The 52,043-nt window shown below is 38.4% G+C and carries 43 protein-coding genes and 2 tRNA genes (1 of these 45 only partly in view); 24 read left to right on the top strand and 21 right to left on the bottom strand.

Features of this window, described 5'->3' with window-relative positions; translation table 11 throughout:
- Window positions 1-375 precede the first annotated feature (375 nt).
- The gene (locus tag RM545_RS11305; RefSeq protein WP_311495384.1) at window positions 376-1,470 is read right to left on the bottom strand and encodes a helix-turn-helix domain-containing protein; all 1,095 of its coding nucleotides are present in this window, start codon (window positions 1,468-1,470) and stop codon (window positions 376-378) included.
- A 541-nt stretch (window positions 1,471-2,011) separates the two neighbouring features.
- Between RM545_RS11305 and RM545_RS11300 the strand changes: the two genes are divergently transcribed.
- Genes RM545_RS11300 through RM545_RS11290 form a run of 3 tightly spaced genes read left to right on the top strand, consistent with a single transcriptional unit; the run spans window position 2,012 to window position 4,215 of the window.
- Window positions 2,012-2,674: a multiubiquitin domain-containing protein gene (locus RM545_RS11300; RefSeq protein WP_311495383.1), complete on the top strand. Its 663-nt coding sequence runs from the start codon at window positions 2,012-2,014 to the stop codon at window positions 2,672-2,674.
- On the top strand, window positions 2,649-3,812 hold the full coding sequence (locus tag RM545_RS11295) for a ThiF family adenylyltransferase (RefSeq protein ID WP_311495382.1): 1,164 nt from the start codon (window positions 2,649-2,651) through the stop codon (window positions 3,810-3,812). The genes RM545_RS11300 and RM545_RS11295 overlap by 26 nt, the downstream gene beginning before the upstream one ends.
- 13 nt (window positions 3,813-3,825) lie before the next feature.
- Window positions 3,826-4,215 (top strand): ubiquitination-like system serine protease family protein, encoded by a 390-nt coding sequence (locus RM545_RS11290; protein WP_311495381.1) that lies wholly within the window; start codon window positions 3,826-3,828, stop codon window positions 4,213-4,215.
- Between the two features lie 417 nt (window positions 4,216-4,632).
- On the opposite strand, the gene RM545_RS11285 is transcribed toward RM545_RS11290, so the two are convergent.
- Window positions 4,633-4,706: transfer RNA gene (locus tag RM545_RS11285), tRNA-Ile, on the bottom strand.
- 140 nt (window positions 4,707-4,846) lie between these two features.
- Entirely contained in the window at window positions 4,847-5,281 is a 435-nt protein-coding gene (gene mce, locus RM545_RS11280; RefSeq protein WP_311495380.1) for a methylmalonyl-CoA epimerase, read from the bottom strand.
- 117 nt (window positions 5,282-5,398) lie between these two features.
- On the opposite strand from mce, the gene rbfA reads away from it, so the two are divergent.
- Window positions 5,399-5,794 (top strand): 30S ribosome-binding factor RbfA, encoded by a 396-nt coding sequence (rbfA, locus tag RM545_RS11275; RefSeq protein WP_311495379.1) that lies wholly within the window; start codon window positions 5,399-5,401, stop codon window positions 5,792-5,794.
- Window position 5,795: 1 nt separating this feature from the next.
- Complete coding sequence (locus RM545_RS11270) at window positions 5,796-6,998, top strand: ABC transporter permease (protein WP_311495378.1); 1,203 nt, start codon at window positions 5,796-5,798, stop codon at window positions 6,996-6,998.
- Window positions 6,999-7,243: 245 nt separating this feature from the next.
- Here the strand turns inward: RM545_RS11270 and dusB are convergent, their stop codons facing one another.
- The 3 genes from dusB to RM545_RS11255 all read right to left on the bottom strand — a co-directional run bounded on the left by dusB (window position 7,244) and on the right by RM545_RS11255 (window position 12,851).
- Window positions 7,244-8,236, bottom strand: a complete 993-nt coding sequence (dusB, locus tag RM545_RS11265; protein WP_311495387.1) for a tRNA dihydrouridine synthase DusB — start codon at window positions 8,234-8,236, stop codon at window positions 7,244-7,246.
- Window positions 8,237-8,570: 334 nt separating this feature from the next.
- The gene (locus tag RM545_RS11260) at window positions 8,571-10,973 is read right to left on the bottom strand and encodes a TonB-dependent receptor domain-containing protein (RefSeq protein WP_311495377.1); all 2,403 of its coding nucleotides are present in this window, start codon (window positions 10,971-10,973) and stop codon (window positions 8,571-8,573) included.
- A gap of 114 nt (window positions 10,974-11,087) precedes the next feature.
- Window positions 11,088-12,851 (bottom strand): glycoside hydrolase family 3 protein, encoded by a 1,764-nt coding sequence (locus tag RM545_RS11255; RefSeq protein WP_311495376.1) that lies wholly within the window; start codon window positions 12,849-12,851, stop codon window positions 11,088-11,090.
- A gap of 151 nt (window positions 12,852-13,002) precedes the next feature.
- On the opposite strand from RM545_RS11255, the gene nagB reads away from it, so the two are divergent.
- Entirely contained in the window at window positions 13,003-14,937 is a 1,935-nt protein-coding gene (gene nagB, locus RM545_RS11250; RefSeq protein WP_311495375.1) for a glucosamine-6-phosphate deaminase, read from the top strand.
- A 141-nt stretch (window positions 14,938-15,078) separates the two neighbouring features.
- Window positions 15,079-16,035, top strand: coding sequence for an N-acetylmuramoyl-L-alanine amidase (locus RM545_RS11245; protein WP_311495374.1), 957 nt, complete (start codon window positions 15,079-15,081; stop codon window positions 16,033-16,035).
- Between the two features lie 11 nt (window positions 16,036-16,046).
- On the opposite strand, the gene RM545_RS11240 is transcribed toward RM545_RS11245, so the two are convergent.
- From RM545_RS11240 to gluP, 4 genes are all read right to left on the bottom strand, one after another.
- A complete protein-coding gene (locus RM545_RS11240) occupies window positions 16,047-17,267 on the bottom strand; it encodes a C40 family peptidase (RefSeq protein ID WP_311495373.1) in 1,221 nt (406 codons plus the stop codon).
- A gap of 78 nt (window positions 17,268-17,345) precedes the next feature.
- Window positions 17,346-18,953 (bottom strand): glycoside hydrolase family 10-like protein, encoded by a 1,608-nt coding sequence (locus tag RM545_RS11235; RefSeq protein WP_311495372.1) that lies wholly within the window; start codon window positions 18,951-18,953, stop codon window positions 17,346-17,348.
- Between the two features lie 8 nt (window positions 18,954-18,961).
- Window positions 18,962-19,780, bottom strand: coding sequence for an N-acetylmuramic acid 6-phosphate etherase (gene murQ, locus RM545_RS11230; protein ID WP_311495371.1), 819 nt, complete (start codon window positions 19,778-19,780; stop codon window positions 18,962-18,964).
- 81 nt (window positions 19,781-19,861) lie between these two features.
- Window positions 19,862-21,130, bottom strand: a complete 1,269-nt coding sequence (gene gluP / locus RM545_RS11225; protein ID WP_311495370.1) for a glucose/galactose MFS transporter — start codon at window positions 21,128-21,130, stop codon at window positions 19,862-19,864.
- A 329-nt stretch (window positions 21,131-21,459) separates the two neighbouring features.
- Here gluP and lepA point away from each other — a divergent pair, with 329 nt between their 5' ends.
- Complete coding sequence (lepA, locus tag RM545_RS11220; protein WP_311495369.1) at window positions 21,460-23,256, top strand: translation elongation factor 4; 1,797 nt, start codon at window positions 21,460-21,462, stop codon at window positions 23,254-23,256.
- 208 nt (window positions 23,257-23,464) lie between these two features.
- On the opposite strand, the gene RM545_RS11215 is transcribed toward lepA, so the two are convergent.
- A complete protein-coding gene (locus tag RM545_RS11215; protein WP_311485295.1) occupies window positions 23,465-23,821 on the bottom strand; it encodes a four helix bundle protein in 357 nt (118 codons plus the stop codon).
- Between the two features lie 149 nt (window positions 23,822-23,970).
- Between RM545_RS11215 and RM545_RS11210 the strand changes: the two genes are divergently transcribed.
- A complete protein-coding gene (locus tag RM545_RS11210; RefSeq protein WP_311495368.1) occupies window positions 23,971-24,726 on the top strand; it encodes a YebC/PmpR family DNA-binding transcriptional regulator in 756 nt (251 codons plus the stop codon).
- Between the two features lie 155 nt (window positions 24,727-24,881).
- Here the strand turns inward: RM545_RS11210 and RM545_RS11205 are convergent, their stop codons facing one another.
- Window positions 24,882-26,762, bottom strand: coding sequence for a cation:proton antiporter (locus RM545_RS11205; RefSeq protein WP_311495367.1), 1,881 nt, complete (start codon window positions 26,760-26,762; stop codon window positions 24,882-24,884).
- Between the two features lie 200 nt (window positions 26,763-26,962).
- Between RM545_RS11205 and RM545_RS11200 the strand changes: the two genes are divergently transcribed.
- The 6 genes from RM545_RS11200 (at window position 26,963) to RM545_RS11175 (ending at window position 35,466) form a co-directional block, all read left to right on the top strand.
- Window positions 26,963-28,744 (top strand): cation:proton antiporter, encoded by a 1,782-nt coding sequence (locus RM545_RS11200; protein ID WP_311495366.1) that lies wholly within the window; start codon window positions 26,963-26,965, stop codon window positions 28,742-28,744.
- A gap of 34 nt (window positions 28,745-28,778) precedes the next feature.
- On the top strand, window positions 28,779-29,645 hold the full coding sequence (locus tag RM545_RS11195) for an MBL fold metallo-hydrolase (protein ID WP_311495365.1): 867 nt from the start codon (window positions 28,779-28,781) through the stop codon (window positions 29,643-29,645).
- 9 nt (window positions 29,646-29,654) lie between these two features.
- Window positions 29,655-31,349: a S8 family peptidase gene (locus RM545_RS11190; protein WP_311495364.1), complete on the top strand. Its 1,695-nt coding sequence runs from the start codon at window positions 29,655-29,657 to the stop codon at window positions 31,347-31,349.
- Window positions 31,350-31,400: 51 nt separating this feature from the next.
- The gene (locus RM545_RS11185; protein WP_311495363.1) at window positions 31,401-33,287 is read left to right on the top strand and encodes a M1 family metallopeptidase; all 1,887 of its coding nucleotides are present in this window, start codon (window positions 31,401-31,403) and stop codon (window positions 33,285-33,287) included.
- Window positions 33,288-33,466: 179 nt separating this feature from the next.
- Window positions 33,467-33,847, top strand: a complete 381-nt coding sequence (gene rnpA, locus RM545_RS11180; protein WP_311495362.1) for a ribonuclease P protein component — start codon at window positions 33,467-33,469, stop codon at window positions 33,845-33,847.
- Window positions 33,835-35,466 (top strand): S41 family peptidase, encoded by a 1,632-nt coding sequence (locus RM545_RS11175; protein ID WP_311495361.1) that lies wholly within the window; start codon window positions 33,835-33,837, stop codon window positions 35,464-35,466. Before rnpA ends, RM545_RS11175 begins: the two co-directional genes overlap by 13 nt.
- On the opposite strand, the gene RM545_RS11170 is transcribed toward RM545_RS11175, so the two are convergent.
- The 5 genes from RM545_RS11170 to RM545_RS11150 form a co-directional block, all read right to left on the bottom strand.
- A complete protein-coding gene (locus RM545_RS11170; protein WP_311495360.1) occupies window positions 35,463-35,909 on the bottom strand; it encodes a GNAT family N-acetyltransferase in 447 nt (148 codons plus the stop codon). The two genes, RM545_RS11175 and RM545_RS11170, sit on opposite strands and share 4 nt — an antisense overlap.
- Before the next feature lie 12 nt (window positions 35,910-35,921).
- The gene (locus tag RM545_RS11165) at window positions 35,922-36,830 is read right to left on the bottom strand and encodes a cation diffusion facilitator family transporter (protein WP_311495359.1); all 909 of its coding nucleotides are present in this window, start codon (window positions 36,828-36,830) and stop codon (window positions 35,922-35,924) included.
- Window positions 36,831-37,265, bottom strand: coding sequence for a ribose 5-phosphate isomerase B (rpiB, locus tag RM545_RS11160; RefSeq protein ID WP_311495358.1), 435 nt, complete (start codon window positions 37,263-37,265; stop codon window positions 36,831-36,833).
- Between the two features lie 515 nt (window positions 37,266-37,780).
- Window positions 37,781-38,023, bottom strand: a complete 243-nt coding sequence (locus RM545_RS11155; RefSeq protein ID WP_311495357.1) for a putative signal transducing protein — start codon at window positions 38,021-38,023, stop codon at window positions 37,781-37,783.
- Between the two features lie 32 nt (window positions 38,024-38,055).
- Entirely contained in the window at window positions 38,056-38,226 is a 171-nt protein-coding gene (locus RM545_RS11150; protein ID WP_311495356.1) for a hypothetical protein, read from the bottom strand.
- Between the two features lie 229 nt (window positions 38,227-38,455).
- On the opposite strand from RM545_RS11150, the gene rnr reads away from it, so the two are divergent.
- From rnr to RM545_RS11135, 3 genes are read left to right on the top strand one after another with little or no spacing between them, the layout of a single operon-like run.
- A complete protein-coding gene (gene rnr / locus RM545_RS11145) occupies window positions 38,456-40,657 on the top strand; it encodes a ribonuclease R (RefSeq protein WP_311495355.1) in 2,202 nt (733 codons plus the stop codon).
- 6 nt (window positions 40,658-40,663) lie between these two features.
- Window positions 40,664-41,332, top strand: a complete 669-nt coding sequence (locus RM545_RS11140; protein ID WP_311495354.1) for a head GIN domain-containing protein — start codon at window positions 40,664-40,666, stop codon at window positions 41,330-41,332.
- A gap of 29 nt (window positions 41,333-41,361) precedes the next feature.
- The gene (locus tag RM545_RS11135; RefSeq protein ID WP_311495353.1) at window positions 41,362-42,087 is read left to right on the top strand and encodes a LysE family translocator; all 726 of its coding nucleotides are present in this window, start codon (window positions 41,362-41,364) and stop codon (window positions 42,085-42,087) included.
- Window positions 42,088-42,139: 52 nt separating this feature from the next.
- Here RM545_RS11135 and RM545_RS11130 read toward each other — a convergent pair.
- A tRNA-Cys gene (locus RM545_RS11130) sits at window positions 42,140-42,213 on the bottom strand.
- Between the two features lie 49 nt (window positions 42,214-42,262).
- Window positions 42,263-42,619 carry a dihydroneopterin aldolase gene (folB, locus tag RM545_RS11125; protein WP_311495352.1) on the bottom strand — a complete coding sequence of 119 codons (357 nt, stop codon included), beginning with the start codon at window positions 42,617-42,619 and terminating at the stop codon, window positions 42,263-42,265.
- Between the two features lie 157 nt (window positions 42,620-42,776).
- Between folB and RM545_RS11120 the strand changes: the two genes are divergently transcribed.
- The 4 genes from RM545_RS11120 (at window position 42,777) to RM545_RS11105 (ending at window position 45,602) form a co-directional block, all read left to right on the top strand.
- Window positions 42,777-44,459 carry a glutamine--tRNA ligase/YqeY domain fusion protein gene (locus tag RM545_RS11120; protein ID WP_311495351.1) on the top strand — a complete coding sequence of 561 codons (1,683 nt, stop codon included), beginning with the start codon at window positions 42,777-42,779 and terminating at the stop codon, window positions 44,457-44,459.
- Between the two features lie 131 nt (window positions 44,460-44,590).
- Window positions 44,591-45,007: a YtxH domain-containing protein gene (locus RM545_RS11115; RefSeq protein ID WP_311495350.1), complete on the top strand. Its 417-nt coding sequence runs from the start codon at window positions 44,591-44,593 to the stop codon at window positions 45,005-45,007.
- A gap of 7 nt (window positions 45,008-45,014) precedes the next feature.
- Window positions 45,015-45,359 (top strand): hypothetical protein, encoded by a 345-nt coding sequence (locus RM545_RS11110; protein WP_311495349.1) that lies wholly within the window; start codon window positions 45,015-45,017, stop codon window positions 45,357-45,359.
- 6 nt (window positions 45,360-45,365) lie between these two features.
- A complete protein-coding gene (locus RM545_RS11105; RefSeq protein WP_311495348.1) occupies window positions 45,366-45,602 on the top strand; it encodes a DUF6327 family protein in 237 nt (78 codons plus the stop codon).
- Between the two features lie 98 nt (window positions 45,603-45,700).
- On the opposite strand, the gene RM545_RS11100 is transcribed toward RM545_RS11105, so the two are convergent.
- Window positions 45,701-46,693 (bottom strand): SPFH domain-containing protein, encoded by a 993-nt coding sequence (locus tag RM545_RS11100; protein ID WP_311495347.1) that lies wholly within the window; start codon window positions 46,691-46,693, stop codon window positions 45,701-45,703.
- A 156-nt stretch (window positions 46,694-46,849) separates the two neighbouring features.
- Window positions 46,850-48,367 carry a glutamate--tRNA ligase gene (gene gltX / locus RM545_RS11095; protein WP_311495346.1) on the bottom strand — a complete coding sequence of 506 codons (1,518 nt, stop codon included), beginning with the start codon at window positions 48,365-48,367 and terminating at the stop codon, window positions 46,850-46,852.
- Window positions 48,368-48,520: 153 nt separating this feature from the next.
- Here gltX and RM545_RS11090 point away from each other — a divergent pair, with 153 nt between their 5' ends.
- Both RM545_RS11090 and ybeY read left to right on the top strand, forming a co-directional pair.
- A complete protein-coding gene (locus RM545_RS11090; RefSeq protein ID WP_311495345.1) occupies window positions 48,521-51,775 on the top strand; it encodes a DUF4175 family protein in 3,255 nt (1,084 codons plus the stop codon).
- Window positions 51,768-52,043, top strand: the 5' portion of a protein-coding gene (ybeY, locus tag RM545_RS11085) for an rRNA maturation RNase YbeY (RefSeq protein WP_311495386.1). 144 nt of this gene lie beyond the right edge of the window; 276 of the gene's 420 nt are visible here — the first part of the coding sequence; the start codon lies at window positions 51,768-51,770; its stop codon lies off the right edge, out of view. The genes RM545_RS11090 and ybeY overlap by 8 nt, the downstream gene beginning before the upstream one ends.

Raw genomic sequence — 52,043 nt, 5'->3', positions numbered from 1 at the left:
TCGATCCGAGATATCCAGAGAATAAGGTTGGTTGAGCTATTCTGTACTTTATCCTCCAGGAAATAATTTATTCCTGATCTCCATTTAGCCAGTGCTTTTCCAGCATTTAGAATAAATTTTTCCATGGCAATAGGTTCAACCTATTAAATATAACCAAAAGAAAAATAAAGAAAAGGTCAATCGAGATCCTACTGCTGAAAGAAGCATTCAGTTTCTCGAAAGTTACTAGAGTAACATAGGTAATAACCTAAAATTTCATCGAAATTTTGGAGAGAGAATAAGATCTGAGCCAATGAGAAGAAATCTACAAGTCTAAATTTTACTGAAACTTGAGACTTTAATGCCGCATGCAACAAAGTCAAGAATCGGATTAACCTATAGCTCTAGTCTATTCATAGCGGTAATCGAACTTCTTTTGCGATAATACTCATTATACTCAAAACAAACTCTACCTCTAACTATCCCAGGATGAATTTTGTTATTTTTCGCAAAGTCAAGTATTACTTCATCAGAAAATTCCTCATTCAAATTAATAAAATCATTCCAGAGCTTCTGTTCAATTAGTCGATTTCTAGCATAATTATCTGCTTCAAATTCTACTAATTCGGTATTCGAACTATTAACAAAGAATTCTTCTGTATTAAATTCAGGCTTCATTGGATTGGTTAAATGTTCAAATACATGACCCAATTCATGGAAAAGTGTAAATGCAAAATTATCAAGTCTTTTATATTTCATTGAAAGTACAATTGCTGGATTTTCTTGAGACATAAAAGATTTACCATCAACTGGGGTTTTAGAAGGACGATCTAGTATAAAAAATTTAATCCCATATTTCTTTAAAATATCTTGAGATTTATTTACAACATCATTTCCCTTATAAAAGATTTCTTTCAAATTCTCTAGAAGTTCTTTTTCTGAAGATCTATTAAACTTAGAGACCTCTAAAATTGATGCTTTGTATTTAGCCAGTAGAGACCAGGCGATGACGTGATTTTTATTTTCTGCGAATTTGGATGATTTTCTAAAATAAGTTGGATTAAATTTATCTATTCTCTGTTGTAGCTCCTGAACATTCTCCACATCATAAATTTGATAGATTTTTTGAATATCTTCCGAGGTGCTAATTCCAATATTTTGTTTCTTGAAATATGATAGAGGAACAATACTTGAATCTTCTATTAAGCTCCAGTCTTTAATTGATTTCCTTTTTTTTATAGTATCCTCATCTTTTTCGGCAATATAAAGATCATACTCCATTTGTCGCGTCAACCAATCATTAGCATTTCCAAATCCTGCTGAGTCTAAAGCAATAGCAATTTTAATATTAATATTCCTATTTCCTTTTAAAATATTATTTAATAAAGAATGAGCAATATCTAATTTAGCAGAAACATCTCTCTGACTTAAATTTCTTTCAGAGATAATCTCTTTCAAATTCACTCCAGGATGATTAATATGCTTAGGCATAAATAGTTATATAAATTTATTATCATGCAAATATAAGCTATACATCATTAATAAACAATAAATTGTTAATAACTTTAAAATTTTTGTACATAAAAAAATATACTGAACACATACACTTATTCTATTTATTATACATTTGTATCGTTCACCTAAAGTTATTTTTTTAAACCATTTAAAATTGATTTTTAGTTTACATTTTTGTTACCAATAATAATTTACCTTATATTTGCTTAACTAATTTTTTAAAAAGAGAATGAAGACTTAGAAAAATAAAAAATCCAACCCATTGTTGGCGCAATAGATTGGATTAGATTATAAAGGAATAATGTTTTAGTAGACACATAATTTTCGCGGCTAGTCACCTTAACGAAAACCCATTCCTATAATTTTATATGTTCTGCAAATGTAATAACATCATCGTTATTAGCCAAGTTGTTTAACATATTGTACTGCCTGAGTAGTTAACTCGAACTGCTTTAAAGCATAGAGTAGGTAGAACCCTCTCCTCAAATGGGATAATACAATGTTAAATATAAATAAAATGAATTCATTCAAATTAAATAATAAAAAGTTCGACTCCAACGAATCAAAATTAACTGGACGTGATTTATTGAATCTTGCAAATCTAAAACCAGCTGAAGATTATGAACTTCTTTATAAGATAAATGAGAAAGGTTTTACACCTATTCAACTGGAAGAAGTTATCGATCTCAATACGGCCGGCATAGAAGCATTTAGAGCCATACCATATAAACCTCTTATCATAAAAGTGGATGATAAGGATGTGGAAGTTGAAGAATCTTTTATGACGCCTTTAGAAATCATGACAGCTGCTGGAATAAATTCTGATAAATATTCCCTAATGGAGATAAGAAATGGAAATGTAGAGGTAACTTATAAAGATGATGTTGAACATAAAATTGCCATAACAAAAAACTCTCGGTTCACTACCAATAAGATTGATGTAAAAATCGAATTTGTAATAGTAGAAGGTGATCCGAAAAAATGGTCAAAGGAAACTATTTCCTTTGAAGAAGTAGTTGTTTTAGAATATGGAAGTATTTCGACAAATCCCAATGTAATTTACACCGTTAATTATTTTAATGGCGTACCAAGCAAACCAGAAGGTAGTATGGTCAAAGGAGATGTGATTTCTGTCAAAAATAAAATGATTTTCAATGTCGGCTGTACAGATAAATCTTAATACGGATATAAATCAACTTCGTAACTCTGGTTATGAAGTAGAAATGAGAGGAAATTTTCTATTAATTCATAGTGTTCCCTTTCTAAATTCAGATAGAGACTTGGAATTAGGCACGTTGGTTTCCAACGTGTCTTCCCCAAGGGTAACAGATCATGTAGCTTACTTTATTGGAGGACCACCATGCAATACCGATGGTTCAGTCATGAAACAGCTAATTAATACCAGTAGAACTCACAATTTAGGACTTGGCATAGTGACCAATCATATGTTTTCCCATAAACCAAAACCTATGTATCCAACATACTATGCTAAAATGACTACATACATTAATATTGTATCAGCTCCAGCCCAGCATTTTTTCCCAGAAGCAAATGCAAAAACTGGAAAGGTCATTGAATCCAAGGAAGCAAATAGTGTTTTAAAATATAGTGATACCAACTCTTCAAGGGCAGAAATTGATGCTATAAATTCGAAATTATCGGGCTTAAAAATTGGAATCATTGGGCTTGGAGGCACGGGCTCCTATATTCTTGACAAAGTAGCTAAAACTATGGTAGGTGAAATTTATCTTTTTGATGGAGATAAATTTCAACAACATAATGCTTTCAGGTCTCCTGGAGCGGTTTCCAAAGAAAGAATAGATCAAAATTCTTTTAAGGTGGATTACTTACAAGAAATATATTCTCAACTTCACAAAAATATCATATCTCACTCCAAGTACTTGGATGAAACTAATATTGGTATATTAAAAGATCTTGACTTTGTCTTTATTGCCATAGATAGAGGAGATGCAAAGAGAATTATTTTTAAAAAGCTAGAAGAACTGGAAATTCCGTTTATTGATTGTGGTATTAGTATAAGAAGGAAAGGTGATGAATTAAGGGGTTCCACAAGGACAACGCTAAGCACCAAAGACAACCGAAATCATGTTTGGGGGGAGAGAGTAAGCTTTGCAAATCCTGAAGATGACGAATATTCATCCAATATTCAGATTTCGGAACTTAATTCCCTTAATGCAGATTTTGCAATTATAAAGTGGAAAAAGTACTATGGTTATTATTCAGATTTAAGTTTCGAATTAGACAGTAGTTTCTCAATTGATGTAAATAAAATTATCAACAATGACTCTACAAACTAAATTCGTACACTACATGCCTAAAATCATAGAAGAAGGTATATTATATATTTCTCCTGAATTTAGGGCTGTTATTCACAAATGTGCCTGCGGATGTGGTGAGAAAGTCCACACTCCCTTATCTCCTAAAAGTTGGAAAATGGTATATGATGGGAAACAAATTAGTTTAGACCCATCCATAGGCAATTGGAGTTTTGATTGCCGCTCCCATTACTGGATAATCAACAGTGAAGTTCACTGGGCTGAAAACTGGTCACATACCCAGGTTATGAAGAAGCGTAAAATGGATCGAGAAGAAGTAAAGGAATATTTTGCAAGCCTTCCTTATCAATGTAATTCTGACTCCACACTACCCAATAATGGAAGGAAAACATTTTGGAGAAAAATTGTTGATTTTTTTAAATAAGTAATAAAGTAATGGGGTTGGTGTCGCACTATTTGATGTCACCCTCATTATTTTTTATCAATTATTTTTTTTTAATACTTCATTTTAGATCTGGGAGATCATTAATGTTTTTAAAAGTACCTTCCATTCAAATTTATTGTACTCAGGAAACCTTACAAATAGGAGAGAAGAAATAAAAAATGAAGTAAAAATAAGAGGAACTCCTCTGAAGCACAGCATAAACGCTCTATTCTTAACTTTATCACATAAAAAAGCCTCTCAATTTCTAAAAGGTTTTTACAACTATGGTGGTCTGCCGAGACAATATATAATTCATTGTAAACATTGTTCTTACCCTCAAAATTTGTTGTACCTATGTTGTACCCGCCTAAAAACAACAAGGCCTCCGATTTCTCGGAGGCCTTGTCTTTACTAGCGTGGTCCCACCTGGACTCGAACCAGGGACCACCTGATTATGAGTCAGGTGCTCTAACCAGCTGAGCTATAGGACCGGCTCATTTGGTGTTATGAGGGCGCAAATTTAGATAATTCTATTTTACGCAGCAAACATTTCTTTTTTATTTTTTATAATATACTAAACCCCAACACCGTTTCATCCCCCGCTTCCGTCGCCCCCAACTTTACAATCCCCTTATAGCCCCTTCTTTTCTGCGAAATTCTGGGAGGGGATTATCTCCTGGCACAATTCCACTAAAACCCCATTAGAACTTTTTGGGTGCAAAAAAGCGATCAGTTTATTGTCGGCGCCCTTTTTTGGAGCATCGTTTAAAAGCACAAAACCTTCAGATTTAAGCCGCTCAATTTCTGCTTCAATATTATCTACCGCAAAAGCCATGTGGTGAATCCCTTCGCCCCGCTTTGCTATAAATTTAGCCACAGGGCTTTCAGGAGTAGTTGCCGCCAGCAGTTCAATTTTACTGTCCCCAATCTTAAAAAAAGAAGTAGCCACACCCTCACTTTCCACATTTTCGGTCTTATAATGTGCTGCACCCAAAAGGGCTTTATAGGTTTTATTTGCCTCTTCCAGGTTCTTAACGGCTATGCCTATATGTTCTATTTTCTTCATTTTTATCTCTTTACCTTTGTACCAATAGTTTTTGTAAAAGTTACCAACCTTCCAGGTTATTTCACGATTTTAGGAAGATAAAAATACTATAATCTTTAAATATGTTATTTTTGCACTATGGAAGAAACTAACAGACAAAAGAAAATAGGGGGCGTACTGCAGAAAGATTTGGCCGATATCCTTCAGAATAACTTAAGGGATGCGGGCAAAACCGGCGTTTTGATATCGGTTTCCAAAGTTAAAGTCACTACAGATCTTTCTATAGCAAAGGCATATCTTAGCGTTTTTCCGCCTAAAAATGGTAACGAAATTTTGGAAGAAATTAATGCCGTAAAGCCAAAAATTAAGCACGAAATGGCACAGCGCACTAAAAACCAGCTGCGTAAAATGCCCGATATTAATTATTATATCGATGATTCCCTTGAATACATTGAAGGAATTGAAAAATCCATAAAGGGAACTGAAGACCCTATTTCTAATCCTGATCTACTGGACCGAAGGAAAAAGTCGTGACTTGAAATTTTCACTCTACATCGCCAGGCGATACCTTTTTAGCAAAAGCAGTAATAACGCGATAAATATTATTACCATTATCGCGGGGATTGGCGTTTTTGCAGGTGCTTTTTCCCTTTTTATAGTACTCTCGGGATTTTCGGGACTGCGCAATTTCAGCTTGTCGTATACCAACCAATTCGATCCCGATCTTAAAGTGCTTCCGGCTACGGGAAAAATAATTTCCTTTTCTGAAGGACTCTCGGCCGATATTGGCCAAATTCAGGGGGTCACCAGTTTCAGTAAAGTTATTGAAGAACGGATTTTTCTCGACTACCGTTCAAAAAACCACACCGCTTTTATTAAAGGTGTGGACGAAAATTACCAGCAGGTAAATAATATTGAAGAGGCTATTTTTGACGGCACCTGGCTGGCTTCCAGTGAACCACAGGTCGTGGTGGGCATTGGGATTAGCCGACTTTTAGGATTAAGCACGTTTAATTATAACGAACTGCTGAATATCCTCGTCCCGAAGCCTGGAAAAGGACAAATCACTAATCCTATGAATGCTTTTAATAAAAAGCAGGTGATCGTTAGCGGAATTTATTCGATTAACGAAGAGCTGGATTCCAAATATGTGTTTTCCAACATTAATTTCGCCCGGAATTTGCTGAATCTGGACGATAACCAATATTCTGCTTTGGAATTAAGACTGGCCCCGGGAACAGATCCTGAAGTAGTTTCAGAAAAAATTAAAGCACTGTTTCCGGAAGAGGTGATTATTAAAGACCGGGCGCAGCTAAACGAAGTGCTCTACAAAATGCTGAATACCGAAAATCTCGCGGTCTACCTCATCTTCACATTAGTGCTGATAATTGCCCTTTTTAACGTAGTAGGCTCCATCATTATGGTGATCCTCGACAAAAGGGAGAACATAAAAACCCTTTTTAGCCTTGGCGCCACCCCAAACCAGATAAAAAATATTTTCTTCCTGCAGGGGATGCTCATGTGCGTGGTAGGCGGTACCATTGGGCTTGGAACCTCGGTATTGCTTATTTATTTACAATTGCAGTACGACCTGGTAATGATCACGCCCAGCCTAGCTTATCCTGTAGCGATTACTGCGGAAAACATATTAATTGTGATCCTGACTATCGGAATTTTAGGTTTAATAGCTTCTTATGTAGCTGCAGCCCGAAGCAAAAAGGCTTTAAGAGCGGTTTAATATTTTTTTGCCACAAATTCACGAATTTTTTCTTTAAAAAACATTTTAAAGCCCCTCCCCTTATTTTCAAGGGGAGGTGGCCTTTAGGCCGGAGGGGTATTTCTTAAAATTTTTCTCGTAGGTCTTTATCAGGTTACGTGCTTAACCACCCCCTTTCTTCAGCATAGCTGAATTCATTCCCCTCCTTGGAAAGGAGGGGAGCATAAAAATATGAAACCGTGAATCCGTGGCTAAACTAAAAACAGCTAAGCAAATTCAAATCCGGCAAATTCCTTCTCCACCTCATCAAAAGCAGCAAAAACATCGGCCGCATCATCGCTGGTCACCATTTTCATACGGTATTCCTTAAAGTGCGGAATTCCTTTGAAGTAATTGGTATAATGCCTGCGGGTTTCGAAAACGCCCAGCTTCTCCCCTTTCCAGTCAATAGACATTTGTAAATGCCGTCTTGCCGCCTCCACGCGCTCCTGAAGGTTTGGCGGCGCAAGATGTTCTCCGGTTTCGAAATAATGTTTTACTTCTCTAAAGAACCACGGATAACCAATACTGGCCCGGCCAATCATCGCGCCATCTAATCCGAATTTATCCCGCATTTCCATAGCTCTCTCGGGCGTATCTACGTCTCCGTTTCCAAATACCGGAATATGCATCCGCGGATTGTTCTTTACTTCTGCAATTGGAGCCCAATCGGCTTCACCTTTGTACATCTGCGCCCTTGTGCGCCCGTGGATAGAAATTGCTTTACAACCCACATCCTGAAGTCTTTCGGCTACTTCCAATATTTTAATAGAATCGTGGTCCCAGCCCAGGCGTGTTTTTACCGTCACAGGCAGCTTAGTATGTTTTACCATGGCATCGGTAAGGGAAACCATAAGGTCGATATCCTTTAAAATCCCTGCTCCTGCTCCTTTGGAAACTACTTTTTTTACCGGACAACCAAAATTAATATCAATAATATCGGGTCCCGATTTTTCCACAATTTCGACCGACTGTAGCATAGATTCCAGGTTGGCACCAAAAATCTGGATTCCCACAGGTCGCTCTTTTTCATAAATATCCAGCTTCATCACGCTTTTCGCAGCATCGCGAATAAGCCCTTCAGAAGAAATGAATTCCGTATAAACCACATCTGCACCCTGTTCTTTACAAAGCGCCCTAAAAGGAGGATCGCTCACGTCTTCCATTGGTGCAAGCAACAACGGAAATTCTCCTACATCTATGTCTCCAATCTTAGCCACAATAATTATTTTGATTGCAAAAGTATGAAAAAAGTAAATCCCACCCCAACCCTCCCGAAGGGAGGGAGTTAGATCCTCCATAAAGTTAATCTTTGTTCTTCAGGACAATGTGATATAGCAGGTCGATAATTGGCATTTTCAGGACATGGTCCGTAACCTAAAGCTCCGCCTGTCAGTTTGAGCGGAATCGAAAAGGGTTTTAGATCAATAAATATTGTTGTTAAGCAGAAGCACGTCGATAATTGCCATTCTAAGAGCATGACTCAAACTTCGCATTATCACTACAGAATATACTTTTGAGTATAAAAGTTCCCCCTTCGGGGGCTAGGGGGATTTACAATCTATCCCTTTCGGCGGCTTCAATGCTACGCTCATTATCGCTAAGCCTGAAGTTTCCGAAGTTATATTTAAAGCCAATCCGCACATATTGCGTTTCCTCCTGCGCGAGGTAAGAATTATCCTGGTTAAGATACCTGGAAGTAAGTCTTGTGTTGGTTTTATTCAGAATATCTTCAATATTAAGCGTTAATACGGCCCGGTTGTTCCACAGGCTTTTTCGCAAACCTACAGAAAGCATCGCCATTGGCTCGAGCTGATAAGATCCCGAAAGGAAATCTGAAATATACACCCCGGTAAGGGTTCCGGAGAAAGTACCGTCTTTAGAAAGCGTGAAGCTGTTGTACAACTGTCCAAAAAATCCGTCAACTTCATTGGTTACTTCCTGATTATCACTTTCTATCGCCACAAAAGTATTCTCATCATGAAAAACTGAAGTGTACGCCTGTGCATACCAGAAATTGGTAATGGAGCGACCGTGGAGAATATCTATTCCATAAGAAACGCTGCCGAGAAGGTTTACACTTACCCTTCTCAAATTTTGAGATGCATTGTCCTGGAAAGAAAGAACTTCTGGTGACCTGCCGTAATCCCTGTAGTATAAATCGAAAAAGTACTGGTTCTTCAGCGAATAATTTAAATTGAAATTGTTACTGATGGAAGCACGCAGGTTCGGATTTCCGGCATTAAAATCGTTCTCGTTCAGGAAATACCGGAAAGGATTAAGGCTATTATAATCTGGCCTTGAAATCCTGCGGCTGTAGTCTAGCGTAAAACTATGGTTTTGTGACACCTGGTATTGAAGATAGGCCGTTGGAAATAATTCAAAATATTCCTGCGTGTTCACCTGGTTCATAGAAAGTGAATTCCCTTCAAGATCTGTATATTCCCCGCGAAGACCACCCTTAAAACTCCAGTTCTCCCAATCCCGCTGTATACTTGCATAAACAGCATAAACTTTCTCGTCGTAGATAAATTCATCAGACAAGTTATCGTAAAGAGGCTGCAGTGTTGCTGCATTAAAATAATCTATAGCACTTTCAGAATTAATAGAAGAAAGTTTGAGTCCGCTTTCAAAACTGGCTTCTCCAAGGGCAGAAGAAAAATCTGCCTGTGCGGTAAAAATTTCTATTTCCTGGGCCGCATCGGTATCAAAATTTATATTCTGAATAAAATTTCCGGCTGCATCAAAATAATCTGAATTTACAGATTGAGCGCGATCCTGGTCATAAGCAGTAAAATGTCCTTTGGCAGAAAATTGTGCGCCACTTTCAAAATCGTGCGTGTACTGAAGGTCAAAAGCGATGTTCTTAAGATCTGTTTCCACATTACTGTTGGTCACCAGCGTAGAATCCAGGGATCTTTGCGCATCTCTGAATTCCGAATAAACATCATTTTCCCAGTCGATATTTGGTGAAATAAGCACGTTGGTGGTAAAGCTTAGGGTGTTTTTATCGTCCAGGTAATAATCCAAAATAGCGTTGGCATTGTGCGCCTGTGATCGCGTTACCCTGTCAAAATCTGTATTCCAGCGGGAGAAAATGTCTCCATTATTTCTGAAGTTAATATAACTGTCATCCTGCTTAATTTCCTTACGCGGACTAAAACTGTAATTGGCAAAAAGATTCAGCTTTTCAGTCTTATAATAATGGCTGGTCCCAAACTGGTATTTTGGATAAATGGCCTGCGTGTAATTTCCCTCTACACTGCCTTTGTAGCCCGGCGTAAGCGCTTTTGAGGTATTGATATTAAGAATAGCACCACCTTCAGCCTCGTATTTCGCAGGAGGATTGGTAATAACTTCTATAGATTTTATGTTTGCTGCAGAATAGCTTTCCAGCAACGTCTGTAACTCGTCTGAAGTCAGTTGCACCTCACGGTCATTAATATAAACCGCTACGCTTTCATTTTTTACAAGAAGATCTCCCTGCACCTGGATCACTCCGGGGGTACTTCTCAAAATATCCCAGGTACTCCCGGTGGAAAGCGTGGAATTTTCCACATCAAAAACAAGCCGATCCACCTGTTTTACTATATTCGGTTTCCTGGTGGTGATGGTGATTTCATCCAAATCTGAAGAAGATTCCTCTAACGGAATTGTATTTAATCGGGTATTTCCCTCTACACTAATCCTTTTTTGGTATTCTTCATAGCCAATAAAGGTCACCTTCATCAAATAATCGTTAGATGCCACGTTGTTAATAATGAAATTACCTTTTTCATCTGAAACTGCACCTTTATAAAAAGAGACAGAATCCTGAGCACTTAGCAGTACCACATTCGCGTAAGCTACAGGTGCGCCGGTTGCCATTAATTTACCGCTAACTTCGTTTTGAGCGTAGGAATAGTTAAAAATTATAAACAGCAGAAAAAACAGGGGGGTGGTGGGGTTCTTAAACATTCAAATAAACTTCTAAATATCAAAAAATCACGCAAATATAAACTTTCCTACATAATTGATCAGATAATTTGCAAAAAGCTTAGATTATTTACAAAAATTATAAACCACACAGCTTTAAAATAAGAGAAAAGTCCTGTACAGCCTTAATAGTGCAGCTATATTTCTTACAAACAGACCTTCTCCGGCAGCAAACTTTTTTCCTAAACTTACAGGAAGCCTTCCGGAAGCCACAGATTTTCCTGCTATAAAACCGGCGGTAACTTTTTGCGCCGTTTCAGAATCCTGGTAGGCAACGATCAAGCCGTCGGCATTTTCAATTCCTTCAATTTTGTCTATCACGTACGGATTTTTAAAGAGGCTGAAGATGGTATTCTCTCTATTGCCAAGCTGAAGGATTAGATCTGCAACATCTTCAGAAAAATTAATATTATTCCCCGGCCGCGACTGTGTATCGTGAATTGCCACAAGAAGAAGGTCGAAATTTGCCAATTTTCGCACTACATTCTCAACCTCCTCTTCGCCCGCTTCTTCCGAAAGCTGAAAATTCTCCAGTTCGTAATTTTTCTTCAGATTTTTCTGAAAAACCGATTCTCTTTCCACTCCTATGGAAAGTGATGCTATTTTCCTCTCCTTTTGCTGAAGCGGCAACAGCATATTTTCATTTTTCAGAACCGTAAGAGAAGCTTTTACAAGATCTTCATTCAGTTCTTTTGCTTTAGGAGTATTAAGTTCTTTCAGAATATTAGCTGCTTTCGAAGGCTGATAGTGATCCAGTCCTGCCCATTGCTTAATCGCTAAAATTTTCCTGCAGCGCTCATCAATTTCTTCCTGAGTGATAAGCCCCTCCTTTATTGCAGCGCGGACTTCTTCAATAGCCCTGGGAACATCCTCGCTGTATTCCAGCATATCATTTCCCGCCAAAATTGCGTCTTTATCCACCACCCCGGGAAGATTTCCTAAAGTCACGCCTTTCATGTTCATAGCATCGGTCACGATCAAACCTTTAAAGTTGAGCCGTTCTTTTAAAAGTCCGGTAATAATAGGTTTGGACAAGGTGGAAGCGACTCCAGTAGAGTCCAGCGCGGGGATATTAAGGTGGGCCACCATCATTCCACCCACCCCGGCTCTAATCAATTCCTTAAACGGATATAGCTCCAGTGAATCCAGTCGCGGAAACGGATGATTAATCTGCGGAAGCCCGTAATGCGAATCGGTATCTGTATCTCCATGGCCGGGAAAATGCTTTGCTGTTGCCAGTACACGCCCATCCTGCAGGCCCTTCATATAAGCAATCCCCTTTTTTGCCACGTTGTATTTATCTTCGCCAAAGGAGCGGTAATTGATCACAGGATTTTCTGGATTGTTGTTTACATCTACCACCGGGGCAAAATTTAGGTGCAGCCCTACCTTTTTGATCTGACGGGCAATTTCCCGTCCCATTTTATAGATCATTTCCTCATCCTGGATTGCTCCCAGCGCCATCTGGTATGGATAACTTATGGTGTTGTCCAGCCGCATCCCCAGGCCCCATTCGGCATCAATCGCTCCCAGTAACGGCACATTGGCAGCTCGTTGATATTCATTCATCAATGTTACCTGTGCTTCTGGATTTCCCTGGAAAAATAAGAGTCCGCCTACTTTTTGCTCCTGTACCAGCTCCAGGATTTCATTTTTGTGCGCTTCCCCCCTGTTAGAAAAAGCCGCAACCATAATAAGCTGGGCAATTCTTTCATCTGGAGACAAAGTAGTCATTACAGAATCTACCCATTTACTGTTTCTATTTTTCAGAAAATCGGGATTTCCAGATGTGTGAAGCTGTGACCATAACGGTACGCTAGTCAGGATGATTATTATAAATACTGAGAATTTTCTTTTCATGCTGCTTATTTCTTCGGAAGTCTAAAATAGGTAATTTGATCTATAATTACTTTTTTAAACCAAAAATGACCAGGATTAGATTCTTCTTCTTAATTTTAATCTTAATTTTTGTATTTCACTGAATATTAAGTGCTAAAAACAGCTTTCCCGTATGGCCAGATTAAATTTCCTGGAAGAAACAAGATTCGAAAAACTTCCCGTTCGTGTTTATAAAAATGAAGAAATTGCTTCAAAGAAAGTAGCTCAAAAAATTGCAGACCTTATACGGCGCAAAATGCAAGCTGGAGAAAAAACGGTATTGGGTCTGGCCACGGGAGCAACACCGGTAAGGGTTTATCAGGAATTAATACGACTGCACAAAGAAGAAGAACTGAGTTTTGATAATGTGATCACGTTTAACCTGGACGAATATTACCCAATGCAACCGGAGGCTTCCCAGAGTTATGTGCGGTTTATGGATGAGAATCTTTTTAACCATATAAATATAAGGAGGGAGAATATTCATATTCCCGATGGAACTTTAGAAAAGGAAGATATTGCGCAGTACTGCCTTAACTATGAGAAAAAAATCACCAAAGCTGGTGGTCTGGACCTGCAGCTGCTTGGAATAGGAAGAACGGGACATATTGGGTTTAATGAGCCGGGATCTGCCCCTAATTCCGGGACAAGGCTGGTCACTTTAGATGATCTCACACGCCGGGATGCTTCCCGAGACTTTGGAGGTAAAGAAAACGTTCCTACCAAAGCCATCACGATGGGGATTGGGACTATTTTTAAAGCTCACGAAATTGTCCTGATGGCCTGGAGCAGGAAAAAAGCGCCTATAATTAAAAAAGCTGTGGAAGGTGAAATTTCCGGAGAGGTTCCCGCCACCTACCTTCAGTTAACAGATAATGTAGAATTTGTACTGGACAAAGCTGCCGCTTCAGAACTTACGAGGTTCGATACACCGTGGCTTGTAAAAGACTGCAAATGGACCGATGAGCAGATAAAAAAGGCAATTATCTGGCTCTCCAACAAGATTCAGAAACCTATCCTCAAGCTAACAGACGAGGATTATAACAGCCACGGAATGGCAGAACTGGCTACAGAAAAAGGCCCTGCCTACAATATTAACATCAAAGTTTTCAACCAACTGCAGCACAGCATTACCGGCTGGCCCGGAGGAAAGCCCGATGCAGACGATTCCCAACGGCCGGAGCGGGCAGTTCCCGCCAGAAAAACATCGCTGATTTTCTCCCCACACCCAGATGATGATGTTATCTCTATGGGCGGAACTTTTATTCGACTGGTAGAACAGGGCCACGAAGTGCACGTAGCTTACCAGACTTCGGGAAACACTGCGGTTTGGGATACCGATGTGCTGAGATATGTGGAATTTGCTATAGATTTTGATAAAAGTTTAGGTAAAAATACTTCTGAGCTGGAACAGACTTATGAAGAAATGCGCACTTTTCTTCAGAAAAAGCAACCCAATCAGGTAGATATCGAGAAAATCCAGCAGGTAAAAGCCTTTATTAGAAAGTCTGAAGCCATTGCCGGCGCAAGATATGCCGGGCTGGACGACAAAAATATTCATTTTATGGCTTTGCCTTTTTATGAAAAAGGAAAGTATGTCAAGAACCCGGATACTGAAAAAGACGTAGAATTAACCATGGAACTCCTTCAGAAGATTAAACCGCACCAGCTTTTTGCAGCCGGGGATTTTGCAGATCCTCACGGCACCCATATCATTTGCTTCGAAATTATTAAGGAAGCTATGCAAAGGCTTCAGAAGACCGAAGAATGGACAAAAGATTGCTGGCTCTGGATGTATCGCGGCGCCTGGCAGGAATTTCCAACGCATGAGATAGAAATGGCAGTACCGCTTTCTCCAAACGAAGTTAAAAGGAAGCGACATGCAATATTTCAACACCAGTCACAAAAAGACCGCCCCGTTTTTCCAGGTGACGACGAGAGGGAATTTTGGGTAAGAGCCGAAGAAAGAAACAGGGAAACTGCCGTGAATTACCTCAATCTTGGCCTTGCAAACTACGAAGCCATGGAAGCTTTTGTGCGGTGGAAATTTGATGGAAAAAAGGAGTAGCATTTTTTCCTGCAAGGTTTCTTTTTAACCTTGTAGGTATGAAAAGCAACCAAACTTATAAGGTTTTAAAAACCTTATCTCACTTTCCCGCAAAGGAACATTCTTTTTAATATTTTTACGGGAATAAATCCATTGGTTTCTATGAAGAGTATTAGTATTAAAACTGTTTACCGCCTCACGTTTTTTCTTCCTGTTTTATTGCTACTCAATTCCTGCGCCACGAATCCCTACGCTAAAACCAACAGGGTTTATAAGAAGCAAACAAAAGTCTTTGCAAAGGAATTACGAATTTCTCCTGAAGAGGAAATTGCTAAAAATCCAAATATAAAATACGGCGAATATTGGGTGGGAACCACAAATTTTAATCTTAGAAGGCCAAATTACGTGATCCTGCACCATACCGCCCAGGATTCTGTAGAACAAACTTTAAATACCTTCGTAACTCCCCAGAGGCAGGTGAGCGCCCACTACGTGATTGGCCACAACGGCGAAGTTTACCACATGCTCAACGATTATTACCGCGCGTGGCATGGCGGAGTGGGAAGCTGGGGCACCACCACAGACCTTAATTCTGCCTCCATAGGAATTGAACTCGACAACGACGGCTTTGAGGAATTCAGCGATGCGCAAATCGAAAGTTTAATTGAAGTACTTAAAATGCTAAGGGAAAAATATAAGATTCCGGCGCAAAATGTGATTGGCCATTCTGATATTGCACCTTCCCGGAAAGTTGATCCCAGCGTTTTCTTTCCTTGGGAGAAATTAGCTGAAGAAGGCTTCGGAATTTGGTATAATGAAGAAGTTGTGGACAATCTTCAGTTGGAAAGTGAATTCTACAATTACGACAAGCAATTGCTGATCATGGAAAGGCACTTTCCGGGTCGAAAATTGCCGTTTTTAGACCGTCTCCTTTTTCCGAATATTATTCCTTCAGATTTTAATTATGAAGATGCGCTGAAGATTATTGGCTACGATACTTCCAATTTAAGCTCCGCAATCCAGGCTTTTGAGCTTCATTTTATCCAAAAAGACGTAAACGGAGTCCTTAGCGATTATGATTTAAAGGTTTTATACGATATTTATCGCAAATCCTTCTAAATCGGTCTTTTTCATTCTTCTTTTGAAGAGGAATCGGTGAAAATGTCCTTTTTCCGAAGGTAGGTTAGCCCCTCGCCCTCCTGGTCCAGCAAACGCTTGGTTCTAAGGTAACGATTATAGTCAAAATCGTCGTAATTAGGCGCTTCTTTAGCCACACTGCTCACGTGCACGCTGCCCGACGAGTGAATAAACTCATTATTTCCAATCCACATGCCCACGTGCACTACTCTTTCTGAAGTTGAATCTGTAGCGGGTCTTCCGAAGAACAAAAGGTCGCCGGAGACGAGATTTTCAAAATTTCGTGTGGAATCGATGAGTTTTCCGGTGTGGACCTGCTGGGAAGCATCCCGCGGAATCACCATTCCGTTTAAGAAGAAAATGGTTTTGGTGTAACCGCTGCAATCAACGCCTTTGGCCGATGTGCCTCCCCATAAATAGGGCAATCCCATTAGTTTTTTTGAAGTAGCAATCAGGTCGTCACCTTCAGGATCGAGTTCCTGCAGCCACTCCATATACTTTTTTGCTTCATTTTGCTGAATAAAAGCCGTTCTGCCATCGGGATATTCCACCTCAAAATATCCATTTTTTTCGCCGGAAAATTCCAGAATAGCACCGGCCACCAAATCTGAAACCACTCCTGAAGCTTCGTCTGCTTCCGCAAAAGAATTTCCGAAGGGCTGCAGGTAAATAAGCTTTTCTGAAGATTTCCAGTCCTTAAATTCTTCATCAGAAAAAATCTGCACTCCTCCCCCATCAACCCAGGATAAATAATTATCCGGTGTCTGGATTAAATACCAGTTATCTTCCTTTTTATAAACTTTTACGGGAGTTCCAAGCGTCGCCTGCGTCACCAATTCTGAAGAATGCGCAGCCTCGCCACGCAGGTTTGCAACAGAGATTTTTATTACTCCGTGCTGCATATTCTCCATTTCCTCCTGCGGAAGAATTTTGATGCTATCCCGAAAATTGACATTTTCGGCCTCTAACTTTTCTTTGAGATTATTCACTGCTTCTGGAAGATTAGATTCTCCCATTAAGATATAAACGTCCTCCTTCTTTTCCGCCTGAATATCAAAAAGTGCCACTCGTTTATCTGGTGCAAACTCCTGCCGCACCTCAGCAATGGTTTCTTCAGCTTTATTCTCGTCTTTTTCCTCTTTTTGATCACAGGAAACTGTAATAAATAAGAGAAAAAGTCCGAGTAGTTTTATGTTTTTAATCGATTTCATCATGGTCATGCTTTAAAATTCATCATTTTGATTCCACAGGTACGAAAATTGCCAAATTTGAAGGTGCTCCTAAAAAACTAATTACTGAAGCTCAATTTCCTTAAAATTACTTTCATTTCCTGTACGATCTACGGCTGTTATTCCGATTTTACTGAAATTTTTGGCATTGTGCAATACAAATTTCTTTTCATTCCTACTGAAAATCCTGAAATCCCACCCGGAATTTTCATATTTGAAATACAAAACCCACCTAAAAACATCATCCGGGTCCGTATGTTCCCATTTTAGCTCTAATTTATCTTCAATTTTCGAAATATTCAGCTTGGGCACTTCCGGAGCTTCATCATCCAGCCACGGACTTGCAGGAACGAGTGCTTTTTTCCTGTACGGACCTTCTTTTAAAGCATGCGCCAGTTCCGGATTTTTCATAATCGGGCCAACATTCCAGTGTACCGCTCCCCGACTGTCAAGAATTCCGCGGGTAATCATAATCTGGTTGGTAATTTCATCCGTATCCTTTTCCTTTTCTTCCCCGATAAGCGCATCATTAATACCCGGCCATAAATGCCTGTTTTCAGTATTTTCATCCTTCCACCAACTCAATAAAACCGGGAAACTCTGAGCAACCTGGTTGATCTTCCAATATAACTGAGGTGTAAAATAGTCGATCCAGCCTTCATTTAGCCACAATTTGGCATCTGCATAAAGTTCGCTGTACTGGTCCATTCCTTTTATAGAAGCCGGGTGGCCGGGACGCCAGATCCCAAAAGGACTAATCCCGAATTTCACATGCGGTTTTTCAGCTTTAATTTCAGAATAGATTCGTTTTACAAATTTGTTTACATTGTCCCGTCTCCAGTCGTCCCGCAACAGTTTTCCTCCTTCTGCTTTATATTGATCCCAGCTAATATTATCGGGAAATTGCTGCTTTCCGTTATAAGAAGCATAGGGATAAAAATAATCGTCAAAATGGACGCCATCGATATCATAACGCTGCACGATATCCATCACCACAGCAGAAACATGATCCTGTGTGCCTTGTTTGGCAGGATCCATCCACCAGAACCCGTTTTTAAGCTTCGTCATAAGCTCCGGCCTTGTTTTTACCAGCGACTTTTCAGAAATTTCACCACCAGTGGTATGGTAGGCACGATATGGATTTAGCCATACATGAAGCTCCATCCCACGGTTGTGCGCGGCTTCTGTCCAGAATCTTAAAGGATCATAATAAGGTTGCGGTGCTTTTCCTGTTTCACCGGTAAGAAAGTAGGACCAAGGCTCCAAGTCGCTCTCATACAACGCATCTGCCTGCGGTCTTACCTGCAGGATCACCGCATTAAAATTATGCTCCTCCAGAAAATCCAGGATTTCCAGCGCTTCCTGTTGTTGCTGACTTGTTGACAAATTTCGTTGGCTGGGCCAATTAATATTCGCCACACTGGTCACCCATGCAGCACGAAATTCGGCTATTTTAAGCGGGGCTTCAGATTTTACAGTTTTCTCCTCTACAACCTCCGGAATTGCAGGCGGTGGTGGCGGTGACACTTTTTCTGAAGAAGAAAGTGTATCTTTTATTTCCGGTTTTGTGGTTTCAGGAGTAGGAGAAACAGCGGGTTTTGTGGTTTTACAGGAATTAAATAATAACACGCTACAAAAAAACAATACAAATAAAAATATTCTTTGGGACATGAAATGCTCTAGCTTTTTTTATAAACAGATATTACTTTTCTTACACTTTTGTGCTCTTCCAATAGTTGCGCGGCTTCTTTTTCATCAACCCCAAGCTCGTCCATAATCATTCTTGTACCGCGGCCTACCAGCTTCTTATTGGATAACTGCATGTCTACCATTTTATTTCCTTTAACGCGACCAAGTTTGATCATCACGCTGGTAGAGATCATATTCAGAACCAGTTTTTGCGCCGTTCCCGCTTTCATCCTGGTACTTCCGGTAACAAATTCCGGTCCTGTAATTACCTCTACAGGAAATTCTGAAGCTGCTGCGAGTGGACTTTCGGAGCTGCAGGTAACGCATCCGGTCGCAATTCCGTTCTCACGTGCATCTTTAATTCCCCCAATCACGTAAGGTGTTGTTCCCGAAGCTGCTATTCCCACGAGCACATCTTTTTCTGAAATTTGGTATTGCTGAAGGTCTTTCCACGCCTGTTCTGTATCATCTTCGGCGTTTTCCACTGCTTTCCGCAACGCTCCGTCCCCTCCGGCAATGAGTCCGATTACCGTATTGTGATCCACACCAAAAGTCGGCGGACATTCTGAAGCATCCAGAACACCAAGTCTCCCGCTGGTACCGGCGCCAATGTAAAAGAGCCTTCCGCCCTGCTCCATTTTCTGGACAATCACCTCAACCAATTTTTCAATTTCGGGAATAACTTCTTCAATGGCTTCGGGAACAGTTTTGTCTTCCGCATTAATACTGGTGAGCAACTTCGAAATGCTCATTTTTTCCAAGTCGTTATATTTTGAAGATTTTTCGGTATCGGGTTTATGATGTTCCATGTAAAAGTTTGACGCAAAGGTTAGCTAAAATTTTATTTTCCGAAGAAAGTTTTATTTCTGAAAATGAAAATTTTCAGAGTCTTATGCTTTTCTGATTTTATGTCCGGCAACCGCGTAATATAGTATGAATAAATAAAGAGGCACAACAACCCAGTATGCCAGTTGTTTATCCATCGCCCCTGCAAGAGCCCCGTAAGCCAGGGGAATAATTGCACCTCCGGCAATTCCCATAACCAGTAACGAAGAAACAGTTTTAGTTAATTTTCCTACATCGGCCAGGGTCAACGGCCAAATTGCCGGCCACATTAGCGAATTCGCCAACCCCAGTAATGCAATAAATGCTACTGAAGCAAAGCCCGAAGTAAAAATGGCCCCAACGGCAAATGCCACTCCAAGGATAGCACATACTTTTAAAGCATTTTCCTGCTTTATGTATTTGGGAATAGCAATAATACCTATTATGTACCCCGCAATCATCGCTACCATTGTTCCTGTAGGAAAACCTCTTGCTGTCTCAAAATCAAAACCCTGGAAAATTCCGTAATCAATAATAGTGTCGGCAGCAATTACTTCCACCCCCACATAAATAAAAAGAGTAATCACCCCAAGAACGGCATGAGGGTAATCAAAAATGCTTTTACTCCCTTTAAGAGCAGCATTTTCGTCTTCTTCCTCTTCGGCCTCTACTTCCGGTAAACTGGATTTGTACACCCACAAGCCTAAGAGAAGTAACACTACAATAATTCCAATATAAGGCGGAATTACTCTTAGCGCCATCTCATCTAATGCAGACTCATTAGTAGTCCTTGAAAGTTCTTCAGCTTTGTCCAGTTGCAGGAAAAATCCGATGATAATGGGAGCCGCCGCACCAGCCAGTTTATTGCAAATCCCCATGATGCTTATTCTTTTGGCAGCGCTTTCAGCCGGTCCTACAATAGTGACATAAGGATTGGAGGCCGTTTGCAGAATTGCCAGCCCACTTCCCATTATAAAAAGTCCGGTAAGAAACAAAGGATAATACCGCGTCATCGCGGCAGGAATAAAAAGTAAAGCTCCAAAAGCCATAATAACTAAAGCCACAGACATCCCTTTTTTAAAGCCCAGCCAGCTGAGGGTGCGAGTGGAGACGGGAGCCATCACCACGTAGGCAATATAAAAGGCAAAGGTTACAAAATAAGACTGGAAGGTCGTGAGTTCACAGGCGATCTTGAGATACGGAATTAAGAGGGCGTTAAGCCATGTAACAAATCCGAAGATAAAAAACAGCGCTCCTATAATAATAATTGACCGATTAGAATCTCCCGAAGAACTTCCTATTTTAGATTCTTCTACTCTATCTGATTTTGCCATATATGAAGATTATGTTGCTGTTAATCCTTGCTTTGATGTAATTCTGAAATCATTTTTTTCTTCTTCGGAACAAATTAAGAATATCTTTTCTCAACGAAGAAAGTTAATTCACACAAAATATGTGATTATTATCAATCTCAGCTTTATTTATTTGCAATATAAGTACTAAAATTTTCTGTCACAGAAGGAGTTAATATTTCTATCGCGATCTGCCTTGAAAACGAAATTGTCACTGCCGTACAAATATTCTTTAAAGACTTGTAAATAAACTATATTTGTAGCCAATTTTTGCTGATCTTTTTTTCAGATCTACAACATTTAAATTATCAATGAAAAACATACGTAACTTTTGTATTATCGCCCATATTGACCACGGAAAAAGTACCCTGGCAGACCGGTTGCTGGACTTTACAGGTTCGGTTACAGATCGTGAAAAGCAGGAACAACTTTTAGATAGCATGGACCTGGAGCGCGAACGTGGAATTACTATTAAAAGCCACGCCATCCAGATGGACTATGAATATGAAGGTGAAAAATATGTGCTGAACCTCATCGATACTCCCGGACACGTGGATTTCTCCTACGAAGTTTCCCGGTCTATCGCTGCCTGCGAAGGGGCTTTACTCGTTGTAGATGCCGCCCAGAGTATACAGGCTCAAACAATTTCCAATCTTTATCTTGCTTTGGAAAATGATCTTGAAATTATTCCTGTACTTAACAAAGTGGATTTGCCAAGTGCTAATCCCGAAGTTGTTAGCGATGATATTGTTGATCTTTTAGGTTGTGAACATTCAGATATTATTCCTGCCAGTGCCAAAACAGGACTGGGAATTGAGGAAATACTGGCTGCCATTATTAAAAAAGTACCGGCTCCCAGCGGAAAAGTAGATGCTCCTTTGCGGGCGCTTATTTTCGATTCGGTTTATAATCCTTTTCGTGGTGTGGAAACCTATTTCAGGGTAATTAATGGTTCCATAAAAAAGAATCAGAACATAAAATTTGTTGCTACAGGAAAAAATTATTCTGCAGATGAAGTAGGAACTTTGCGATTAAAGCAATTTCCGAGGGAAGAAATTAAGACCGGTGATGTTGGATATCTTATTACGGGTATAAAAGATGCCCGGGAAGTGAAAGTTGGGGATACTATTACCGATGCAAAAAATCCGACTACGGAAGCAGTAGCAGGCTTTGAAGATGTAAAACCGATGGTTTTCGCCGGAATTTATCCCGTTGATACTGAAGATTATGAAGAACTTAGGGCTTCCATGGAAAAACTTCAGTTAAATGATGCTTCCCTTGTTTTCACTCCGGAAAGTTCTGCAGCCCTGGGCTTTGGCTTTCGATGTGGGTTCCTTGGGATGTTACACCTGGAAATTATTCAGGAAAGGCTGGAACGCGAATTTGATATGACGGTAATTACCACCGTTCCCAACGTTTCCTATCATGCCTACACCAATAGAAATCCAGATGAAGTACTGCTGGTAAACAACCCTTCAGATTTACCTGAACCTTCTTCCCTAAACCGGGTTGAAGAGCCGTTTATAAAAGCTACTATTATCACGAAAGCAGATTATGTTGGAAACGTAATGTCACTTTGTATTGAAAAACGAGGAGAAATTACCAATCAGACCTATCTGACGACAGAACGTGTGGAATTATCTTTTGATATGCCTCTTGCCGAGATTGTTTTTGACTTTTATGACAGGTTAAAGACGGTTTCCCGTGGTTATGCTTCCTTTGATTATTCTCCAATTGGAATGCGGGAGTCAAAACTGGTAAAAGTAGATGTCCTGCTGAACGCAAATACGGTAGATGCACTTTCTGCATTGCTTCACGTGGACAATGCTTACGATATTGGTAAAAAAATGTGCGAGAAGCTGAAGGAACTTATCCCAAGACAACAGTTCGATATTCCAATCCAGGCGGCAATCGGAGCAAAAATTATTGCCCGTGAAACCGTAAAAGCACTTCGTAAAGACGTTACTGCAAAATGTTACGGTGGGGATATTTCCCGTAAACGTAAGCTTCTTGAAAAGCAGAAAAAAGGTAAGAAACGTATGCGCCAGGTAGGAAACGTAGAAATCCCACAGGAAGCTTTTATGGCAGTTTTGAAACTGAATGACTAATATTAGTTCGGAGTTTTTAGTTCGGAGTTCGTGGGGTTAAGTTCTCGAAATCTCTTTTAAGCCGAAAATTATCTCTATTATTCACAGAGGATTTTTCTCCTTTTTATTAAGAAATATTATTTCTGAAATCCCGCAGTAAATTACTACGACAGTTCTTAAGCAAATTATTAGTATCAGTTTGGAGAGTTGTAGTTCGGACTTCGTAGAATCAGGTTTTCTCCAGATATCTTTTGAGTCCGGAAATCATCTTTACTATTTCTACCAGGTCAGCTCTCATTTTTTTCTCCAATTGGGAAGAAATGTATTGCTGCCTTTCTGCAATGGTTATACAAACGATACATTCCCTTAAAGAATTCGCAGCTATTCCTAAATATCTGGAGAACTCCCTTTTTGAACCCCCCGAACCCTCGGCAATATTTAATGCAATTGAAACCGCAGCTCTTCTAAATTGAGATGTCAAGCCGTATACCTCATCCTTCGGAAAATCCTTCGTACTTATATACACCAGATCGGTAAAGAGAAGAGATTTCTTGTAAACCTCTAAATCTTCAAATTTGAAATTCATAGCAATGAAGATAGGTTATTTTGTACATCCTTTCTGAGTCAGTTCCAAATTTCTCCCTTGTGCCGAACTTTTTTAACTTTGTAATCATTAGAAAACACACTACGAACTACGAACTAAAAACTAAAGACTAAAGACTAAAGACTAAAAAAATGGCCGGACATAGTAAATGGGCAAATATTAAGCACCGTAAAGGAGCGCAGGATAAAAGAAGGGCAAAGCAGTTTACCAGGGCGATAAAAGATATTAGCGTTGCTGTAAAAGAAGGTGAAGGGCCAGATCCAGAGGCGAATCCCGCGCTGCGTAATGCTATTTCCAATGCCAAGGGTGTAAACATGCCCAAAGACACTATAGAACGCGCTATAAAGAAGGCCAGCGGCGCCGATGCCGATAATTATGAGCTGGTGACTTTTGAAGGTTACGGGCCTAACGGAATTGCTTTTTTTGTTGAATGTACTACAGACAATACTAACAGGACGGTGGCTTCTGTAAGGTCGATATTTGCCAAAAACGGAGGTAGCCTTGGAACTAATGGTTCACTGGAATTTCTTTTCGATAAAAAAGGTGCTTTTATGCTTGAAAAAGAGAAAATAGCGCGGAATTTGGAGGAATTTGAACTGGAATTGATAGAAGGAGGCGCCACAACTATAGAAAAAGAAGAAGATTACCTCACCGTTTATACAGAGTTCACAGATTTCGGACTTATGTCCTCAAAACTGGAAGATTTGGGCATTGAGCCTAAAAATTCTGAAGTACAGCGAATTCCTTTAAATACTATTGAACTTCCGGTTGAAGATGCTAAGAAAATACTTGCTTTAGTAGATAAATTTGAGGAAGATGATGATGTGCAGAATGTTTATCACAACCTGGAAATCAACGATGAATTGATTTCTGCAATGGAAGAATAGCCTTCAGGCGCAGATAATTGAAGTCTTGAGACTATGATTGAAAATTGGCAATTTTCACCTTACATCTTCAGTTAAAAACTTTCTTTTTCAGAAGATATATTTAGAGAATCGGTTGTTTCAGAATAATAAAACAAGCATGTTTCCTAAAATCCTGATCAGCCTTTCTCATCCAGATCTTCTACTGTTTCCTCGTAGTTTTCTTCGTTCTCGTGCTCCTCTTTCTGAATCTTTTTACCAAGGTACACGAGCTGATAACCTTCATTAATTTCAACTTCAGAACTATGTGAGGGTATTATTACAAACTTGCCGGTTTCAGACTTCACAAAAATCGGGATTATATCGGGATCTGTTTTAGAAATTTCTATAAGACCTTCGTAGTGCTCTTTACTATTAAGATCCAGCTCATGAATCATTGGATATCTTCTTGATACTTCTGTTAATTTAATATAATCGTCAGTATGCGAAAAAAGACCTTCCTCGGGGTTCTTTTCGGGATTATTCATCTCATCTGAAGTGATGACCCTAAAAGAGCCATTTTCGCCAAATTGTTTTTTAAACTTGGTAATAGCTGTTTTATTAATATCGCTGTTGCCGGTAATGGCCATAACGTAACCAACATCATTAAGCTCTACGTTATTAAGTAAATCGTCTGCATAAACACTTCCTTCTATGGCATCTATACCTAGATCTTTTGCTTTTCTAATATTGTCTGCATTGTTATCCAGCAATACTACGTGACGGTTATTATCCTGAAGATATTTACCTATTAATCTCGAAATAGAAGAAGCACCAACAATTAAAATTCCCTGCGAATCCTTTATGAATACACCTACCATTTTTGCAAAAACACGTGCAGTGGCAGCATTTAGTAGTACTGAGAATAGTACTATTAAAAATACCAACGGAGTGATATATTCTGCTCCTTCAACACCTTCTCGCGTTAGCCTTAATCCAAAAAGTGACGCTATACCCGCGGCTACAATTCCACGTGGTCCTACCCAACTTATAAAAGCAATTTCGTTGGCCTTTAAGCCCGAGCCAAGGGAACTAAGTATAACCCCAAGAGGCCGCACAAGGAGAGCAACTATTCCGAAGAGAATAAGCGCATTCCAGTTAAAAACAAGTAGTAATTCAGAAATTTCGATATTTGCGGCAAGAAGAATAAAAAGTATAGAGATTAGCAATACACTAAGAGATTCTTTAAAATAGAGGAGTTCTTTTATATTCGGAAGTTTTTGGTTTCCCATTACCATTCCCATAATAACTACAGCTAAAAGTCCGCTTTCATGCGCAAAAATATCGGCGAGCACAAAAACTCCTAATACAGTGGCCAGTATAAAAACATTCAACAGGTAATGCGGAATAATCTGCTTTCTTATCAAAAATCCGAGTAAATGGGCAAAAGTAAAACCAAAGGTAAATCCAAACAGGAGAATTTTTCCAAATTCAATTAATGCGGTTTGCGTAAAATCCTGTCCGCCTTCTACCCTGATAAATTCGAACATTAAAACCGAAATAAGTGCACCAATAGGATCTATAAGAATACCTTCCCATTTTAAGATAGAAGATACATGCACCCGCAACGGAATATTTCTCAAAATAGGTGAAATAACGGTTGGACCTGTAACAATAATAAGTGCAGAAAATAGAAATGAAATTTGCCATGTAAGTCCAAAGACAAAGTGAGCTGCCAGGCCGGCACCGAGAAAAGTTACCAGGGTACCCACACTTATTAACTTAAGAATTACGGGGCCAATATTACCAACTTCACTTCTTCTAAGCGTAAGGCCTCCTTCAAATAAAATTACTGATATGGCAAGGGAAACAAAATAAAAAAGACTTTCCCCGGGAAAGAGTCCTTCTGAACCATTCCAGATAGGCTCTACCCATTTAGACCCGTCTTCGGTAATTAAAGTGGATAAAGGGCCTACCAGAAGACCTATTAAAATTAAAGGTAAAATTGCGGGAGTCTTAATTTTCCAGGCCAGCCATTGTGCCAGGATTCCCAATATTACTATACTCGCCAGTTCTAACATTCTACTTTCTTTATAACTCCGGAGAAATCCGGAATTTCGAACTACTACAAAGTTCTATAATTAGCTAATATCTGCAATTATAGTTCTATTACAGTAAACTTATAAACTTACTCTTATAAAATAAGCTTAATTATACAAAAAAGATTTTTATAGAATTCGTATTTTTAAGAAGATTACTTTCCTAAACCAATTCACACACCATGGAAGAGCTCAATATTATAAACCTTCTGATCATACTTGTAGCAGCATGGGTAGGAGGATCGACAGCAAAAAAACTGGGTTATCCTGCTATTTTAGGAGAGTTGGTTATAGGGATTTTACTTGGACCTGCTCTTTTCGGAATCCTGGAAACTTCAGAAATGATAAGTGTTTTGGCTGAAGTTGGTATTATTCTACTAATGGTTTATATCGGTATTGAAATTAACTTTCGGGATTTAGGAAAAGCTTCCTGGCCGGGTTTGTTGGCGGCTATTGGAGGATTTGTAGTTCCGTTTGCATTAGGTTATTACACTATAATTTATTTTGGAGGGGATCCACTGGCTGCAGTTTTTGTTGCCATTGCCGTGGCAGTAACTTCACTGGCCACCAAAAGCCGGATTCTCGTAGATCTCAAGCTTTTAAATACCCGTATTGCATATGTTTTAATGGCCGGCGCTTTAATATCTGATACCCTCGCCCTGATAATTTTTGCAGGTATAGTAAGCTTTGTAGATTTAGGCAGCATAGATACTATGGGGCTTATATGGGTAGCTTCCAAGGCTATTCTCTTTTTCGCTTTTACAGCCCTGGCCGGGATTTATCTTCTTCCGCTTCTCGGAAAGTACCTTATGAAAGCGAATGTAAACAGCCGGACTCTTCATTTTACACTTATCCTGATTATAGTTTTCGGATTTTGCGAACTTGCTGAAATTGCAGGTTTACACAGCATTTTAGGTGCTTTTATGGCCGGATTATTTATTAGAGACGGGGTTTTTAACCGACAAATTTCAAAAGAGATAAATAATATTTTTCATGATATCTCTATCGGATTTCTTGCGCCCATTTTCTTTGTTTCCGCGGGCTTTAATGTAACACTGGAGGTTTTTCAGACAGATCTTGCGATGCTTGTCACCGTCACACTGGTTGCAATGATAGGTAAGATATTTGGAACCGCTCTCTTTTACCTTCCCAGCGGATTTGGATGGCGTGAAGGTATTACGGTTGGTACAGGAATGAATGGCAGGGGTGCAGTGGAAATAATAATTGCTGGAATTGGACTGCAAATGGGCATCATAACTTCAGAAATATTTTCAATTTTAGTCTTTATGGCTATTTTTACCACCCTTACGGTTCCCGTTTTTCTTACCTGGACTACAAACTGGTTACGCAGCAGGGGAGAACTGGTGCATCAGGAATCCAGGAGTGGCTACATTATTTTGGGTGCAAACCCCCTGAGCCTTTACATGGCAAAACATTTACAGCAAAATGATGAAGTGATAATAATAGATGCCAACCGTGAATTGGTTAATGAAGCTAAGAATCAAGGGTTTAACAGTATGTACGGCAATATTCTTAGGGAAGAAACTTTTGAAGATGCTAAAGCTATAGAAAAAAGAACTTTTATTGCACTCACCGAAAACAGTGAAATAAATTTTTTAGCTACTCAGTTAGCTGATGAGGCTTTTTATATTCCCAACAAAATAGTACTTGTCTCACCTAAGAAGGGTGGGGCAGACGTCGATATGCTGGACAGAATTAACGCCACTTCTATGTTTGCAGACAAAACCGAATTAAAGCCCTGGATAAGGAAGATATCTTCTGAAAATTTTGAGGAGAAAACTATTGAAATTAAAGAATCCATATCTACCCGGGAATGGGTAAAAGACCATAGAAATGAAAAGAGCATTTTACCTATTTTAATTACCGACAGTGAAGGTAAAAAAAGAGCATTTCGTTATAATGATACTATAGATCCTGAAGAAATAGTAACCTATTTACAATAGATATTTTTATTAAAAACAAAACAATTTACATTACATGAATTTATATCCAATTGAAGCAGGAAATTTTAAACTCGATGGAGGGGCCATGTTTGGAGTTGTTCCAAAAAGCCTTTGGTCTCGTACAAACCCCGCTGATGCCAACAACATGATAGATATTGCCGCACGCTGTTTGCTTATTGAAGACGGTGATAAACTTATCCTCATAGATACGGGAATGGGAAGTAAGCAAAGTGAGAAATTTTTTAGCTACTACTACCCATGGGGTGACCATTCCATCGATAAATCCTTAAAAAAGTACGGCTTTCACCGTGATGATATTACGGATGTCTTTTTGACACATCTTCATTTTGATCATTGCGGTGGTGCTATCCAATGGAACAAAGATCAGACCGGTTACGAACCAGCCTTTAAAAATGCGAAGTTCTGGAGCAATGAAAAGCACTGGTTATGGGCCACACAGCCTAACGCACGGGAGAAAGCCTCTTTTTTAAAAGAGAATATTCTCCCAATGGAAGAAAGCGGACAACTACATTTTATGGAGCGCAACGGAGATAAGCAAAACTATGCAGAATCTGAAGAGTTGGGGTTTGGCGCATTATTTGTTGATGGACATACCGATAAACAAATGATCCCTCATATTCATTATAGAGGCAAAACTTTGGTTTTTATGGCAGATCTTTTACCAACAGCTGGCCATATTCCTTTGCCTTATGTGATGGGTTTTGATACCAGACCGTTGCTTACCCTTCCGGAAAAGAAAATTTTCCTGAACAAAGCAGCAGATGAGGACTATTTCTTGTTTATGGAACACGATGCAAATAATGAAATTATTACCCTTAAGCATACAGAAAAGGGAGTGAGAATGGACCAATCCCTAAAATTTGAAGAAGTTTTTAATTAAAAGTAATTTATGAGAATACCTGTTTATAAATCTTTCCTGGCGGTAACAGCTGCAGCTATGCTTTCCGCTTGTGGAAGTACAGCTCCACGTCTAGTTTCTACACCTATTGAAAGAATAGATTCCATCCCATTAAAAGTGACAGATTTGTCTGAAGCACAACTCAAAAACTGGAGCGCTGCAGACTTAAGATATGACACAATTCCTGGTATGAGCGTTAACCGTGCTTATGACGAAATTATACAGAATCACAAAGGCAAGACGGTTATCGTGGGTGTGATAGATAGCGGCGTGGATATCGAACATGAAGATCTCCAGAATATAATCTGGACGAACTCCGACGAAATTCCCGGAAATAACAGAGACGATGATAAAAATGGATATGTAGATGATATTCACGGCTGGAATTTTCTTGGCGATGCCTTAGAAGAGAATATGGAATATGTACGTATTTACAAGCGACTTAAACCAAAATATGAAGGAAAACCGGCAAGCTCTATAAGCACAGCAGACCGGCAGGAATTTATTTTGTACCAACGTTCTAAAGAAGAATATAATAAAGAGCTGACCGAAGTCAATCAAAATAAGCAACAGTACATCCAGATAAGGGAGCAGCTTACTGCAGCTCATCAGGCCGTTTCTAAAAAACTTGGGAAAGAAGATTATAGCAAAGCAGAACTTTCAGCATTTCAGCCTGAAGATCAGCAAATGGCGCAGTATAAAGGAATGCTGGCTCAAATTCAGAATAATGTAAATGAAAATATTCCTGAAGCTTTAGAAGAACTTGATGAGGCTATTGATTATTACGATACCAGGTTGGATTCGCATCTTAACCTTGATTTAGACGGTAGGGCAGTAGTAGGTGATAATAGCTATGATATTACCGATACAGATTACGGAAATAATGATGTAGATGGTCCTACTCCAGATAAGGAGAATGTAAAACACGGTACACATGTAGCCGGAATTATTGCTGCACAACGCAATAACAACATTGGTATAGATGGGGTAGCCAATAACGTAGAAATCATGGCTATTCGTGCAGTCCCGGATGGAGATGAATATGATAAAGATATCGCACTGGCCATACGTTATGCCGTAGATAATGGAGCTAAAATTATTAACACAAGCTTTGGTAAATACTTTTCTACAAATCCGGAATGGGTAATGGACGAGCTAAGATATGCTGCGGAAAATGACGTGCTGATTGTTAATGCTGCCGGTAATGAAAGTATTGATCTGGACCAGACAATGGTTTATCCAAACGATCAATCTCCTGAAGTACCGGAAGAAATAAGTAATAGCTTCCTTACAGTAGGAGCGCTAAATTTCGAATATGGCTCAGAACTGGTTTCCGGTTTTTCAAATTATGGAAGAACAAATGTAGATGTTTTTGCTCCGGGAAGTAAAATCTGGTCTACTACTCCCAATAATGAATATGAATTCTTGCAGGGAACTTCTATGGCCGCTCCGGCAGTTAGCGGTGTTGCTGCTATGATACGCTCTTATTATCCAAAATTAAAAGCAGCCCAGGTAAAGGAAATTATTATGCAAAGCGGACTATCTACCGCAACTATGGTATTGATTGGAGAGCAGGGACAAAGCACCAAAAACTTTAACGAATTATCAAAATCTGGTAAAATGGTGAATATGTATAATGCATTTATCCTTGCAGATAAGGTATCAAGAGGTGAAACGAACCTTTAAGAAGTAAATTTTTAACCCCTAAAAATATCATTTTTTAATAAATTCAGATAGATGAAAAAGATTCTTTTAAGCATATTTTTATTCAATATAGCCATTCTAAACGCTCAAAATAGTATTAATTACTGGCAGCAACATGTAGATTATACTATGGAGGTGGAAATGGATGTAGAAAATTATAAATACACCGGTACACAGGAGCTGGAGTACACAAACAATTCCCCAGATACTCTTAATAAAGTTTTTTATCATCTTTATTTTAATGCTTTTCAGCCAGGAAGTGAAATGGATATCAGGCTTCAGAATATTCCAGATCCAGATGCTAGAATGACTAATAATTTGGGTACAAGGGAGAATCCGCAATATGAAAGTAGAATTTCGAAATTACAGCCAGATGAAATGGGATATTTGAGAGTTAAGTCACTCTCGCAAAATGGCAATTATCTTCAATTTGAAGAGGTGGGAACCGTGCTGGAAGTAAATCTTGAAGAACCCATACTTCCCAGAGAGAAAACCACTTTTAAAATGGGATTTGAAGGCCAGGTTCCTTTACAAATACGTCGTTCAGGAAGAAACAGTGCCGAAGGTGTTGCACTTTCCATGAGCCAGTGGTACCCGAAATTAGCAGAATATGATTTTGAAGGATGGCACGCAGATCCATATATCGGCAGGGAATTCCACGGCGTATGGGGTAATTACGATGTGAAAATCACAATAGATAAAGAATATATTCTTGGAAGCACGGGATATCTTCAGAATGCAGATGAAATTGGGTATGGTTATGAAGAAGAAGGAACTAAAGTTAAAAGAAACAGAGGTAATAACTTAACCTGGCACTTTGTTGCTCCACAAGTTCACGATTTTACCTGGGCTGCAGATCCCGAATATATTCATGATAAAATAACTGCACAAGATGGAACTGTGCTTCATTTTCTTTACAAGGATAATCCTGAAATAAAGGAAAACTGGAAAAACCTTCAGCCAAAAACAGAGGAACTTCTGCTGTTTTTTAATGAAAATATAGGGCCTTATCCATGGGATCAATATTCTGTTGTACAAGGTGGAGACGGTGGTATGGAGTATGCCATGCTTACACTCATTACCGGCGAAAGAAGTTTTGGTAGCCTGGTAGGAGTTACGGCTCATGAGATGGCACACGCCTGGTTTCAGCATTTATTGGCCACAAACGAGTCTAAGCACGAATGGATGGACGAAGGTTTTACCTCCTATATTTCAGACATAGCTATGAACGAAGTAATAAACACGAATGAGGAAAATCCGCATACAGGTTCTTACAGAGGATATTTTCAGCTGGCCCAAAGTGGTGTGGAACAGCCTCAATCTACGCATGCAGATCGTTATAATTATAATTTTGCCTACGGTGCTGCAGCATATTCCAAAGGTGCTGTTTTTCTGGCGCAATTAGGATATATAATTGGCGAAGAAAATCTTCAGAAAACATTGAAAAAATACTATGACGAGTGGAAATTTAAACATCCTACTCCAAATGATTTTATAAGAATTGCTGAAAAAGTATCTGGAGCAGAACTTGACTGGTATTTAACAGACTGGACACGAACTACAAACGTTATAGATTATGCTATAGAATCTGTTGAATCTGAAGGAAATGCTACCACTGTTAATTTAAAAAGGAATGGAGCCATGCCAATGCCTGTTGAAGTTAGCGTTACGTATAACGATGGAGAAAAGGAACTTTTTTATATTCCTTTGCAGCAAATGAGATGGGAAAAGCCTGCTTCTGGAGCAACAAACAGAACTGTGAAAGAAGATTGGGCCTGGGCATATCCAACTTATGAACTTAAGATCGATGCCGAAAAAAGCCAAATATCGTCCATAGTTCTGGATGAGTCACAGTTAATGGCAGATATAGACAGGAGCAATAACGAATATACGGCAGAGTCACCAGGTACCGGTGAATAAAAAATAAAAGCTTCCGCAACAAGCCTGAAGGTTTAATTTGTTACTTCAGAAGATATTTCAAGGTTTTTAAACAGATTTCGGAATATCTTTTGAATAACAATTATCACTTTCAGGCTTTTTTTGATGATAAAAAAGAAATTCCGGAGGAACAGATTTAATTCTATGCTTATTTTTGACCCATGGATGAAAGCTTCGGAAGAAAAGAAAAACTTAAGAGTAAAAAACTGATTGAAATCCTTTTTCAGAAGGGAAAATCAGTGAAGAGCTTTCCGTTGCGGCTAATATATTTACCGATTGAAAACAAGCAGCATGTGCAGTTTCAAACCGGGGTTTCTGTTCCTAAAAGAATAGTAAAAACAGCAGTACAGCGCAACCGTATAAAGCGTTTAATGCGTGAGGCTTATCGAAAAAATAAGTATCTTGTAACCAATGCATCCGGTACTTCTTATGCGTTTATGATTCTCTACATGACTCCTAAAGAAATGGGTTATGAAGAACTTTTTAAAGCTATGGAGAAGTTGATGGGGAAATTTAAAGAGAAAGAGACATGGGAAAATTAGTTAAAAGAGCAGGAGTTCTCGCAGTTGGTGCTGTAATATTTTTTAGCAGCGTAAGTTTTAAAACAGACTTTTTTGAAATTGCCAAGCAAATAGAAATTTTTACTACCCTCTTTAAGGAAATCAACATGAATTATGTTGATGAAACCAATCCTCCACAATTGATGGATACGGCTATAAAGGCCATGCTCCAGGATCTGGATCCTTATACCAACTACTGGAATGAGCAGGATGTTGAAGCGGCAAGAATCAATAATTCGGGCGAATATACGGGGATAGGGGCAACAATAAAAATGGGAAAAGATGCCATTACCATTGTTGAGCCTTATAAAGGTTATCCTGCAGATAAAGCCGGATTAAAAGCAGGAGATGAAATAATAAAAATAGGTAATATCGATGTATCAGATTTTGAAGAAGATGCGGGAGAACTGCTAAATGGAGCCGAAAATTCTACTATTGATTTTACTTACCGGCGACAGGGAGAAGTAAAAACCACCACCCTCACCCGTGGATCTGTAAATTTAAAGGCTGTTCCCTATTATAAGTTATTAGAAGATAATAGTGGTTACATTGTGTTATCCAGGTTTAATGCAAAAGCTGCTGTGGAAACTGCTCGGGCATTAAAGGATTTAAAAAATCAAGGTGCTCAAAAAATTATTCTTGATCTTAGGGGAAATCCAGGCGGACTTCTTTCTGAAGCAATTAATGTTAGCAATATTTTTGTTGATAAAGGCGAGCTAATTGTTTCTACCAAATCTGTTATTGAAAAATATAACAAAGAATATTTTTCCCAAAACGAACCGGTTGATACAAAAGTTCCATTGGTAGTTCTTTTGGATGGAAGGAGCGCTTCTGCAAGTGAAATTGTTGCCGGGGCCATTCAGGATCTGGATCGCGGTGTAATAATTGGCGCAAGAAGTTTTGGAAAGGGGCTTGTGCAGCGGCCAAAAGAACTTGCTTATGGTACACAGTTAAAAGTAACCATTTCCAGGTATTATACCCCTAGTGGAAGATGCATCCAGGCGCTGGATTACCGCAGCAGGGACGAAGAAGGAAATGCTATTAGAACAAAGACTGAAGATTACAACCAGTTCACCACAAGAAACGGCAGGACAGTTTTTGATGGAGGCGGAATATTACCTGATATACGCCTGGAAACTTCAGAATATAGTGGCATTACTCAGGCGTTGTTAACACAGAGTGCCATTTTTGATTTTGCTACGGAATATTATTACAAACATAACCTGGAAAACCTGCAGGATTTCAGATTAACTCAGAGTGATTACGATAATTTCAGGGAATTTTTAAAAACTTCAGGATTTTATTATCAAACAGATACAGAAAAGGAACTGGAAGAAGTGCTTTTAACAGCTCAAAAAGAGGGTTTCGAAGATAAAATCATCCAGGAGTACAAAAGCATTTCTTCTGAAATAGATCAATATAAAATTAAGGAACTGGAAGAAAAAAAGCCTGAAATTACCAGTTTACTTACGGATGAAATTATTAAAAGGTATTTCTACAAGGAAGGACTTTATGATTACTACGTTGTTCATAATCCGGAAATAATTGAAGCTCAGGATCTATTTAAAAATCAACAACGTTATGCTGAAATTCTGAATTAATCTTTGGAGTTGACCATAGCTATATGCGGAATTCCATCTTCCAGATAACCTTCACCGGTCGTTGAAAATCCGTGGCTTTTATAGAATTCTACTAAATATTGTTGAGCAGAAAGCCTGATATTTGCCGTTTTGAAGTGTTCTCTTATAGCCTCTATTGAAGCCTTCATGATTTGATGACCATAATTGTTTTTTCGATGATTTTGCTTTACCAAAACCCGTCCTATAGAGGCTTCTTCAAAATAAAATCCTTTATCAAAACAGCGGGTATAGGCGACTATGTTTTTATCTTTAAACCCTATAACATGAAGTGCTTTCTGATCTTTTCCATCAATATCCTGGTATACGCAATCCTGTTCAACAACAAAAATTTCAGAACGTAATTGTAAAATCTGATATAATTCTTCTGTAGTTAATTCCTGAAAACGCTTAATTTCTATCTTCATTCATTTCAATTTTTAATCCTGTACAACAAGATCTTTAACATCACATTTTCCAAATTCCGGTTGTATATTCACATGGTTAATGTTGAAATCGTGGTAAACCAAATCCTCAATTTTATCCAATATAATATCGAATTGAGAGAGTGAAATATCTTCATTAAAATCTATATGAGCTTCCAGATGCGTTTCTTCTTCATTTAACTGCCAAACATGTACATGATGCACATTCTTAACTTCAGGAATTTCATTGATTTTCTTTACAATTTCTTCAAGGGCGAGATCATCTGGTGTAAATAACATGAGTACCCTTACCGAAGATTTTAATAAATCCCATCCAACTACTACCAGGTAAATTGCTATGGCCAGAGTAAGAACGCTGTCTATCCAGTATAACTGAAAATATTTCATTAGAATCCCACCAATCAAAACTGCTACAGAAGCCATAAGATCTGTTAGCAGATGAAGATAAGCAGAACGCATATTCATATTACTGCTGCTATCTTTTTTTAAAAGAAGAACGCTAAAACCGTTGCCAGCTATAGCAAGTAATGAGAGCCATATAACAAGACTGGAATCTATATCTGGCGGCTGTTGAAACCGATGTACCGCTTCATTAATCAACAACACAGCTACAACTATTAGCGTAGCTGCATTTACAAACGCCGCAATTATTTCAGCTCTTTTTAATCCAAAGGTACGGGTTAAAGAGGCTTCCTTTTTTACTAGTTTATTTGCTATATAACTAATTATAAGCGATATAACATCGCTAAAATTGTGCAATGCATCAGAAAGCAGGGCAAGACTGCCACTCACCACTCCACCTATTACTTGAGCAACTGTAATACCTATATTAAGAAGAATAGAAATCAACAGGTTTTTCCCCTGTACCTCATGAGAATGGTTATGGCTATGAGAATGCCCCATTTATTCTTTTGAAGGTATTTTGTTAATTCGCTCCTGGTGCCGTCCTCCTTCAAATTTGGTATTTAAAAAAGTATCAACCATATCTATAGTCTGGTGTACAGAGACAAAGCGGGCAGGGACACTAAGTATATTTGCATTATTGTGGCTACGGGCTAATTCTGCAATTTCTGAAGTCCAGCAAAGTGCAGAGCGAATAGCCTGGTGTTTATTAGCAGTCATATTTGCACCGTTACCACTACCACATATTATAATCCCAAGATCCACCTTTTTATCACTAACATCTTTAGCTACCGGATGTACAAAATCTGGATAATCAACGCTTTCTTCAGAATCTGTTCCATAGTTAATAACTTCAATACCTTTATTTTCAAGGTACTGTACTACTTTTTCTTTATACGTAGTACCTGCGTGATCGTTTCCTATTGCTATTTTCATCTTTATTTGATTAGAGAAACAAAGGTAAAAAAAGCCTTATTAACCTCCGCTTTTTCGATTGTTAATTACTTTTTGAAATCCCTTTAATTTCAGCTACTTCTAATTGACAACACTATGTGGATAACCCGGGACCAGAATCTAACAAACTAATTTGGTGGAGCCGGAAATAATTTCAATAGCAAAAATTAAACGGATAAATGAAAAAATAACTTGTCATTTTTTGCGCAACTTATCAGCAGTCAAATTCGTCTTATAAACATCTGTTTATTGGAAAAGAATGAAGAAAAACTATTAACATTTGAATATCGACAATTGTTAAGTAAATCTTAAAGTATTAAGACTATCAGCACTTTATATTTTATTATCCCTGTTGATAAACTGTTATGAAAAAATCACAAGTGAAAAACCAAACGATTACCAATAAAATTGTTCTACAAATTAACACACCATAATAATCTACATTTTTAGATTTTTAAAAAAGAAGAAATAAATAATAATATAATAGGTGTTAACAACTAAACTATTTTCAAATGAGAAGATCTGTCCTGGAAGGAATCAAGAATTTTTTTAGCCTCTTCGACATCTTCAGGATGTACCATAAGTCTAACTCCACCCAGAGCATTTGAGTAATAAGGAAAGATGCCTATAAGCGTCTCATTTTGAAATAAATGACGAATGTTTTCCTGTTTGAGAACAGACTGGATTACCAGATATTCATAAGGATAAGTGAAAGTTGCAAGGCAGGTAAAATTTTTCATAGCAGGAAAGAATAGCCTTCTAAATATACTACTTAATCCTGAATAGTTAAAGACGTATTTTGCAGATCTTCAGGAGAGAAAAGAGGATCTGCGCTGGAATTTTTATTTAGTGAAATATTGATATATGCAATAAATCCTATCACTCCTAAAATGAAAATGAAAAAGAAAAGAAGTGAAACTTTATTAGATTTACTCAGGCCCATATTCTTGTTTTAAAATGTCACAACCTGGGGAGAGATTTAAATACAAATTTAGTATTTATTTAAGATTATTATAACGTTTTCCGATAATTCTGTAGTTCATTTACTTAGTTACCTTTTGACTGTCTGAGGATTACAATTACGTATTTCCTGTTAAGGGCTTTCATAAAACTTTGCCTTCAAAAATCTTTAATGTTACTTTTAAGCTGTAATTTTATCGTTTAATTATTTTATGAAGAAAAAGAAGAGAAACAACTCCACTAAAGATCTTGGTGACTTATCCAGGAAAATTATAAATATCTTACGTAAAAACGGAGGTAAAACATATAACTACAAGCAGATCGCTTCTATCCTGGGAGTAGATGATCCTGGAAGCAGGAATCAAATAACCAAAAAGCTTGCTCAATTGGCTGCAAAAAAAGAAATTGAGCAGGTTGAGCGTGGTAAGTTCAAAATTGAGGGACGTAAAAATTATTATCAGGGGAAACTTGATATGACCACAAAGGGATATGGTTATGTGATGGTTGAAGAATTTGCAGATGACGTTTTTATTCCTCAGAATGATCTCAATACCGCTTTTCATGGAGATGAAGTAGAAATTTATATCTATAACAACAGAAGAAAAAAGAAATCTGAAGGTGAAGTAACCAGGGTTATTAACAGGAAAAGAACAGAATTCGTAGGAATTCTGGATCTTCAAAAAGATTTTGGGTTTGTAAGGATAGATGACGCCAAAATGTATACTGATTTCTTTGTTCAGAAAAACAAAATTCAAGATGCAAAAGATGGTGACAAGGTTGTTGTAGAAATGGAAGATTGGCCCGATAAAGCCGATTCTCCGTTCGGAAAAATAACTAAAGTGCTCGGCACACCTGGAGAACACCAGACAGAAATTCACGGCATTTTAGCTCAGTACGGTCTTCCGCATGATTTTCCAACAGAAGTTGAAGAATTTGCAAATCAAATAGATACTTCTATCCAGGAGTCGGAGATCAAGAAGCGTCGGGATATGCGAGATGTACTTACTTTTACCATAGACCCAAAAGATGCTAAGGATTTTGACGATGCACTCAGCTTTCAGAAGCTCGATAATGGGCAATTTGAGGTGGGTATCCATATTGCAGATGTTTCCCATTATTTAAAACCCGGTACCATTCTGGATGAAGAAGCTTATGAAAGGGCAACTTCAGTATATCTTGTGGACAGGGTAGTGCCTATGTTACCGGAAATTCTTTCCAACAATGCCTGTTCATTAAGGCCTAATGAAGAAAAATACACCTTTTCAGCAGTTTTTAAAATGGATAAAAATGCAAAGGTTGTGGATCAATGGTTTGGAAGAACAGTAACCTATTCTGATGCCCGCTTTGCTTACGAAGAAGCACAACATATTGTAGAAACTCGTGGCGGGGATATTCCTGCGGGCGTTTCTATTAAAGAAGATGCTTATAAAGCCAATGACCATATTGTAGAAGCAATTTTAGAGCTCAACGCAATGGCTAAAAAGATGCGCTCACGTAGAATGAGGGAAGGCGCTATATCTTTTGATAAAGTTGAGGTGAAATTTCAGCTTGATGAGCAAAATGAACCTATTGGAGTATTCTTTAAAACTTCAGAAGATGCAAATAAGCTTATAGAAGAATTCATGCTGCTTGCAAACAGGAAAGTAGCAGAATTTATTGGGAAACAGGATCCCAAAAAAACCTTTGTTTACAGGTGCCATGATGAACCAGATGATTCTAAACTTGCCTCACTGCAAACCATAGTTTCCAAATTTGGGCATAAACTTAATCTGAAGGATAAGAATTCCATTGCTTCTTCTTTAAATTCCCTTTTGGTGGATGTGCAGGGCACAAAAGAACAGAACATGGTAGACACCCTTACCATCAGGACGATGAGTAAAGCGTACTATGGGACAGAAAATATTGGGCACTATGGATTGGCCTTTGACTATTATACACACTTTACTTCACCCATAAGGCGTTATCCAGATGTGATGGTGCATAGATTACTACAGCGTTATCTTGATAACAATCCTACTGCAAACCAGGATGAATATGAAGAAAAATGTCACCATAGCAGTGATATGGAAGGCTTGGCAACTAGTGCAGAAAGAGATTCCATTAAGTATATGCAGGTAAAATTCATGCAGGACCACCAGGATGAAGATTATGTAGGAGTAATTTCTGGCGTGACAGATTGGGGTATTTTTGTTGAAATTATTGAGAATAAATGTGAAGGAATGATCAGGCTAAGAGATTTAAAAGATGATCATTACGAGTTTGATGAAGAAAATTACGCTGTGGTGGGTAGAAAAACCAAAAAGGTTTACCAGTTGGGAGATGAAGTTTATGTGAACGTTAAAAATGCAGATTTACTTAAGCGTCATCTGGATTTTAATTTACTTGGATTAAAAGAAGAAGTTGAAAATAAATAATGTTGAATGAAGAAGATCACTTTTCTGTTTTTGCTGTTAAGTAATATAATCTCAGCGCAGGAAATTACTCAGGAATTAGAGAATTTTTCCGAAGTTAAAGTTTATAACGGATTAGAAGTTGAACTCATTCGTGCTGATACTAATAAAGCGGTTGTAGACGGGGAGAGTAAGGAAGATGTTACAATCACTGCTGAAGATGGAGTTCTTAAGGTGAAAATGAGACTGGATAATATTTGGAAACGTGACAATACCAGGATTCAAATTTATTACAGTGACTTAAAAAAACTGAATTCTTTCCAAAGCTCAGTAATACGTGTAGAGGGCAAAATAGAACAACAGGAATTAGAATTACAGGTACAGGAAGGATCTTTAATTTTTGTTGATGTTGATGTTGAGAATTTGATTGCACGAGCTTTTACAGGAGGAGAAATAGATGTTGAAGGTAAAGCCAATTCCCAGGAAATCACCGTTAGGGCAGGAGGAAAGTTTTACGGAAGAAATCTCAAATCTGAAAATGTAGAAGTTGAGATTAGCGCCGGCGGGGTAGGAGATATTTACGCCTCAAATAAAGTTACGGCCAAGGTGAGGGCAGGAGGAACTGTGAACGTTTACGGTGATCCTCAAGTTATAGATAAGCAAACACTACTTGGTGGAAAAATTATAAGAAAAAACTAAAGCTTTAGTTTGCGGAACATATTGATATTATGTTACAAGATATATTAGCAGGTTTACCATTAGGTCTTTTTCTGGCTTTTTTGTTTGGACCCGTTTTCTTCGTATTACTGGAAACTGCGGCTTTAAAAGGTTTCCGGGCTGCCCTGGCATTGGATTTCGGAGTTTTATTGGCCGATATAGTCTTTATTTTTATTGCATACTTCAGTACCAGTAAACTGCTCAATAGCATCAAAGATGATCCCGCCCTTTTTGTATTTGGTGGTGCTATTCTTACTACCTATGGCCTGATGAGTTTTATTCGGACAAAAAAAGTTTTTCAAAGGGAGGAAGAAGAAACTCCTGAAATTAGAAAACTCAGTAAAAGTGATTATTTAGGCCTGGCAGCCAAAGGTTTCTTACTTAATTTTATAAATGTGGGGGTTTTGGGCTTCTGGCTGGGCCTGGTCATTGTTTTTACACCAAAAATGAACATGGAAACCAACAGGATTATCATTTTTTTCTCTTCTGTTTTGGGAACATATTTAATTATTGATATCCTTAAAATTCTTCTGGCAAAAAAGCTGAACCACCAGTTAACTCCTAACCGTATTTATTTTATGAAGCGGGGCATTAGTGTTTTACTTGTTTTCTTTGGTGGGATTCTTATTTTCCAGGGAGCTTTTCCAGATCAGGCCGGTGAAATTAAGGATCAGATCGAAACTATTGCCGAAAATGGCAATTTTCGGGATATCATTACAAAACATTTAGATGTTTAGTACCAGAAGTATTATAAAACAAAAAAGCTCCCTCGGTTAAAAGGAAGCTTTCTGGAGGCATCGAGCGGATTCGAACCGCTGTACAAGCTTTTGCAGAGCTCTGCCTAGCCACTCGGCCACGATGCCATTTTCTGGATGGCAAATGTAATAAAAATTTAAGTTCTAAAACTAATATCTAACGGGATTTAGTCCTGCTAACTGTTACCATCGCCACATTTCCGCCAATTGGTGGGTTAATTTTAGAAACTTCAACTTTTACCTTTTGCACAAGCAAAATTTCCTTAAGCGTTCGGTTGATAATCCTTTCTGCCACATTTTCAAGTAGTTTGGACCGTATGGCCATTTCTTCTTTTACAATTTTATTTAAGTGCACATAATCTATAGTGTCACCAAGATCATCAGTTATGGAAGAACGGGATAAATCTCCTTTTACGCTTAAATCTACCCGGTAATCGCTTCCTATTTTCCCTTCTTCGACCAGACAACCGTGATAAGCAAATACTCTAATATTTTTAAGCTTTATTTTTCCCACCTCTGTTTTTTTACAAATATAACTGCTGAAGATATTTCTGCTATGATTTTGGTTCTTTAATTCTGATAAAATTTAAGAAAATAATATATTCTTATCCTTCCCGAATATTCGTGGACATCTTATTTTTGGTAACTTTGCTCATTATTTATATACAACTATGTCTGAAGCAAAAAGATCCCTCAACTTTATTGAGCAAATTATAGAAGAAGATCTAAAATCTGAATATAAAAAAGAAGATCTGAAATTTCGTTTTCCACCAGAACCCAATGGATACTTGCATATAGGCCATGCCTCGTCCATTTGTCTTAATTTTGGGTTGGGGGAGAAATATAATGCTCCTGTTAATCTACGTTTTGACGATACCAATCCTATTAAGGAAGAACAGGAATTTGTAGATGCCATAAAGCGGGATGTAGAATGGTTAGGCTTTAAATGGGCAAAGGAATGTTATGCTTCAGATTATTTTCAGCAGCTTTATGACTGGGCGGTTGAACTTATTAAAGAAGGTCACGCTTACGTAGACAGTCAGGCTTCAGAAGCTATTGCTGAACAAAAAGGTACACCAACAGAGCCTGGAAAGGAAAGCCCATACCGAAACCGTTCCGTAGAAGAGAATCTCGAGTTGTTTGAACAAATGAAGAATGGCCAAACAGCTGAAGGTGCTCACGTTTTACGGGCTAAAATAGATATGGCTTCTCCAAATATGTTAATGCGAGATCCCGTGATGTATAGGATTTTACATAAGAATCACCATCGTACAAAAGATTCCTGGAAAATCTATCCTATGTACGACTGGGCGCATGGTGAAAGCGATTTCATCGAGCGGGTATCCCATTCATTCTGTACGCTGGAATTTCTTCCGCACAGGGAATTATATAATTGGTTTGTGGAGAAAGTGAGTAAACCAGGAGAACTTAAACCTAAACAAAGAGAATTTGCCCGTAGAAATTTAAGTCATACTGTAGTTAGCAAGAGAAAATTGTTGCAGCTTGTAGAAAAAGGAGTGGTAAAATCCTGGGATGATCCAAGAATGCCGACTATTTCAGGTTTAAGAAGAAGAGGATATACACCTGATTCTATTCGCAATTTTGCTGAATCTATTGGAGTAGGGAAGCGCGAAAATATAATTGATGTTGCCCACCTGGAGTTTTGTGCCAGAGAAGATTTAAATAAAACTGCACCACGTGTGATGGCCGTTTTAGATCCCGTAAAACTTGTGATTACCAATTACGAGGAAGGGAAGGAAGAATGGCTGGAAGCAGAAAATAATCCTGAAGATGAGAGTGCAGGTACACGAAAATTGCCATTTTCGAGGGAGCTTTATGTTGAGCAGGAAGATTTTAAGGAAAGCGCTAACCGCAAATTCTTCAGGCTTACATTAGGGAAGGAAGTGAGGCTTAAAAACGCTTATATCATCAAAGGTGAAGAAGTTATTAAAGATGATAATGGTAATATTGTGGAAATTCATTGTACTTATGATCCTAAAAGTAAAAGCGGAAGCGGTAGCCCCGAATCACTTCGGAAGGTAAAGGGAACACTACACTGGGTTTCTGTAAAACACGCTATTGAAGCTGAAGTTAGGCTTTATGATCGTCTTTTTTCTGAAGAAACACCAGATGCTGATAAAGAGAAGGATTTTGTAGATCTCATTAATCCGGAATCGTTACAGGTTATCAAAGGTTACCTGGAACCAAGTTTGCAGGAAGCCGGTGTGGAAGAAAAAGTTCAGTTCCAGCGTATAGGTTATTTTTGTGTGGATAAAGAATCAACAAAACAAAAGCTTATTTTTAATAGAACCGTCACCCTACGTGATTCCTGGGCTAAGAAGTCGGGTGATTAAACTTATCCCAAGGGCCTGGTTTTAAGAAGACTTTAGCAAAGGAAATATACATATTAACCGGTTATTAACAGGGTAAGGATGGCTTATATCCTATCTTTGTGTTAAGTAATAACTAAATCAACACAAGAACTATGGCAAATACAGGAAGCACTTTACTCGCATTAATTACAGGAGCTGCTATTGGAGCAGGAGTAGGATTGTTGTATGCTCCCGGAAGTGGGGAAGAAACCAGAAAGAAGATTAAAAAAGATGCTGAAAAAGCTCAAAAGGATCTAAATAAACGATATAAAGAGACTTCTTCTAATTTAACAGAAAAAGCAAAAAAAGCTCGCACTGATTTTGAAACCCGACTTGAAGAAACTCTTTCTTCAGCCAGTTATAAGGCAGATGATATCTTATCTGCAATGGAATCAAAACTTGAAGAATTAAGAAAACAAAATGCTAGGTTGCAGAAGGATGCTAAAAGTAGTAGTTCAGATACTTCGAGTCATGTTAAAGCCGGAGATTCCGCAGTAGGAGGAGGTACCACTGGAAAAGCCGTAGTATAATTAGCTTATGGCATTTGAAAAATTAAGCGACAGTATAGAGGAACTTAAGAAAGATGCCCGGTCTTTTGCAGATAGCAATGCTGAGTACTATAAACTTAAAGCCTTTAAAGGAGGAGTAAAAGGAGTCACAGCTGTTGTGAATCTTTTACTCATTTTATTTTTCGGTGTTTTCGCTTTAATTTTTATTTCAATTGCAGGCGCTATTGCTATAAGTGTAGCAATTGATTCCCCCAGTGCAGGTTACTGGATTGTAGGTGGATTTTACGTTTTGCTGGTAATTCTTATAGTACTTCTAAGAAAGAAGATTGGACGGGTGATTTTAACTAAAGCGTCTGAATCCTTTTTTAAATAACCTATTATGGGAAAGAAATATACTTCTTACGATCAGATAGACAGAGATTTAAAAATATTAAAACTTCAGACAGATATTGATAAGGAAGAAGTAAAGCTCAGTGTAGATCAGGTGAAATCTAATATTTCTCCTGCCGCACTTGGAAGTGATCTGTTTGGATCTATGATACAAAAAGCTCTTATTTTGAAGGCGCTTTCCAAAATGTTCGGGATTAAGAAATTGGTTGCCAGTTCAAAGAAATAATAAAACAGCTGAACAAAAACTAGAATATAAAAAAGCCTCTGATTTTCTTTTCAGAGGCTTTTCTGGTTTTGAACTTTTCTTTCTATGGTAGCGATCACCTAGGATTGATTATCCTCCTCATCATCTTCCGTTTCCCGGTAAATGGTATCTGTATCTGTAGATTTCTTTAAATTTTCCTTGTTCTTTTCCTTCATTGCTTCGCCTATCTGATTAGAGGCAGTAAATGAGGCAACCATATTGTTCAGCATTTCGCTACCAGCCTGCGGCGAATTCGGTAATAAAATAAGATTACTATTGGTTTGTTCTCCAATGGCTTGTAAAGTGTCGTAATGTTGTGTCACCACGATAAGGGCAGATGCTTCCTGAGAATTTATCCCAACATTGTTCAAAACATCTACGCTTTCTTCAAGTCCGCGGGCAATTTCACGCCGCTGGTCTGCAATTCCCTGGCCCTGCAAGCGTTTGCTCTCTGCTTCTGCACGAGCTTTTGCAACTATCTTTATCCTGTCTGCTTCAGCTACAAATTCCGCTGCTACTTTTTCCCTTTCCGCAGCATTTATACGGTTCATTGCGGCTTTAACCTGAACATCGGGATCTATATCTGTCACCAAAGTTTTAATAATATCATACCCATAATCCTGCATCGCCTGGTTCAATTCCCGGTTTACGGCAACTGCTATGTCATCTTTACGCTCAAAAACGTCATCCAGCTTCATTTTAGGTACTTCTGCGCGCACAACGTCAAAAACATAAGCTGTTATCTGGTCGTGCGGACTTTCGAGCTTGTAAAACGCGTCATATACGTTTGACTTTACTACCTGAAACTGTACCGAAATCTTCAGCTTAACGAAAACATTATCTTTTGTCTTTGTTTCTACAAGTACGTCCAATTGTTGCACCTTCAGGTTTATCCTGCCGGCAATACGGTCGATAATTGGAATTTTGAAGTGCAGACCGGAATTTTTTATACTTAAAAACCTTCCGAAACGTTCCAGAATTGCTGCAGATTGTTGTTTTACGGTAAATACTCCTGAAAAGATGATTACAAGAACAATTAGTCCAAGTAAGGGTAATAAAATGTAGCCCGCCATTATTTGTAAGAATTAGAAATTATCTCTGTAAGATAGTAAATAAAGGCTGACTGTGCAGTGGCAAAAAAAGTGAATAAGAAACCCGGATTATTAGTCCGGGTTCCAAATATGTTGCGTCGAGCGGAGTCGAGACGCTTCTTAATTTTTGAAAAATTTTTATTCCAGTGTGGAAATTGCTTTTTGAATTCTGGTAATTGTTTCTTCTTTTCCAATAAATTCAGCGATCACATAAAGGTCTGGTCCCTGCATTGCACCTACCAGGGCAAGACGGAAAGGCTGCATCACTTTTCCAAAACCGACTTCTTTTTGCCCAATCCATTCCTTTACGGTTTCCTGAATATTTCCAGATGTCCAGTCTTCAGTATTTTCCAGTACAGGAATAAGTTCTTCCATTAAAGCGCCGGTATCTTCTTTCCAGGCTTTTTTAGAATTCTTAGGATCGTAGGAAGTAGGGGAGGTAAAAAAGAAATGTCCCTGCTCCCATAAATCCTCAACAAAAACAGCGCGTTCTTTTATAAGATTCACCACATTTTTTACATAATCTTCTTCCGGAGAAAATCCTTTTTTCTTGAGTAACTTCTGAAATTCAGAAGCTAAAAAGGTATTATCTGCTTCCTGAAGGTAATGTTGCTGAAACCATTTTGTCTTTTCAGGATCAAATTTTGCTCCTCCTTTATGTACACGGGAAAGCTCAAAAGCTTCTACCAGTTCATCAATCTTAAAGAACTCCCTTTCGGTACCCGGATTCCAGCCTAAAAAGGCGAGCATATTGGTCACTGCTTCGGGGAAATATCCTTCTTCCCGATATCCTGAAGAGATTTCACCAGACTTAGGATCTTTCCATTCCAGTGGAAATACGGGGAATCCCATTTTATCACCGTCACGTTTACTCAGTTTACCTTTTCCCTGTGGCTTTAGAATAAGTGGTAAATGCGCAAAAACAGGAGCCTGCCAGCCAAAGGCGCGATATAACATTATATGTAAAGCCAGGGACGGTAACCATTCTTCACCTCTAATTACATGAGTAATTTCCATTAAATGATCGTCCACAATATTTGCCAGGTGATAAGTGGGCATGCCATCACTCTTGTACAAAACTTTATCATCTAAAATGCTGGTGTCTATCTCCATTGCACCTCGAATCTCATCTTTTATATGCAAAGTCTCATTTTCAGGAGATTTAAAACGTACCACAAAAGGCTCGTCCGCATCCAGTTTTTCCTGAATTTCTTTTTCTGAAAGTGAGATAGAATTTGACAGTTTTTCCCTGTTATGCCAGTTGTAAATAAAGGTTTTTCCTTTGGCTTCATGGTCTTTTCTATGATCATCAAGCGCTTCAGCAGTATCAAAAGCATAGTATGCGTTTCCGGAAGCTATCAGCTTTTCAGCATATTCTTTATACATTTCTTTCCGCTCACTCTGGCGGTAAGGACCAAAATCGCCTTCTTTGCCGGGACCTTCATCAAACGGAATTCCGCACCAGTTTAAGGCTTCAACAATATAATCTTCAGCACCTTCAACATATCGGTTTTGATCTGTATCTTCAATGCGAAGAAGAAAATCACCTTTATGTTTTTTTGCAAATAAATAATTAAATAAAGCTGTTCTCACCCCGCCTATATGTAGAGGTCCTGTTGGACTGGGAGCAAAACGTACACGCACTTTAGTGGCCATAGAATTAGATTTTAACAGCAAAGATACAACCTTAATTATGCAATCCTAAATCATTTGGAATTTGAGTTTTGCTGTAAAATTCATAAGATATTCAGGTTGAATTAATTGATCTAAATTTATTGTAATTTTGTTGTATAAACAGTAGGATGGAAGATGGATCATTTTAAGAAGATACAGGAGAAGCTGGAGGGTTTTATACGTAAGTATTATTTCAATTTATTACTGAAGGGTGCTATTCTTTTTGTTACGGTTGGTCTTCTTTATTTTTTGCTTATCCTTGGGATAGAATATTTCTTCTGGCTCAATAGCTTCGGAAGAGCGGTATTATTCTGGCTTTTTATTGCCGTTGAAGCACTTTTGCTTGCCAAATTTATTCTCATTCCGCTTTTTAAATTACTTAAACTTTCTGAAGGTTTAAATAAAATTGAGGCATCCAGGCTTATAGGCCGGCACTTTCCTGAAGTGAATGATAAACTTCTTAATGTACTTCAGCTTAAAGAAAATTCCAGCCAGTCCGATCTTCTGTTGGCGAGTATAGATCAAAAGGCCAAAGATCTTCAGCCTGTTCCGTTTACTTCTGCAGTAAATTATAAGAGTAGTTTGAGGTATGCGAAATTTGCCATTTTTCCGGTTGTAATTGTACTGGCATTACTTTTTACCGGCAATTCTTCATTTTTTTCTGAAAGTTATGCGCGGGTAAGTAATTACAATACCGCCTACGAACCGCCGGCACCATTTCTATTCCATATTCAAAATAAGAATCTAAAGGTGGAAGAGGATAAGGATTTGCGTTTGGTGGTGGAAACTACCGGGAAAGTGATACCCGAAAATGTTTCTATTCATTTTAATGATCAAACCTATTTTCTCAAATCTGAAACTCCCGGATTGTTCGAATTTACTTTTAAGAGATTGAGTGAAAATTTCAATTTTCATATTTCCAGTAATGGAGTTAAATCACCAACTTATGAAGTTGAAGTAATAGAAGTTCCAAAGTTGCTGAATTTTGATATGGCGATGGACTATCCTGCTTATACAGGAAAAAGGGATGAAATTATTGCCGGAACTGGCAATGCTAGTATTCCTGAAGGAACTAAAATCAGTTGGAAATTTAATACGAGAAACACAAAGCAGGTTAACCTGGAATACGCAGATACCGTGGTCTCTGTTTCTTCATTGAAACCAGTCTTTGATTATAATCAGCAGGTTTTTTCTGATTTTCCGTACGAACTGAGTACATCGAATGAACAGATAAATGATTACGAAAAACTTCAGTATAGAATTGAAGTTATTAAAGATGAGTATCCGGAAATAGAGGTAGAGCAGAAAATTGACAGCCTAAACAATACCACCCGTTATTTACGCGGAAGGATTTCTGACGATTACGGACTCTCCAGACTTGAACTTGTCTATTACAAAGAGGGAAAAGAAGAGGAGGCCGAAAATTGGCAAATTTCGACCTCCTCTCAGAATTTCGATGAATTCCTGCTCACTTTTCCAGGAGAGATAGGTCTGGAAAAAGGTACTGACTATCATTACTACTTCAGAGTTTATGATAATGATGCTATAAATGGGGCTAAAAGTACTAAGAGTGAAGTTTTTTCCTACAGAGAACGCTCTTTGGAGGAAATTGAAGCTGAAAAACTTCAAAATCAAGGAAAGTCCATTGAAAATTTGTCTCAGGGGCTGGAGAAAATGGAAAAGTCTGAACAGGACTTGGAAGAAATTTCAAGACTTCAGAAGGAGAATGAAAAGTTAGATTATAATCAGCGGAAGAAAATCGAAGATTTCATCAACAGGCAAAAAAGGCAATCGGAGTTAATGCAAAACTATTCTAAAAAGCTAAAAAAGAGCCTGGAAAAGACAGATGATAAAAATGACAATTTTCGGCAGGAACTGGAGCGAAGAACAGATAAAAATGAAGAACGGCTTCAAAGAAATGAGCAACTTTTAAAAGAACTTGAGGAAATTTCAGAGAAAATTAATCGTGAAGAGCTGGGACAAAAGCTGGAGCAATTATCGAAGCAAAATCAGAATCAAAAACGAAACCTGGAACAGTTGCTTGAACTTACCAAACAATATTATGTAGAGGAAAAGAAGCAAAAGTTGAGTAGGGATTTGGAAAAACTCGCCGAAGAGCAGGAAAGTTTAGCAGAGAGTGAGGAGAACAGTGCAGAGGCGCAGGAAGAAATCTCCAAAAAATTTGAAGAGTTTCGGGAAGAAATGGATCAATTGGAAAAAGACAATGAAGCCTTAAAATCTCCTAAAGAATTGGGAAGGGAAGAAGTGGATGAAGAAAGCATTCAAAAGGAACAGAAGGAAGCTTCTGAAGAATTAGAACAGGGAAATAAAGAAAACGCAAAGGAAAAGCAGAAAAATGCTGCTAAGAAAATGCAGGAGATGAGCCAAAAGATGCAGATGCAAAGTATGCAGCAGGAAGGCGAACAGTTAGATGCTGATATTAATACATTACGGCAGATTCTGGATAACCTGGTCACTTTTTCTTTTGAACAGGAGAACCTTCTTAATAATTTTCAGGAGATAGATCAGGATAATCCTGTTTATGCAGCGAGGCTAAAAAGGCAAAATGTTTTACGTGAACATTTCAATCATATTGACGACAGCCTCTATACACTGGCTTTAAAAAATCCTATGATTAATGAGGAAATCACCTCAAACTTAACAGATATAGAATATGATATCGACAAAGCTTTAGAGCGTTTATCTGAAAATCAGATTTCTCAGGGTACAGCGAGTCAACAATATGTGGTTACCAGGTCCAACAACCTCGCTTATCTTTTAAGTCAGATTCTTTTGGGAATGCAGCAACAGGCAAATCCGAAAATGGGAAAGGGTAAAGGCGGAGAAGAAATGCAATTGATGGACATTATCAAGAAACAGCAGGATTTGATGGGGGAGATGAAGGAAGGTATGAAAGGGGAACAAAAAGGTCAAAAGGAAGGAGAAGGGCAGCAGAGTAATGGTGAAGGAGGCGAAGGAATGAACGGTGATCTTTTTGAGATTTATAAGCAGCAAATGGAGTTGCGGGAAAATCTGGAAAGGTTATTGGAAGAAGAAGGGAATAACGGGAATGGAGATAAGTTGAGGAAAGACATGGAAGAACTGGAAGAACAACTTCTGGAAAAAAAGTTTGATCCTCAAAACCTTGAGAGAATGTTGAATTTGGAACATGAATTAATGAAGTTCCAGGATGCCAAACTACAACAGGGGGAGGATAATAAAAGGACTTCAGAAAGTAATATCAGGGAGTTCAATAATGACGCTAAAGATCAAAATCTTAAGGCAAAAGAATATTTTAATTCCACAGAAATTTTAAATCGACAAATCTTACCTTTGCGGCAAATTTACAAGGTAAAAGTAAAGCAATATTTTGATGGAGGGAGTGATTAATTTTTACGGAGAAAATGATTTCGAACTGGAGAATGAGAATGATTTTTCTAGATGGATTGAGAAAGTAATTTATTCTGAAGAAAAGAAGCTTGACGAAATCAGTTTTATTTTTTGTAATGATGAATATCTCCATAAGATCAATTTACAATATTTGAACCACGACACTTTTACTGATATCATTAGTTTTGATAATACAGTAGGTAATTTATTGGGAGGAGATATATTCATTAGCACCGACAGGGTAGCTGAAAATGCCATGGATTATAAT

It is taken from the genome of Autumnicola lenta (assembly GCF_031846515.1).
GTDB lineage: Bacteria > Bacteroidota > Bacteroidia > Flavobacteriales > Flavobacteriaceae > Autumnicola > Autumnicola lenta.
Note: the sequence above shows the minus strand (reverse complement) of the source record. Positions and strands in the feature narration are given on the sequence as shown.

What these genes read in the sequence shown, in the direction of transcription:
- RM545_RS11165 (WP_311495359.1), bottom strand. Translation starts at nt 36,830, where the DNA reads ATGGGGCATTCTCATAGCCATAACCATTCTCATGAGGTACAGGGGAAA.
- RM545_RS11300 (WP_311495383.1), top strand. Translation starts at nt 2,012, where the DNA reads ATGAATTCATTCAAATTAAATAATAAAAAGTTCGACTCCAACGAATCA.
- RM545_RS11245 (WP_311495374.1), top strand. Translation starts at nt 15,079, where the DNA reads ATGAAGAGTATTAGTATTAAAACTGTTTACCGCCTCACGTTTTTTCTT.
- gluP (WP_311495370.1), bottom strand. Translation starts at nt 21,130, where the DNA reads ATGGCAAAATCAGATAGAGTAGAAGAATCTAAAATAGGAAGTTCTTCG.
- RM545_RS11190 (WP_311495364.1), top strand. Translation starts at nt 29,655, where the DNA reads ATGAGAATACCTGTTTATAAATCTTTCCTGGCGGTAACAGCTGCAGCT.
- RM545_RS11210 (WP_311495368.1), top strand. Translation starts at nt 23,971, where the DNA reads ATGGCCGGACATAGTAAATGGGCAAATATTAAGCACCGTAAAGGAGCG.
- RM545_RS11240 (WP_311495373.1), bottom strand. Translation starts at nt 17,267, where the DNA reads ATGATGAAATCGATTAAAAACATAAAACTACTCGGACTTTTTCTCTTA.
- RM545_RS11110 (WP_311495349.1), top strand. Translation starts at nt 45,015, where the DNA reads ATGGCATTTGAAAAATTAAGCGACAGTATAGAGGAACTTAAGAAAGAT.
- RM545_RS11295 (WP_311495382.1), top strand. Translation starts at nt 2,649, where the DNA reads ATGTCGGCTGTACAGATAAATCTTAATACGGATATAAATCAACTTCGT.
- rnr (WP_311495355.1), top strand. Translation starts at nt 38,456, where the DNA reads ATGAAGAAAAAGAAGAGAAACAACTCCACTAAAGATCTTGGTGACTTA.
- RM545_RS11090 (WP_311495345.1), top strand. Translation starts at nt 48,521, where the DNA reads ATGGATCATTTTAAGAAGATACAGGAGAAGCTGGAGGGTTTTATACGT.
- RM545_RS11290 (WP_311495381.1), top strand. Translation starts at nt 3,826, where the DNA reads ATGCCTAAAATCATAGAAGAAGGTATATTATATATTTCTCCTGAATTT.
- RM545_RS11150 (WP_311495356.1), bottom strand. Translation starts at nt 38,226, where the DNA reads ATGGGCCTGAGTAAATCTAATAAAGTTTCACTTCTTTTCTTTTTCATT.
- RM545_RS11260 (WP_311495377.1), bottom strand. Translation starts at nt 10,973, where the DNA reads ATGTTTAAGAACCCCACCACCCCCCTGTTTTTTCTGCTGTTTATAATT.
- RM545_RS11215 (WP_311485295.1), bottom strand. Translation starts at nt 23,821, where the DNA reads ATGAATTTCAAATTTGAAGATTTAGAGGTTTACAAGAAATCTCTTCTC.
- RM545_RS11140 (WP_311495354.1), top strand. Translation starts at nt 40,664, where the DNA reads ATGAAGAAGATCACTTTTCTGTTTTTGCTGTTAAGTAATATAATCTCA.
- RM545_RS11185 (WP_311495363.1), top strand. Translation starts at nt 31,401, where the DNA reads ATGAAAAAGATTCTTTTAAGCATATTTTTATTCAATATAGCCATTCTA.
- rnpA (WP_311495362.1), top strand. Translation starts at nt 33,467, where the DNA reads ATGGATGAAAGCTTCGGAAGAAAAGAAAAACTTAAGAGTAAAAAACTG.
- RM545_RS11235 (WP_311495372.1), bottom strand. Translation starts at nt 18,953, where the DNA reads ATGTCCCAAAGAATATTTTTATTTGTATTGTTTTTTTGTAGCGTGTTA.
- gltX (WP_311495346.1), bottom strand. Translation starts at nt 48,367, where the DNA reads ATGGCCACTAAAGTGCGTGTACGTTTTGCTCCCAGTCCAACAGGACCT.
- rbfA (WP_311495379.1), top strand. Translation starts at nt 5,399, where the DNA reads ATGGAAGAAACTAACAGACAAAAGAAAATAGGGGGCGTACTGCAGAAA.
- RM545_RS11115 (WP_311495350.1), top strand. Translation starts at nt 44,591, where the DNA reads ATGGCAAATACAGGAAGCACTTTACTCGCATTAATTACAGGAGCTGCT.
- murQ (WP_311495371.1), bottom strand. Translation starts at nt 19,780, where the DNA reads ATGGAACATCATAAACCCGATACCGAAAAATCTTCAAAATATAACGAC.
- RM545_RS11205 (WP_311495367.1), bottom strand. Translation starts at nt 26,762, where the DNA reads ATGTTAGAACTGGCGAGTATAGTAATATTGGGAATCCTGGCACAATGG.
- mce (WP_311495380.1), bottom strand. Translation starts at nt 5,281, where the DNA reads ATGAAGAAAATAGAACATATAGGCATAGCCGTTAAGAACCTGGAAGAG.
- nagB (WP_311495375.1), top strand. Translation starts at nt 13,003, where the DNA reads ATGGCCAGATTAAATTTCCTGGAAGAAACAAGATTCGAAAAACTTCCC.
- RM545_RS11305 (WP_311495384.1), bottom strand. Translation starts at nt 1,470, where the DNA reads ATGCCTAAGCATATTAATCATCCTGGAGTGAATTTGAAAGAGATTATC.
- rpiB (WP_311495358.1), bottom strand. Translation starts at nt 37,265, where the DNA reads ATGAAAATAGCAATAGGAAACGATCACGCAGGTACTACGTATAAAGAA.
- lepA (WP_311495369.1), top strand. Translation starts at nt 21,460, where the DNA reads ATGAAAAACATACGTAACTTTTGTATTATCGCCCATATTGACCACGGA.
- RM545_RS11195 (WP_311495365.1), top strand. Translation starts at nt 28,779, where the DNA reads ATGAATTTATATCCAATTGAAGCAGGAAATTTTAAACTCGATGGAGGG.
- RM545_RS11155 (WP_311495357.1), bottom strand. Translation starts at nt 38,023, where the DNA reads ATGAAAAATTTTACCTGCCTTGCAACTTTCACTTATCCTTATGAATAT.
- RM545_RS11175 (WP_311495361.1), top strand. Translation starts at nt 33,835, where the DNA reads ATGGGAAAATTAGTTAAAAGAGCAGGAGTTCTCGCAGTTGGTGCTGTA.
- RM545_RS11105 (WP_311495348.1), top strand. Translation starts at nt 45,366, where the DNA reads ATGGGAAAGAAATATACTTCTTACGATCAGATAGACAGAGATTTAAAA.
- RM545_RS11200 (WP_311495366.1), top strand. Translation starts at nt 26,963, where the DNA reads ATGGAAGAGCTCAATATTATAAACCTTCTGATCATACTTGTAGCAGCA.
- RM545_RS11135 (WP_311495353.1), top strand. Translation starts at nt 41,362, where the DNA reads ATGTTACAAGATATATTAGCAGGTTTACCATTAGGTCTTTTTCTGGCT.
- RM545_RS11170 (WP_311495360.1), bottom strand. Translation starts at nt 35,909, where the DNA reads ATGAAGATAGAAATTAAGCGTTTTCAGGAATTAACTACAGAAGAATTA.
- RM545_RS11100 (WP_311495347.1), bottom strand. Translation starts at nt 46,693, where the DNA reads ATGGCGGGCTACATTTTATTACCCTTACTTGGACTAATTGTTCTTGTA.
- RM545_RS11255 (WP_311495376.1), bottom strand. Translation starts at nt 12,851, where the DNA reads ATGAAAAGAAAATTCTCAGTATTTATAATAATCATCCTGACTAGCGTA.
- RM545_RS11120 (WP_311495351.1), top strand. Translation starts at nt 42,777, where the DNA reads ATGTCTGAAGCAAAAAGATCCCTCAACTTTATTGAGCAAATTATAGAA.